This window comes from Sphingobium trunci (assembly GCF_022664535.1).
Classification (GTDB): Bacteria; Pseudomonadota; Alphaproteobacteria; order Sphingomonadales; family Sphingomonadaceae; genus Sphingobium.
On sequence record NZ_JAKUJY010000009.1, the window covers coordinates 109,415 to 160,545 of the forward strand.

At 64.1% G+C, this 51,131-nt stretch carries 46 protein-coding genes (1 of these 46 cut by a window edge); 28 read left to right on the plus strand and 18 right to left on the minus strand.

The annotated features are described in order from the left end of the window. Together MJ601_RS10555 and MJ601_RS10560 are read left to right on the plus strand one after the other, a co-directional pair. A protein-coding gene (locus tag MJ601_RS10555) for an HpcH/HpaI aldolase/citrate lyase family protein (protein WP_242126091.1) crosses the window boundary here: on the plus strand, positions 1 to 252 show its end. It extends 564 nt beyond the left edge of the window; 252 of the gene's 816 nt are visible here — the last part of the coding sequence; its start codon lies off the left edge, out of view; it ends in the stop codon at positions 250 to 252. A gap of 297 nt (positions 253 to 549) precedes the next feature. Then, positions 550 to 1,302 carry a hypothetical protein gene (locus MJ601_RS10560; protein ID WP_242126093.1) on the plus strand — a complete coding sequence of 251 codons (753 nt, stop codon included), beginning with the start codon at positions 550 to 552 and terminating at the stop codon, positions 1,300 to 1,302. A 50-nt stretch (positions 1,303 to 1,352) separates the two neighbouring features. On the opposite strand, the gene MJ601_RS10565 is transcribed toward MJ601_RS10560, so the two are convergent. Together MJ601_RS10565 and ubiG are read right to left on the minus strand one after the other, a co-directional pair. Beyond that, a complete protein-coding gene (locus MJ601_RS10565) occupies positions 1,353 to 1,946 on the minus strand; it encodes a YdeI/OmpD-associated family protein (RefSeq protein ID WP_242126095.1) in 594 nt (197 codons plus the stop codon). Between the two features lie 4 nt (positions 1,947 to 1,950). Further along, positions 1,951 to 2,688, minus strand: coding sequence for a bifunctional 2-polyprenyl-6-hydroxyphenol methylase/3-demethylubiquinol 3-O-methyltransferase UbiG (ubiG, locus tag MJ601_RS10570; protein WP_242126097.1), 738 nt, complete (start codon positions 2,686 to 2,688; stop codon positions 1,951 to 1,953). Between the two features lie 241 nt (positions 2,689 to 2,929). On the opposite strand from ubiG, the gene MJ601_RS10575 reads away from it, so the two are divergent. From MJ601_RS10575 to MJ601_RS10585, 3 genes are all read left to right on the plus strand, one after another. Next, positions 2,930 to 4,195: an aspartate kinase gene (locus MJ601_RS10575; protein WP_242126099.1), complete on the plus strand. Its 1,266-nt coding sequence runs from the start codon at positions 2,930 to 2,932 to the stop codon at positions 4,193 to 4,195. Between the two features lie 131 nt (positions 4,196 to 4,326). Then, on the plus strand, positions 4,327 to 5,337 hold the full coding sequence (locus MJ601_RS10580) for an NAD(P)H-dependent flavin oxidoreductase (protein ID WP_242126101.1): 1,011 nt from the start codon (positions 4,327 to 4,329) through the stop codon (positions 5,335 to 5,337). Positions 5,338 to 5,451: 114 nt separating this feature from the next. Beyond that, positions 5,452 to 6,273 carry a hypothetical protein gene (locus tag MJ601_RS10585; protein ID WP_242126103.1) on the plus strand — a complete coding sequence of 274 codons (822 nt, stop codon included), beginning with the start codon at positions 5,452 to 5,454 and terminating at the stop codon, positions 6,271 to 6,273. Here MJ601_RS10585 and MJ601_RS10590 read toward each other — a convergent pair whose 3' ends face one another. Beyond that, entirely contained in the window at positions 6,274 to 6,945 is a 672-nt protein-coding gene (locus MJ601_RS10590; RefSeq protein WP_242126106.1) for a winged helix-turn-helix transcriptional regulator, read from the minus strand. It lies immediately after the preceding gene. 123 nt (positions 6,946 to 7,068) lie between these two features. Between MJ601_RS10590 and MJ601_RS10595 the strand changes: the two genes are divergently transcribed. From MJ601_RS10595 to MJ601_RS10615, 5 genes are read left to right on the plus strand one after another with little or no spacing between them, the layout of a single operon-like run. After that, entirely contained in the window at positions 7,069 to 7,509 is a 441-nt protein-coding gene (locus MJ601_RS10595) for a VOC family protein (protein ID WP_242126108.1), read from the plus strand. 28 nt (positions 7,510 to 7,537) lie between these two features. Further along, positions 7,538 to 7,900 (plus strand): DUF1428 domain-containing protein, encoded by a 363-nt coding sequence (locus tag MJ601_RS10600; protein WP_242126110.1) that lies wholly within the window; start codon positions 7,538 to 7,540, stop codon positions 7,898 to 7,900. Between the two features lie 12 nt (positions 7,901 to 7,912). Further along, positions 7,913 to 8,710, plus strand: coding sequence for a VOC family protein (locus tag MJ601_RS10605; RefSeq protein ID WP_242126112.1), 798 nt, complete (start codon positions 7,913 to 7,915; stop codon positions 8,708 to 8,710). Positions 8,711 to 8,722: 12 nt separating this feature from the next. After that, a complete protein-coding gene (locus tag MJ601_RS10610) occupies positions 8,723 to 9,214 on the plus strand; it encodes a VOC family protein (protein WP_242126114.1) in 492 nt (163 codons plus the stop codon). Continuing rightward, positions 9,211 to 9,690, plus strand: coding sequence for an SRPBCC domain-containing protein (locus tag MJ601_RS10615; protein WP_242126116.1), 480 nt, complete (start codon positions 9,211 to 9,213; stop codon positions 9,688 to 9,690). The genes MJ601_RS10610 and MJ601_RS10615 overlap by 4 nt, the downstream gene beginning before the upstream one ends. Before the next feature lie 61 nt (positions 9,691 to 9,751). Here the strand turns inward: MJ601_RS10615 and MJ601_RS10620 are convergent, their stop codons facing one another. Both MJ601_RS10620 and MJ601_RS10625 read right to left on the minus strand, forming a co-directional pair. Then, complete coding sequence (locus MJ601_RS10620; protein ID WP_242126118.1) at positions 9,752 to 10,918, minus strand: pyridoxal phosphate-dependent aminotransferase; 1,167 nt, start codon at positions 10,916 to 10,918, stop codon at positions 9,752 to 9,754. 121 nt (positions 10,919 to 11,039) lie between these two features. Further along, the gene (locus MJ601_RS10625) at positions 11,040 to 12,197 is read right to left on the minus strand and encodes a pyridoxal phosphate-dependent aminotransferase (protein WP_242126119.1); all 1,158 of its coding nucleotides are present in this window, start codon (positions 12,195 to 12,197) and stop codon (positions 11,040 to 11,042) included. A gap of 151 nt (positions 12,198 to 12,348) precedes the next feature. On the opposite strand from MJ601_RS10625, the gene ptsP reads away from it, so the two are divergent. From ptsP to MJ601_RS10670, 9 genes are all read left to right on the plus strand, one after another. Next, the gene (gene ptsP, locus MJ601_RS10630) at positions 12,349 to 14,625 is read left to right on the plus strand and encodes a phosphoenolpyruvate--protein phosphotransferase (RefSeq protein WP_242126121.1); all 2,277 of its coding nucleotides are present in this window, start codon (positions 12,349 to 12,351) and stop codon (positions 14,623 to 14,625) included. 102 nt (positions 14,626 to 14,727) lie between these two features. Further along, positions 14,728 to 15,693: a helix-turn-helix domain-containing protein gene (locus MJ601_RS10635; protein ID WP_242126123.1), complete on the plus strand. Its 966-nt coding sequence runs from the start codon at positions 14,728 to 14,730 to the stop codon at positions 15,691 to 15,693. A 102-nt stretch (positions 15,694 to 15,795) separates the two neighbouring features. Beyond that, positions 15,796 to 16,716, plus strand: coding sequence for a tol-pal system YbgF family protein (locus tag MJ601_RS10640; protein WP_242126125.1), 921 nt, complete (start codon positions 15,796 to 15,798; stop codon positions 16,714 to 16,716). 7 nt (positions 16,717 to 16,723) lie between these two features. Further along, positions 16,724 to 17,668: a tRNA lysidine(34) synthetase TilS gene (tilS, locus tag MJ601_RS10645; protein ID WP_242126127.1), complete on the plus strand. Its 945-nt coding sequence runs from the start codon at positions 16,724 to 16,726 to the stop codon at positions 17,666 to 17,668. Between the two features lie 132 nt (positions 17,669 to 17,800). Next, entirely contained in the window at positions 17,801 to 17,992 is a 192-nt protein-coding gene (locus tag MJ601_RS10650) for a hypothetical protein (RefSeq protein WP_242126129.1), read from the plus strand. 75 nt (positions 17,993 to 18,067) lie between these two features. Then, on the plus strand, positions 18,068 to 20,017 hold the full coding sequence (gene ftsH / locus MJ601_RS10655) for an ATP-dependent zinc metalloprotease FtsH (protein WP_242126131.1): 1,950 nt from the start codon (positions 18,068 to 18,070) through the stop codon (positions 20,015 to 20,017). A 285-nt stretch (positions 20,018 to 20,302) separates the two neighbouring features. Then, positions 20,303 to 21,760, plus strand: a complete 1,458-nt coding sequence (gene guaB, locus MJ601_RS10660) for an IMP dehydrogenase (protein ID WP_242126198.1) — start codon at positions 20,303 to 20,305, stop codon at positions 21,758 to 21,760. A 44-nt stretch (positions 21,761 to 21,804) separates the two neighbouring features. After that, positions 21,805 to 22,980 (plus strand): RsmB/NOP family class I SAM-dependent RNA methyltransferase, encoded by a 1,176-nt coding sequence (locus MJ601_RS10665; protein WP_242126133.1) that lies wholly within the window; start codon positions 21,805 to 21,807, stop codon positions 22,978 to 22,980. Positions 22,981 to 23,072: 92 nt separating this feature from the next. Then, positions 23,073 to 23,591, plus strand: coding sequence for a tetratricopeptide repeat protein (locus tag MJ601_RS10670; protein ID WP_242126135.1), 519 nt, complete (start codon positions 23,073 to 23,075; stop codon positions 23,589 to 23,591). A 166-nt stretch (positions 23,592 to 23,757) separates the two neighbouring features. Here the strand turns inward: MJ601_RS10670 and rsmA are convergent, their stop codons facing one another. The 4 genes from rsmA to MJ601_RS10690 form a co-directional block, all read right to left on the minus strand. Continuing rightward, positions 23,758 to 24,600: a 16S rRNA (adenine(1518)-N(6)/adenine(1519)-N(6))-dimethyltransferase RsmA gene (gene rsmA / locus MJ601_RS10675; RefSeq protein ID WP_242126137.1), complete on the minus strand. Its 843-nt coding sequence runs from the start codon at positions 24,598 to 24,600 to the stop codon at positions 23,758 to 23,760. Beyond that, positions 24,590 to 25,615, minus strand: coding sequence for a 4-hydroxythreonine-4-phosphate dehydrogenase PdxA (pdxA, locus tag MJ601_RS10680; RefSeq protein ID WP_242126139.1), 1,026 nt, complete (start codon positions 25,613 to 25,615; stop codon positions 24,590 to 24,592). Before pdxA ends, rsmA begins: the two co-directional genes overlap by 11 nt. Further along, entirely contained in the window at positions 25,593 to 26,978 is a 1,386-nt protein-coding gene (locus tag MJ601_RS10685; RefSeq protein ID WP_242126142.1) for a peptidylprolyl isomerase, read from the minus strand. Before MJ601_RS10685 ends, pdxA begins: the two co-directional genes overlap by 23 nt. Before the next feature lie 86 nt (positions 26,979 to 27,064). Next, positions 27,065 to 29,308, minus strand: coding sequence for an LPS-assembly protein LptD (locus MJ601_RS10690; RefSeq protein WP_491572907.1), 2,244 nt, complete (start codon positions 29,306 to 29,308; stop codon positions 27,065 to 27,067). Between the two features lie 197 nt (positions 29,309 to 29,505). Between MJ601_RS10690 and MJ601_RS10695 the strand changes: the two genes are divergently transcribed. From MJ601_RS10695 to ndk, 3 genes are all read left to right on the plus strand, one after another. Next, positions 29,506 to 30,951, plus strand: a complete 1,446-nt coding sequence (locus tag MJ601_RS10695; protein WP_242126147.1) for a leucyl aminopeptidase — start codon at positions 29,506 to 29,508, stop codon at positions 30,949 to 30,951. 13 nt (positions 30,952 to 30,964) lie between these two features. Then, positions 30,965 to 31,402 carry a DNA polymerase III subunit chi gene (locus MJ601_RS10700; protein WP_242126149.1) on the plus strand — a complete coding sequence of 146 codons (438 nt, stop codon included), beginning with the start codon at positions 30,965 to 30,967 and terminating at the stop codon, positions 31,400 to 31,402. Between the two features lie 95 nt (positions 31,403 to 31,497). After that, complete coding sequence (gene ndk, locus MJ601_RS10705) at positions 31,498 to 31,920, plus strand: nucleoside-diphosphate kinase (RefSeq protein WP_242126152.1); 423 nt, start codon at positions 31,498 to 31,500, stop codon at positions 31,918 to 31,920. A gap of 146 nt (positions 31,921 to 32,066) precedes the next feature. Here ndk and MJ601_RS10710 read toward each other — a convergent pair whose 3' ends face one another. Continuing rightward, positions 32,067 to 32,741 carry a glutathione S-transferase family protein gene (locus MJ601_RS10710; RefSeq protein ID WP_242126153.1) on the minus strand — a complete coding sequence of 225 codons (675 nt, stop codon included), beginning with the start codon at positions 32,739 to 32,741 and terminating at the stop codon, positions 32,067 to 32,069. Between the two features lie 175 nt (positions 32,742 to 32,916). Here MJ601_RS10710 and MJ601_RS10715 point away from each other — a divergent pair, with 175 nt between their 5' ends. After that, complete coding sequence (locus MJ601_RS10715) at positions 32,917 to 33,708, plus strand: sulfite exporter TauE/SafE family protein (protein WP_242126155.1); 792 nt, start codon at positions 32,917 to 32,919, stop codon at positions 33,706 to 33,708. Between the two features lie 279 nt (positions 33,709 to 33,987). On the opposite strand, the gene MJ601_RS10720 is transcribed toward MJ601_RS10715, so the two are convergent. From MJ601_RS10720 to MJ601_RS10740, 5 genes are all read right to left on the minus strand, one after another. Continuing rightward, complete coding sequence (locus tag MJ601_RS10720) at positions 33,988 to 34,947, minus strand: ArdC family protein (RefSeq protein WP_242126157.1); 960 nt, start codon at positions 34,945 to 34,947, stop codon at positions 33,988 to 33,990. 198 nt (positions 34,948 to 35,145) lie between these two features. Then, complete coding sequence (locus tag MJ601_RS10725) at positions 35,146 to 35,658, minus strand: RNA polymerase sigma factor (RefSeq protein WP_242126159.1); 513 nt, start codon at positions 35,656 to 35,658, stop codon at positions 35,146 to 35,148. Further along, complete coding sequence (locus MJ601_RS10730; protein ID WP_242126161.1) at positions 35,655 to 36,143, minus strand: hypothetical protein; 489 nt, start codon at positions 36,141 to 36,143, stop codon at positions 35,655 to 35,657. The genes MJ601_RS10725 and MJ601_RS10730 overlap by 4 nt, the downstream gene beginning before the upstream one ends. A gap of 220 nt (positions 36,144 to 36,363) precedes the next feature. Next, complete coding sequence (locus MJ601_RS10735) at positions 36,364 to 37,284, minus strand: nucleotidyltransferase and HEPN domain-containing protein (protein WP_242126163.1); 921 nt, start codon at positions 37,282 to 37,284, stop codon at positions 36,364 to 36,366. A gap of 476 nt (positions 37,285 to 37,760) precedes the next feature. Then, a complete protein-coding gene (locus tag MJ601_RS10740) occupies positions 37,761 to 38,261 on the minus strand; it encodes a group I truncated hemoglobin (protein WP_242126165.1) in 501 nt (166 codons plus the stop codon). A gap of 464 nt (positions 38,262 to 38,725) precedes the next feature. Here MJ601_RS10740 and MJ601_RS10745 point away from each other — a divergent pair, with 464 nt between their 5' ends. The 3 genes from MJ601_RS10745 (at position 38,726) to pdxR (ending at position 43,760) form a co-directional block, all read left to right on the plus strand. Continuing rightward, on the plus strand, positions 38,726 to 39,646 hold the full coding sequence (locus MJ601_RS10745; RefSeq protein ID WP_242126167.1) for an alpha/beta hydrolase: 921 nt from the start codon (positions 38,726 to 38,728) through the stop codon (positions 39,644 to 39,646). A 107-nt stretch (positions 39,647 to 39,753) separates the two neighbouring features. Continuing rightward, positions 39,754 to 42,081, plus strand: a complete 2,328-nt coding sequence (locus MJ601_RS10750) for a TonB-dependent receptor (protein ID WP_242126169.1) — start codon at positions 39,754 to 39,756, stop codon at positions 42,079 to 42,081. A 185-nt stretch (positions 42,082 to 42,266) separates the two neighbouring features. Further along, positions 42,267 to 43,760 carry a MocR-like pyridoxine biosynthesis transcription factor PdxR gene (pdxR, locus tag MJ601_RS10755; RefSeq protein WP_242126171.1) on the plus strand — a complete coding sequence of 498 codons (1,494 nt, stop codon included), beginning with the start codon at positions 42,267 to 42,269 and terminating at the stop codon, positions 43,758 to 43,760. On the opposite strand, the gene MJ601_RS10760 is transcribed toward pdxR, so the two are convergent. After that, complete coding sequence (locus MJ601_RS10760; protein ID WP_242126174.1) at positions 43,736 to 45,574, minus strand: hydantoinase B/oxoprolinase family protein; 1,839 nt, start codon at positions 45,572 to 45,574, stop codon at positions 43,736 to 43,738. The genes pdxR and MJ601_RS10760 overlap by 25 nt on opposite strands. Before the next feature lie 7 nt (positions 45,575 to 45,581). Then, positions 45,582 to 47,654 (minus strand): hydantoinase/oxoprolinase family protein, encoded by a 2,073-nt coding sequence (locus tag MJ601_RS10765; protein ID WP_242126176.1) that lies wholly within the window; start codon positions 47,652 to 47,654, stop codon positions 45,582 to 45,584. A gap of 298 nt (positions 47,655 to 47,952) precedes the next feature. On the opposite strand from MJ601_RS10765, the gene MJ601_RS10770 reads away from it, so the two are divergent. Together MJ601_RS10770 and MJ601_RS10775 are read left to right on the plus strand one after the other, a co-directional pair. Continuing rightward, the gene (locus tag MJ601_RS10770; RefSeq protein WP_242126178.1) at positions 47,953 to 48,801 is read left to right on the plus strand and encodes a cupin domain-containing protein; all 849 of its coding nucleotides are present in this window, start codon (positions 47,953 to 47,955) and stop codon (positions 48,799 to 48,801) included. 466 nt (positions 48,802 to 49,267) lie between these two features. Beyond that, entirely contained in the window at positions 49,268 to 49,474 is a 207-nt protein-coding gene (locus tag MJ601_RS10775) for a hypothetical protein (protein WP_242126180.1), read from the plus strand. Positions 49,475 to 49,635: 161 nt separating this feature from the next. Here MJ601_RS10775 and MJ601_RS10780 read toward each other — a convergent pair whose 3' ends face one another. Continuing rightward, a complete protein-coding gene (locus MJ601_RS10780) occupies positions 49,636 to 50,835 on the minus strand; it encodes a pyrophosphate--fructose-6-phosphate 1-phosphotransferase (RefSeq protein ID WP_242126182.1) in 1,200 nt (399 codons plus the stop codon). Between the last annotated feature and the right edge of the window lie 296 nt (positions 50,836 to 51,131).

A 51,131-nucleotide genomic window follows, 5' to 3' on the forward strand; every position in this document is an offset into this window, starting at 1 on the left:
GAGGCGGGGTTCGAGGCGGAATGCGCGGCGGGGCATGTCCTGGGTTTCGACGGCAAGACGCTGATCCATCCGAGCCAGGTGCCCGTCGCCAATCAGGTCTTCGGTCCCGATGCGCAGGCGGTGGCGGATGCGCGGCGGCTGATAGAGGCGGCGACCGGCGGCGCGGAGCGTTTCGAGGGGCGGATGATCGAGAGCATGCATGTCGAGGAGGCAAAGGCGCTGATCGCGCGGGCGGAAGCCGCCGGGGAATGAAGCCGCCCTTGGGTGACATAGGTGACACGATGAGGGGTGACTCGACAGGGGGTGCGTGACGGTCGGGTTTTTCCGGCCGGTTTCCGATTGACCTGTCAAAGAACCGCCAGCGTCATAGCGCTGCTGCCGGAGTGTAGGACAGCGAAAAGTTCGGGATTCCCGACCGGCAGGCACGTCTTTCCGCCATCGTTTCGGGTGCGGCAATTTTGCAACTGTCAAGCGAATAAAAATGGCAATTTCGTGGCAAAATGTTAATATTTGCTGAGCGGGGTCTTGGGTGAGTCTGCGAGGTCCATCATGTCCAGGTTGCGGATGGCGGCGAGTGCCGCCTGCTGTTTTGGCGCGCTCTTTTTCGGCGGGGTTGCGGCGGCGGGGGAGGCGCGGTGCTGGCAATCCTATGAAATAGAGGCGGCGCGGGTCAGGGATTTACAGGTCATGCTGATGCTGGGGTCCCTGAAATGCCGGGCGGCCAACAGCGAAATCACGGGAAAATACGACAAATTCTACGAAAAGACGGGGCAGCTCGATAAATATAACAATGCGCTGAAGCTGCATTTCATGCGCGAGAACGGCATATCCGGCGGGCAGGATGCCTATAATGACTTTGTGACGAAGCTGGCCAACAGCCATTCCACCGGCATGCAGTCGGCGGGCTTTTGCCAGATGGCCGACACGCTGCTGACCCTGGCGGTCAGCGCGAGCGAGGCCGACATTCCCGTTCTGGCGCGGAATTTTTCGGAAAGACCTGCGGGCGTCGGTGATCTGTGCGAGGCCCCTGCCGCAGCGGCGGTCACCGCCGCCCCGGTCCCGGCGGTCGTTGCCGATCCGCCTGCCGCGGCGCCGGTCGCCGTGGCCCAGGCGGCTCCTTCGGCGCCCGCCGCCGCTGCCGCCGCCCCGGTGACGCCGCAATCGGCCGCTGCGGCGCTGGAGGCGGCGGCTGTCGCGCTGCAATCGGCTGCCGCATCGCTCAAGGCGCAGCCGGTTGCGCCCGCCGACGGAGCGGCGGCCGTCAAGCCGACCCTGGTAGTGGACGCCGAGCCGGTGAGTTGAAGCCGATAGTCCCGCCCGAAGAGCGCCGCGCCCAAGGGGAGCGCGGCCTCTCAACGCCGTTCATATTTCCAGTTCCGTCCCTTGCCCTCCGCAATCCACAGGACGGCTTGCGCGATGCGTCTGGCGCGGGTGGCGTCGCTCTTCGCCTCGCCTATCCATTCGCAATAATCGCGGATCTTTCCCGGAGGAAAGGTGGCCCAGACCGTGGCGGCGGCGGGATGGGCGTCCATGGCGGCCGCGAAGGCGGGGTGAAGGGGCAGCGGCGCGCGCCTTTCCCGCGGACCCGACCGGGGTTTGTCGCCCGCGTCGATCAGCGCCATCGCCCTGGCGACCAGCGCCTCGATTTCCGGGTCGGCCGGAAGGTCCGCCAGGCAGGTGATGCGGCCGAACTGGCCCATGGCGTCATGGCTGGCGTCTTCCCGCGCCAACTTGTCGTGCCAGAAGCCGAAGGCGACATGGCCCTTGAACCCTGCCATGTTGCAGAGATTCCGGCCCCTGTAGGTGAAGAAGGGCATGCCCCATTTGATCGCCTCCCCCAGATCGGGGCAGGCGCTGTGCACCCGTTCGCGCAAATGGACCAGGACGGGCTGCGCGAAGGCGGCCTGGCGGGCGATATAGGCATCGACGCCGGGTTCGCGCGCCATCGCCCTAACCCTGCCGGTGGCGGGCGGTCAGCAGATAGTTGATCGCCTTGCTGGACGAGAGGGTGAAGCCGTAGCGCGGGTCGAAGCTGATCCCGCTGGTGTCCGTGACCTCCAGCCCCGCATCCTCCAGCAGCTTCGTCAGTTCCTGGGGGTTCAGGAATTTGTGCCAGTCATGCGTGCCCCTGGGGATGCCGCCGATGCTTTCGCCGATGGTGATCATGGCGAGGCGGGAGAGGGGGGTGCGATTGGGCGTGGACATGACGAGCAGGCCGCCGGGGGCGAGTTTCGCCGCCAGCGCGGCGGCAAAGGCGGCGGGATCGGCGACATGTTCGATCACCTCCATCGAGGTGACGAGGTCGAATCCGCCAGCGTCCAGTTCTTCCACCGGGGTGGCGCGATAGTCGATGACGAGGCCCTGGCCGTGCGCATGGGCGCGGGCCACCGCGATATTTTCCTCCGCCGCGTCGAGCGCCGTCACGGCAGCGCCCAGGCGGGCGAGCGGTTCGGCCAGCAGGCCCGCGCCGCAGCCGACATCGATCGCGCGCTTTCCCGCCAGGGGCCGGAATCCGCCGCTTCCCTGCGGCCAATGCCGGTCGATCGCCGCGCGGATATAATGCAGGCGCACCGGGTTCAGCTTGTGCAGCATGGCGCTCGACCCGTTGGGATCCCACCAGTCGGCGGCCATCGTCCCGAAATGCGCGGCCTCGCGCGGGTCGATGGTGGAGGGTGCTTCACTTGCCATATTTGTTTCCGCTGCTAATAGGGGCGCCGTTTTCTGGACTGCCCGGCATTTCGTTCATGTCGGAACGAGTCACCTGCCTCGTTTCGACCTGCAAAGCGCGATTTTCTGTGTTTCGGTGCTCACGGACATGAAGTCCGCTGCGCTCCGATGCTCGAAAATCCCACTTTTCGGCTCCAACCGAACGAAATGCCGGGCAGTTCAGGGCTTTCCTTTCTTACAACCAGCAAGGCTCGACAAGCAAATGGCGCGCATCGTGATGAAATTCGGCGGCACCTCCATGGCGGGGATGGAGCGAATTCGCAACGTGGCCGCGCGCGTCAAACATGTCGTCGAGCAGGGCCATGAAGTCGCCGTCGTCGTATCCGCCATGGCGGGCGAGACCGACCGGCTGGTGGGCTTCTGCAAGGAAGCCTCGCCGCTGTACGATCCGGCGGAATATGACGTGGTGGTCGCCAGCGGCGAGCAGGTGACGAGCGGGCTGCTGGCCATGACGCTGAAGGCCATGGGCGTGGATGCGCGGAGCTGGCTCGGCTGGCAGCTTCCGATCCGCACCAACGAAGCCCATGCCAAGGCGCGCATCGAGGATATCGACACGATCGACCTGCTGTCGTCGATGCGGTCGGGCACGGTGGCGGTGATCCCCGGTTTCCAGGGCATGATGGAGGATGGCCGCATCTCGACCCTGGGGCGGGGCGGATCGGATACCTCGGCGGTGGCGGTGGCGGCGGCGCTGAAGGCGGATCGCTGCGACATCTACACCGACGTCGACGGCGTCTACACCACCGATCCCCGCATCGTGGCGCGGGCGCGCAAGCTCGACCTCGTCACCTATGAGGAAATGCTGGAACTGGCCTCGGTCGGGGCCAAGGTGCTCCAGACCCGCTCGGTCGGCCTCGCCATGAAGGAAGGCGTGGTCGTGCAGGTGCTTTCCTCCTTCGATGATCCCACCCAGGACGACCTTCCCGGCACGCTGATCGTCAGCGAGGAGGAACTGGAAGCCAAGCTCAAGGAAGACAAGATGGAACGTCAGCTCATCACCGGCATCGCCCATGACAAGAATGAGGCGAAGATCACCCTGACCCGCGTGCCCGACCGTCCGGGCGCCGTGGCGCACATCTTCGCGCCGCTGGCCGATGCCGCGATCAACGTCGACATGATCATCCAGAATGTCGGCCGCGACAAGGGCGAGACCGACGTGACCTTCACCGTGCCGGGCGCCGACCTGGCGCGGGCGCTGGACGTGCTGGAAAGCCAGAAGGCGGTGATCGGCTTCAACCGCGTGATCCCCGACACCAAGGTCGCGAAGGTCAGCGTCGTCGGCGTCGGCATGAAGAGCCATGCGGGCGTCGCCAGCACCATGTTCCAGTCGCTGGCCGATCGCGGCATCAACATCCTCGCCATCTCGACCAGCGAGATCAAGGTGTCGGTGCTGATCGACGAGGATGAGACGGAACTGGCGGTGCGTGTGTTGCATACCGCTTATGGGCTGGACGCGCCGGTCGCTTGACCTTTTCTCCCTTCCCCTTCAGGGGAGGGGTCGGGGGTGGGGCCGTGCCCCACAAAACAGTGCGTGGGGAGAACCCCCACCCCAACCCCTCCCCTGAAGGGGAGGGGCTTTTTGACTCCAAGGGCATGACTATGACGAACGCCAAACTCGCTTCCCTGATGGCTCGCGGCACCGAATTTCTGGGCTGCGACGTCGCGATCCTGTGCGGGGCGATGAGCTGGGTTTCGGAACGCAATCTGGTGGCGGCGATCTCCAATGCGGGAGGCTTTGGCGTGATCGCCTGCGGTGCGATGACGCCCGAACTGCTCGACAGGGAGATCGCGGCGACCAGGGCGCTGACGAGCAAGCCCTTCGGCGTGAACCTCATCACCATGCATCCGCAGCTGTTCGAGCTGATCGAAGTATGCGCGAAGCACGATGTGGGCCATGTCGTGCTGGCCGGCGGCCTGCCGCCCAAGGGCAGCATCGAGGCGATCAAGGCGAAAGGCGCGAAGCTGATCTGTTTCGCCCCGGCGCTGGCGCTGGCGAAGAAGCTGGTGCGTTCGGGCGTGGACGCGCTGGTGGTCGAGGGCATGGAGGCGGGCGGCCATATCGGGCCGGTCGCGACCAGCGTGCTGGCGCAGGAAATCCTGCCCGAAATGGCCTCGCAGGTGCCGGTGTTCGTTGCCGGGGGCATTGGGCGCGGCGAGGCGATCGCCGCCTATCTGGAAATGGGCGCCGCGGGCGTGCAACTGGGCACCCGCTTCGCCTGCGCGATCGAGAGCATCGCGCATCCGAATTTCAAGAAGGCCTTTTTCCGGGCCTCGGCCCGCGACGCGATCGCCAGCGTGCAGATCGACCCGCGCCTGCCGGTCATTCCCGTGCGGGCTCTCAAGAACGCCGGGACCGAGGCCTTTACGGTCAAGCAGCGCGAGGTCGCCAATCTGCTCGACAGCGGGGCGGTCGACATGGGGGAGGCGCAGTTGCAGATCGAGCATTATTGGGCGGGCGCGCTGCGCCGTGCGGTGATCGACGGCGATGTGGAGGGCGGATCGCTGATGGCCGGGCAGTCGGTCGGCATGGTCAGCAAGGAAGAACCGGTGATGGATATCATCGCCCAGCTGATGGATGAGGCCGCCGAAGCGCTGGCACGGCGGGCCTGAACGGGACGAGCCGAATCCTCTGCCGGACGAACCGAGCCTTGGCTTGGTCGTCAGGAACCCGTGCTTTTGCCATGAGTTTGTTTCGTCCGGATCATGATCGAAAGAGGTTCACGGGTGCCGCTGCGTACCGCTGTCCGCCGTTTTTGTGAGCTTGCCCCCGTCGCCGCGCTCGCGCTGATCGCGGGCTGTTCGACGCCGGAGAAAAAGGCGCCCCCCACGCCTCCGCCGCCTGTCGTGCCGACGATCAAGCCGCTGCCGCCCATGGGCGCCGTCGAGGAAATGAGCATTCCGGAGGTCGGGGATGACGGCAAATATCTGACGCCCAACCGGGGGGTGACGGCCAATACGGCGCTCTGGCATGTGCGCATGGCGTTGAATGTGGCGGCGCTGTCCTGTCATGGCATCAACGAACCGGCGCGCATCCAGTATAACCAGATATTGCATGTGCATGAGGCCGCGCTGCGGGAGGCCAATGCGGCGGTGGACCGCAATTATCTGGCGGCCTATGGCACGGGTGGCCTCAAGGCGCGCGAGCTGCTGAACACCGTCGTCTATAATTTCTTCGCGCTGCCGCCGGTGACGAAGAGCTTTTGTCCGGTCGCGATCGAGGTGGGGGCGAAGATCCTCGCCATGCCGTCGAACCAGCTTCTGGGCTATGCGCCCGAGGCGCTGGCGGCGCTGGAAAAGCCGTTTCAGGACTTTTACGCCGCCTATGCCGATTATCTGCGGCGGCTGGCGGAGTGGCAGTCGCGCTTTGGCGGGACGGTGACGGTGGTGGTGTCGCCCACGCCGCTGCCGCCCCCGCCCACGCCGCCCAAGGAAGTGGCGGGATTCGTGCCCAACGCCCCCGCCCCGGTGCCGGGCGCGCCGGTGCAGGTCCAGGTGCCCCTGTTTCCGCTGACGCCGATGCGCGAGACGTTCGTGCCGGTTCGGTAGCTATCCCGCTGGCGTGACCGTCGAGGGCGCCTTGGGGGGCAGGGGGAAGAGGCGGGCGAAGCGGTTGGCCACGCTCCTGTCTCCCTCGACCTTGAGCGCCTGCGCGACATCATCGAACGGGACGCCGCCATAGAGGACCGCGACCAGCGCATTCTGGTCGCCGGTCAGGATGACGTCGGCGCCCGCCGCCTCGCCGCGATCCGCGATGAAATCCCCGTCCTTCAGCGCCAGCCGGAACTCCTCCTCGCCGAAGCGCAGGCCGATGGTCGCATCCATGTCCCCGATGCGGCTGCGGTCGATCATCGTGCGCATCGACAGGATCACCGACACGTTGCTCATCGGCATGCCCGGTTCCATCGTGGGCGAGCGGCAGGCCCAGCGGCCCAGCACCTGGAACAGAATCTCCGACTCGCGGCCCCAATCGGTCAGCTCGTAGATCTGGCTGGCGGCGGGCGGGGGCAGGCGGCGGCGGATGAGGACGCTGGCGGCCTCCAGCTCCTCCAGCCTCTGGGTGAGCACGTTGGCGCTGATTCCGGGCAGGCTGGCGCGCAGGTCGGTAAAGCGCTTGGGACCGAGCATCAATTCCCGCATGATCGGCATGGCCCAGCGATCCCCGATCAGGTCCAGCGCATGGGCGACCGCGCAGCCATCCTGATATGCTCGTTTCTTCAAAACTGAGTCCTTGGTTATTTTTTATAACTTAACTGTTGTAGAAGATAATTCATGAGTGCATAAAGTTCAAGCCGGTGAGTCGCGACAGGATCGCCGGAACAGATAATCCCGAGGAGATGCGCGATGCCCAATGCCCCCGCACCGAAGATGATTTTCATCAATCTGCCGGTGAAGGATCTGGCCGCCTCGATCGCCTTCTACGAAAGCGTGGGTGCGGTCAGGAACAATGATTTCGCCGATGAGAGCGCGCAGATGCTCAGTTTTTCGGATGCGATCCATGTGATGCTGCTTACCCATGAGCGTTTCGCCAGCTTCACCCCGCGCGGGATTCCCGATGCGCATGAAACTGCGCAGGTGCTCCTGGCGTTGAGCGAAGCGAGCCGCGAGGATGTCGATGCGACCGTGGACAAGGCGCTGGCCGCTGGCGGGACCGAACCCAATCCGAGCCAGGATTACGGCTTCATGTATGGCCGCAGCTTCGCCGATCCGGACGGCCATATCTGGGAAGTGACGTGGATGGACGTGGAAGCGGCTCTGGCGGCGAACAAGGAGGCCGCCGCCTGAACTTCGAACCTGAAAAAGGAGAGATGAGATGGCCTATATGGACGGTTTCGTGATCCCGGTGCCCAGGGGCAACAAGGCGAAATATAAGGAAGTGGCGGCCTGTGCCGCGCCGATTTTCATCGAATATGGCGCGCTGCGCGTGGTCGAATGTTGGGGAAATGACATCAAGCCGGGCAAGGTCAATGATTTCCGCACCGCCGTGATCGCGGAGGAGGGCGAGGATGTCGTCTTTTCATGGATCGAATGGCCCGACAAGGCGACGCGCGACGCGGGCGCGGAAAAGGTGATGAACGATCCCCGGATGCAGCCCAAGGAAGGGGAGGAGATGCCCTTTTCCGGCGCGCGGCTGATCTATGGCGGGTTTGAGGTGCTGATCGACGAGAAGGCGTGAGGGAGACGGATCATGACCGATCTGAACGGCAAATTCTTCTGGTATGAACTGATGACCAGCGATCCCGCGGCGGCGATCGCCTTTTACGGCGATGTCACCGGCTGGACGGCGCAGGCCTTTGGCGGCGGCCATGACTATCAGGTGGTTTCGGGCAGCGCCGGGCCGCTGGGCGGGATCATGGCGATTCCGGAAGAGGCCAGGGATTGCGGCATGAAGCCCTGGTGGGGCGGCTATATCGGGTCGGCGGATGTCGACGCCGATGCGCAGCGGCTGACCGGGGCCGGTGCGGCGGTCAAGCGGCCGCCGGAGGACATAATCGGTGTCGGGCGCTTTGCGGTGATGGCCGATCCGGGCGGCGCGGTGTTCATGTTGCTGAAGGGGTCCACCCCCGAAGGCATGGAGGCGCCGCCGTCGATGGCGAACGGGCATGTCGGCTGGCATGAACTCTATAGCGGCAATTTCGATGCCGATCTGGCCTTCTACACATCCCAGTTCGGCTGGGGGAAGGGCGAGGCCATGGATATGGGCGAGATGGGCCATTACCAGCTCTTCTCGCAAAGCGGCGCCACCGATTTCACCAGCATGGAAGGCGGCATGATGGCGCTGCCGAAGGAAATGCACGCGCCGCTGTGGCTCTTCTATTTCGTCGTGCCGGACATCGATGTCGCGGTGGATAAGGTGAAAACCGGCGGTGGCACCGTGCTGAACGGGCCGATGGAGGTTCCCGGCGGGGCCTGGATCATACAGGCGCTCGATCCGCAGGGCGCGATGTTCGCGCTGGTGGGGATGCGGGCGCCTGAACTGACATAAGGGAGAGAAGCCATGTCGAAGATTTCACCCTGCCTGTGGTTCAACGGGCAGGCCGAGGAAGCCGCGCATTATTATGCGTCGATCTTTGGCGGATCGGTTGACCATGTGAGCTATTATCCAGAGGAGAATTTGTCGCCTTCGCCCATGGCGGGCGGGAGCGTGCTGCTGGTCGAGTTCACCCTGTTCGGCCAAAGCTATCAGGCGTTGAACGGCGGTCCCCAGTTCACCTTTGACGAGGCGGTGTCGCTGTCGGTCGGATGCGAGGATCAGGCGGAACTGGACCGCTATTATGACGCGTTGACCGCCGATGGGGGCCAGCCTGCGCCATGCGGATGGGTGAAGGACAGATATGGCCTGTCATGGCAACTCGTCACGCGCCGGATCATGGAAAATTATCATAGCGGCGACAGGGCAGGCATCGCCCGCATGATGCAGGTGATGATGACCATGCAGAAGCTGGATACCGCCGCGATGCAGGCTGCCTTTGATGGAGAAAATAGATGAGCGCTCCCACATCGATGGCAGAGTTCGAACTGTCCGTGACCTGCCATATCGCCGCCCCGCGCGAGATTGTGTGGAAGGTGTGGACCGACCTGAAGGACGAATGGTTCTGTCCCAAACCGTGGCGGGCCGAGGTGATCGAGGAGGATCTGCGCCCCGGCGGACGCAGCGCGCTGCGGATGTTCGGTCCCGATGGCGAGGATACGGGGCCGATGGAAGGCATTATCCTGGAGGTGGTGCCGATGGAGAAGGTGGTGAGCACCGACGCCTATGCTTCGGGCTGGATTCCGCAGGCGCCCTTCATGACGGCGATCTGGAGCTTTGCCGACGAGGGGGAGGGGACGCGCTTTACTGCCACCGCGCGGCACTGGGACGCCGAAACGCTGGAGAAGCATAAGGCAATGGGCTTCCATCCGGGCTGGGACCAGATGGCGGAACAGTTCAAGGCGCTGTGCGAGACGTCGGCGGCGAGCGCCTGACGAACGAAAAGGGCGCCCGGCATGTGCCGGACGCCCTTCCCCTTCGGCCTATCGGGAGGGGTCAGGCCTTGGTGACTTTCTCGACGGCGGAGCGGAACTTCATCATGTCGTCCGACGAGCCGACGGTGACGCGCGACACGGTCGGCCAGATCGCCCAGTTGCGGCCGATCTGCACCTTTTCCGGCGTGGCGAGCAGGGCGGTCTGTATCTCCTTGGCGGGCTTCTTCCAGTCCACCATGAACATGTTAGCCTGGCTGCCGGGCTGGACCATCAGCCCCTTCTTGTTGAGCCAGGCGATGGTTTCCTCGCGATTGGCGATCATTTCCTGGCGGCGGGCCTTGATCAGACCGGCTTCGGGATAGACCGCGTTGCCGCAGGCCATGGCCGTGATCGACAGGCCGCCAGCGGTAGGACCGAACAGGCCGATGCGCTTCTGCACTTCCGGGTCGGCAAAGGTGAGGCCCAGACGCACCCCCGCCATGCCGAACAGCTTGGAGAAGGTCCGCATGACGATCAGGTCCTTGCGGCCCGCCACCAGCGTCGCGGCGCTCGGCGCTTCGGAGAAGTGGATATAGGCTTCGTCGACCAACAGGATCGAATCCTTGGGCTTGTTGGCGAGCAGCCATTCGATATCGGCCAGCGGGGTGACGGTGCCGGTCGGGTTGTTGGGCGTGCAGATATAGTAAAGCCCGGCATTGGGGTTGGCGGCCAGCATCGCCTTCACATCATGGCCCTTGCCGATGGCCTGGGGCGCCTTGGCGATGGGGGCGCCCATATAGTCGGCGGTGCGCCAGGCGGATTCGAAGGTCGGATCGGCAGTGACGAGGCCCTTGGTCGGCGAGCAGAAGGCTGCGACCGTGCTGACCAGCGGGCCGCCCGAACCGGGCCACAGCATGACGTGCGATTCAGGGATGCCTTCGACCCTGGCGACGGTGGCGACCAGATCGCCCTTGTAATTGTCCGGGTCATACCAGTTGCCGAGCGCGGCGGCCTTGGCAGCGGCCTGTACGCCCGGTTCGAACGGCCCGGTCCAGCATTCGTTGGAACCGATGCGCACCGCGCCCTTGATGCCGCGCGCGGCCTGCTGCTGCGCGAAGGCGGGCTGGATCAGCAGTGAATTGGCGGCGGCACCCGCGGCCATCAGGGCAGAGAGCTTGCCGATCGTGCGGCGGGAATAGCCCCGTTCGAGCAGGTCGTCGCGGGCATGTTTTTCCAACATCATGGTCATGTCGTCTGTTCCCCTTGTTGTTCCATCAACTGCGCATATTCCAGAAGGGGAAACGAAAAGGGCGGCGCATTTCCACAATGCGCCGCCCCTTCATTTTGACATTTTATGCTGTTCGTTGGACTCAGGCTTTCCACACCTTGTCGATGGCGTTGCAGAAAGTCTTCATTTCTTCCGCGGAGCCGACAGATACGCGCGAAATATTGGGCCAGATCGGCCAGCTGCGGCCGATCTGCACCATCTCGGCCAGCATCTCGGCCTGCATGCCCTTGGCGGGCTTGCCCCAGTCGACCATGAACATGTTTGCCTGGCTGCCGGGGATGACCTTGATGCCCTTGCTCTTGAGATGGGCGATGGCCATTTCACGGTTGGCGATCATTTCGGCCCGGCGTGCCTTGATGAGATCGGCCTGCGTCACTGACGCCGTGCCGCACGTGACGGCCGTCATCGGCAACATCGCCGTCACCTGCCCGCCGTCATAGCGCATCATCTTTTCCATGATGGCGGGACTTGCAAAGGTGAGGCCCAGCCGCATCCCCGCCATGCCGAACAGCTTGGAAAATGTCCGCAGAATCAGCACGTCGTCGCGGGTCGCGGCCATTTTCGCGGCGTTGGGACCGTCATACCAGTGGATATAGGCCTCATCGATGACGAGCACGGCGTCCTTGGGCTTGTTATCGGCCAGCCATTGCAGGTCGGCCAGCGGAGTGACGGTGCCGGTCGGGTTGTTGGGCGAACAGATATAATAGACGCCGGCATTGGGATCGGCCGCCAGCATCGCCTTCACGTCATGGGCATAATCCTTGTTCAGCGGCACCTTTGTCACCTTGGCGCCCAGCCAGTCGCCCGTGCGCCAGATCGCTTCATAGGTCGGGTTGCCGGTGACGATGCCGCGCGTGGGCGAGGCGAAGGCGACGGCGACGCGGCTCAACGGGTCGCTGGAGCCGGGCCAGGCGGTGATGCGCTCGGCCGGGATGCCCTCCACGGACGAAACGGCGGCGAACAGCTTGGCATGCTCATCGTCGGGTTCGTAGCGATTGCCTTCCTGCACCGCCTTGAAGGCGGCCTCGGCCCCAACGGGGAAAGGGCCGGTCCAGCATTCGTTCGCGCCGATCAGCACGGCGCCCGCGACCGGCTTGGCGGCCTGTTGCGCCATGGCGCCGGTCATGCGCAGGGCAGCGGCGCCCGCGCCCAGCAGGGCGGCGGCCTTGCCCATCTGTCGGCGGGAATAGCCGCGGTCGGCAAGATCCTGTTCGAAAGCCTTGGTATCGATTTCTGCCATATGCTCGTCTCCCTGACTCGCTGACGTTTCGCATTTTACGGCTATAAACGAAACCGCGCTTCATTTCCGCCATATCCGCGCGGGCAAAATACGCTGTTCCCGCACATATTCGCCTTGGAAAGCGGTAGCGCGATCTGTTAGCGCTTCTCCCATGCCCAGCACGCCCGCCGCCGCCGCCCGCCAGATCCTCATCCGCCTGCAGGAGGTCATGGCCGCGCGCACCAGTGCGCAGGCGAAGCTGAACAAGGTGGTCGAGATCATCGGCCAGTCCCTGTCGAGCGAGGTCTGCTCCATCTATCTGGTGCGTGAGGGGGTGCTGGAACTGTTCGCCACGCGCGGGCTGAAGCAGGAAGCCGTCCATGTCACCCGCATGGCGATGGGCGAGGGGCTGGTCGGCATGATCGCCAGCAATGTCGAGACGCTCAATCTCGACGAAGCGGCGGCGCATCCCGATTACAGCTATCGTCCGGAAACCGGCGAGGAACTCTACCACAGCTTCGCGGGCGTGCCGATCGTACGGCGCGAGCGCGCGATCGGCGTCCTGTGTGTGCAGCATGTGGAGCCGCGCCGTTATGAGGAAGTGGAGATCGAAGCGCTTCAGACCGTGGCGATGGTGATGTCCGAACTGATCGCCAATGCCGAACTGGCCGATGACGGCCCGCTCGACAGCCGGGTCGCCGATACCGGATCGTCGATCCTGCACGGTTTGCAGCTCGTCATGGGGATGGCGCGCGGGCATGCCGTGTTCCACCAGCCGCGCGTCCATATCGAGCATACCGTCGCCGAGGATACGGAGGCCGAGCGGCAGCGCGTCATTTCCGCCTTCACCAAGATGCGCGAGCAGATCGACCGGATGACCGGAACGGCCGAGTTCGGCACCGAGGGCGAGCATCAGGAGGTGCTCGAAACATACAAGATGTTCGCCTATGACGAGGGGTGGATCAGGCGGATCAACGAGGCGATCGACAGCGGCCTGACCGCCGAGGCCGCGATCGAGCGCGTGCAGCAGCGCACCCGGATGCGGATGCGGCAGATCGACGACCCGCTGCTCCAGGACCGGATGCACGACCTGGAGGATATGGCGAACCGGCTGCTGCGCATCGTGTCGGGACAGTTGGGGACGGCGGCGCAGCTGGGCCTGCGGCAGGACGCCATCCTCGTCGCGCGCAATCTGGGGCCGGCGGAGCTGCTGGAATATGACCGGCGGCGGTTGAAGGGCGTGATCCTGGAGGAAGGATCGCTGACGGCGCATGTCACCATCGTCGCCCGCGCCATGGGCGTGCCGGTGCTGGGCCGCGTGCGCGACATCCGCCATCAGGTGAATGAGGGCGACCTGATCCTGATGGACGTCGCCGCCAACGCGCTGCTGATCCGGCCGACGCCCGACATGGAGGAGGCGTTCGAGAACAAGCTGCACGTGACGCAGAAGCGGCGCGCCGAATTCGCCGCGATGCGCGATTTGCCCTCCGTGACGACGGACGGGCAGCGGATCGAGCTGATGGTGAATGCCGGGCTGCGCGAGGATGCGCAGGCGCTGGACATCGTCGGCGCCGACGGCATCGGCCTGTTCCGCACCGAGTTCCAGTTCCTGGTCTCCGCCACCCTGCCGCAGCGGGAAAAGCAGCAGCGGCTCTATCGCGACGTGCTGGACGCGGCGGGGGACCGGCCGGTGATCTTCCGCACGGTCGACATCGGCGGCGACAAGGCGCTGCCCTATATGCAGCGCGACGACGACGAGGAGCTGGAGGACAATCCGGCCATGGGCTGGCGCGCGTTGCGGCTGGCGCTGGACCGCGACGGGCTGATGAAGGCCCAGGCCCGCGCGCTGCTGGAGGCGTCGGCCGGCAAGGTGCTGCACGTCATGTTCCCGATGGTGTCGGAGCCGTGGGAATATGAGCAGGCGCGCGCATTGGTCGAACATCAGCGCGAATGGCTGGTGGCGCAGAAGAAGAAATTGCCGGTCGCGATCCGCTATGGCGCGATGCTGGAGGTTCCGGCGCTGGCGGAAGTGCTGGACCTGTTGCTGCCCCAGCTCGATTTCCTGTCGATCGGCACCAATGACCTGACGCAATTCCTGTTTGCTGCCGACCGCGCGCATCCCAAGCTGGCGGAGCGTTACGACTGGTTGAGCATCGCGATATTGCGGTTCCTCGACCGTGTCGTGCGGGCGTGCGAAACCTATGAGGTGCCGGTCGGCGTGTGCGGCGAGATGGGCGGGCGCACGCTGGAGGCGATGGCGCTGGTGGGGTTGGGCATAAGGCGCCTGTCGATCACCCCCGCCTCGGTCGGGCCGGTGAAAGCGATGATCCGCTCCATCGATGCCACCGAGTTGCGGGCGCTGATGCGGGACTTGATGGACCGGGGCGTGATCGATATTCGCGGGGCGCTGACCCGATGGGCGGTCGAACAGGGTATCGAATTGAATTGAGGGCATAGATATGCTGCCTTTGGACTTTTCGAGGCCGGGGCGGCGTTGACAATCCCCGTCCCGGAATGAGACAAGACCGGCCTTCAAGGATCGCGGAGCAGCATGGCAGAAGAAGCTGAACAGGACCCCGGCGTGGCGGCGCCGGATCGGCAAGGCACTCCCGGCGCGCGGCTGCGCGCGGCGCGGGAGGCGCAGGGGCTGTCGATACAGGATGTCGCGAGCCGCACCCGCATCGCCCAGCGCCAGCTGGAGGCGATCGAGCGGGACGATTATGCCGCGCTGCCGGGCATTCCCTATGCGGTCGGCTTCGCCCGCGCCTATGCCCGCGCCATCGATGTGGACGAGGTGGCGATCGCGGCCGATGTGCGCAATGCGGTGCACAACAGCGATCTGGGCGCGAACCGCTATGAAGCCTTCGAACCGGCCGATCCGGCGCGCGTGCCCTCCCGCCTGCTGGCCTGGACGGCGGCGGCGATCGTGGTGATCCTGGTGGCGGGCTTTGCCGTGTGGCGCACGCAATTGCTGACGCCGCCGACAGGTGAGGAAATCGCCGCGCAGCAGGCCGCGCCAGCGCCGACGGCGGCGAAACCGGCCACAGGGGCAGCGCCCGTGGTTCCCGTGGTGCAGACGGTGGTGTTCACCGCCAATGACGATGTGTGGCTGCGCATCTATGACGAGGCGGGCGAGCGTCTGAAGGACGGGTTGATGAAGAAGGGTGAGACTTTCACCCTGCCCGCCAATGCCAGGAACCCGATGATCCTGACGGGGCGGCCGCAGGCGCTGACCGTCACCGTGGGCGGCAAGGCGATCGCGCCGCTGGGCGCGCCGGATCGCACCATTTCCGATGTGCCGGTCAGTGCCGAAGCGTTGCTGGCCCGCCCTGCGCCCGCCCCGGTGGCCGCAGCGTCGCCGGCAAGGGCGCCGGCATCGACATCGGCACCCGCATCGACATCGACGCAGCGGCGCACCGGCGCGCCTGCATCGGTGTCGCCGGTGCCTGCTTCGCCCGCAGCCGCACCCGCGCCCGAACCGGCGCTTCCGGCGCCGGCGCCGGCGGCGGGCAATTGACCCGATCCGGGGGATCGGTTCAGCCGTCAGCCCTATAAGTCACGCTTTACCGCGTGGAATATCGCCCTATGGTCAGGGGCAGAGATGAAGTCGGGGATAGACATGCGTAACGCCTTTTTCGCGAGCCACCTTCTGCTTGGGGCGGTGGCCCTGTTCGCGCTTGCTCCGCCCGCCGGAGCGCAGAATGTCAGCGTCGACGTGCGGGTGGATCGGCTCGAAAAGGAAATGCGCGCGGTGCAGCGCAAGGTCTTTCCCGCGGGCGCGCCGCTGGAGGCGGAAATTACCCGTCCGGCCACGCCGCAGGTGATGCCTGGATCGCCCGCCTCCACCCCGGTGGCGGACCTGACTGCGCGGGTGAATGCGCTGGAATCGCAACTGGCATCGATCACCGGACAGGTGGAGGAAAACAGCTTCAAGTTGAAGCAGTTGGAGGACGCCTTCAACCGCTACAAGGCGGAGCAGGAAAGCCGCGCCCCGCAGGTCGTGGTGCCGCCTGCGGCCGGGCCGGGGACGGCGGCGGCCGATCCGGCGCCCGCGCCGCGCCCTGCCGCGCCGAAGCCCGCTGTGGCTGCCGGGGCGACCGAGGAGCGCAAGACGGCGGTGGCGGCGATCGAGCGGCCCTCGACCGGCAATGAGGCGGACGACGCCTATACTTACGGCTTCCGCCTGTGGGGCGCGAAATTCTATCCCGAGGCGCAGGCGCAGTTGAAGGCCACGGTCGACAAATATGGCTCCTCCCCGGTGGCGAGCAAGGCAGCCAATCTGCTGGGCCGCGCCTATCTGGACGACGGCAAGCCCGCGCTGGCTTCGGTTGCCTTCTATGAAAATTACCAGAAACGGCCCAAGGGCGATCGCGCGCCCGACAGTCTGGCCTGGCTGGGCGAGGCGCTGCTCCAGCTCAAGAAGCCCGCCGACGCCTGCAAGGTCTATGCGGAACTGGAGCAGGTCTATGGCGCCACCCTGTCGTCCGGGCTGCGCGGCATGATGGACAAGGGCCGGGCGCGGGCCAAGTGCAGCGCCTGACGGGCGCATGGCCGCGGGCGATCTCGAAGCGACAGTGAAGCAGGCCCTCGCGGCGCTGGTGGGGGATGCCGCCAGCGCCCGTTTCGGCGTGGCGGTGTCGGGCGGGCCGGACAGCATGGCGCTCATCGATCTGGCGGCGCGGGTCTTCCCCGGCCGGGTCGAGGCGGCGACGGTCGATCATGGGCTGCGGGAGGCGTCGGCGGCGGAGGCCGCGATGGTGGCGGACTGGTGCGGCCAGGCGGGAATCGGCCATGCGACGCTGCACCCGGACGGCGCCGTGCGCGGCAATGTGCAGAGCTGGGCGCGGACGCAGCGCTACCGCCTGCTGGAGGACTGGCGGGTCAGGCGGGGTCTGGACTGGCTGCTGACCGCGCATCATGCCGACGACCAGTTGGAAACCCTGTTGATGCGGCTCAATCGCGGAGCGGGGGTGGGCGGCCTGGCTGGGGTTCGTGCGAGGCAGGGCGTGGTGCTGCGGCCGTTGCTGGGTGTGCGCAAGGCGGATCTGCTGGATCATGCGCGGGGGCGGGGATTGCCCTTTGTCGATGATCCTTCGAACAGCGACCCCCGCTTCGATCGGGCGGCGCTGCGGTCGGCGCTGTCGCAGGTGGACTGGATCGATGCCGGGGCGGCGGGACGCAGCGCGGCGGCGCTGGCCGAGGCCGAGGAGGCGCTGGATTGGGCGGCAGAGGCGCTGGAGGCACGCCATGTGCAACGGGATGGCGAGGGGCTGGTGCTGGACCGGGTCGATGTCCCCCGCGAACTGCTCCGCCGTCTGCTGTTGCGGATGATCGGCCGCTTGCTGCCGGATGCGAACGCGCCGCGAGGCGAGGCGCTGGACCGGGCGATCGCGGCGGCACGTCAGGGGCAGAAGGTCAGCCTGGGGCAAGTGGTGCTCAAGGGCGGGGCGCGCTGGGGCATGAAGATCGCTCCTCCCCGCCGCTGGCAATGAAGGTCGTTACGGAAAGGTTCCACGGACCGTCGCGGGAATCCCGCACTCCGTCGATTCGGCCGGGCGCAATGACCTTTCCTTAACGCCTATGCTGGTTAATGAAGGCGACGAGAGCGTGGGAATTTTCGATTCATGATGGAATTTGCGGCACTGACTTATGGTCTTCTGGCCAGTGTCATTCTTTCGGCGGCGCAGCGCAATCGCCGGATGGAACGCCCCCATCCGCCGATGCTGCTCTATACCGGTTATCTGCTTTGCGGCGTTTCCGCGGGCATGGCGGTGATACTGGCCTATATCGCCCTGTCGCAATTTGTCGGGGGCTGATCGCACGCGGCAAGGAGAGTCCCGCTTGCGATTTCGCGGCGCTTTCCTATCTTGCCGGGTGAAAGAGAGTGGTGAATGAACGACGAGAAAGACCCGCAGGGTAACCCCTGGATCAAGAGCGCGATGATTTGGGCCGGGGTGATCATCGCCCTGCTGCTGTTCGTGTCGATGTTCGACAGCCGCACGGCATCGAGCGCCGGAACCGGGATCGCCTATTCCGAATTCCGCGCCAAGGTGCAGGAAGGGCAGGTCAAGGATGTCGCCATCGCCACCGACCGGATTTCCGGTACGCTGACCAGCGGGCAGAAGTTCAGCACCGTTCCGGTGAACGATCCGGGGCTGACCGGCCTGCTGGACGATTATAACGTCAAATATTCGGGCCAGGCAGAGGAGCAGCCGAGCTTCTGGATGATCCTGATCTACCAGTCGCTGCCGTTCCTGCTGATCCTGGGCATCGCCTTCTTCGTGCTGCGCCAGATGCAGAAGGGCGGCGGCGCGGGCGGCGCCATGGGCTTCGGCAAGTCCAAGGCCAAGCTGCTGACCGAAAAACATGGCAAGGTGACCTTCGACGATGTCGCGGGGATCGACGAAGCCCGCGAGGAATTGCAGGAAATCGTCGAGTTCCTGAAGGACCCGAGCAAGTTTGCGCGGTTGGGCGGCAAGATCCCCAAGGGCGCGCTGCTGGTCGGCTCGCCGGGCACCGGCAAGACGCTGCTGGCGCGCGCGATCGCGGGCGAGGCGGGCGTGCCCTTCTTCACCATTTCGGGTTCCGATTTCGTCGAGATGTTCGTGGGCGTCGGCGCATCCCGCGTCCGCGACATGTTCGAGCAGGCGAAGAAGAACGCGCCCTGCATCGTCTTCATCGACGAAATCGACGCGGTCGGCCGTCATCGCGGCGCGGGCCTGGGCAACGGCAATGATGAGCGCGAGCAGACTCTGAACCAGCTTCTGGTCGAGATGGACGGCTTCGAGGCGAATGAGGGTATCATCATCGTTGCGGCGACCAACCGCCCCGACGTGCTGGACCCCGCCTTGCTGCGTCCGGGCCGCTTCGACCGTCAGGTCGTGGTGCCGCGTCCGGATATCGAGGGCCGCGAGAAGATTCTGGCCGTGCACATGAAGAAGGTGCCGCTGGCGCCGGACGTCAATCCGCGCACCATTGCGCGGGGCACGCCCGGTTTCTCGGGTGCCGATCTCGCCAACCTCGTCAACGAGGCGGCGCTGATGGCAGCGCGCCGGGGCAAGCGTCTGGTCGCGATGGACGAGTTTGAGGCGGCCAAGGACAAGGTCATGATGGGCAGCGAGCGCCGCTCCATGGTGATGACCGACGATGAGAAGAAGATGACCGCCTATCATGAGGCGGGCCATGCCATCGTCGCGGTCCATGAACCGGCGTCGGACCCGATCCACAAGGCGACGATCATCCCGCGCGGCCGCGCGCTGGGCATGGTGATGCGCCTGCCGGAGCGGGACAGCTACAGCTATCATCGCGACAAGATGCATGCGAACATGGCCGTCGCCATGGGTGGCCGCGTCGCCGAGGAGATCATCTTCGGTTATGACAAGGTGTCGTCGGGCGCTTCGGGCGACATTCAATATGCCACCAAGCTGGCGCGTGACATGGTGACCCAGTGGGGCATGTCCGACAAGCTGGGGCCGCTGCAATATGAGGAGCAGCAGGGCGAGACTTTCCTGGGCTATTCGCAGAGCCAGCGCGTCCATATGTCGGACGAGACGGCGAAGCTGATCGACAAGGAAATCCGCGGGCTGGTGGAGCAGGGCTATGCGCGGGCGCAGGAAGTGTTGAAGGGCCATGAGGACCAGCTGCACCTGCTGGCCAACGCGATGCTGGAATATGAGACGTTGAGCGGCGAGGAGATCAAGACGCTGCTCGACAAGGGTGAGATCACCCGCGACGACGGCACGACGATCAAGCCTTCCGTCATTCCGGCGGCGGGTTCCTCCATCCCCAAGACGCGGCGGCGCAAGGGGCCGTTCGGAGAGCCGACGCCCGCCGGGGCTTGATGCCCAGGTCACGGGCTGGAAGAAGGCGCTGCCGCGAGGGGCGCCTTTTTTCATGTTCGCGGAAGAATGAAGGCGGTCGTGCAAATCCCGTTTGCGCGATCGAGAGGATTGCATGCCCGCCGCTCGTCTGTGGGGTGCGGGGCTGGGGTCATCCTGCCCGCGCAATAAAATGCCCCGAGGGGTCTGGCCGTTTCGCCGGTTAATGGTTACATGGGCCGCCACGAATCCCCCAGCGATCATGCTATGCCCCCCCGCATGACCCGCGCAGCAGAAAGTGGCTTTCACATGGATATCCGCCTTGGCCTCACCTTTGACGACGTGCTGTTGCAGCCCGCCGAATCCGATGTGCTGCCCAGTCAGGCGGACACCAGCACCCATGTGACCAGGGCGATCAAGCTCAACATCCCGATCCTCTCCTCCGCCATGGACACGGTGACGGAAGCCGACATGGCGATCGTCATGGCGCAGCTGGGCGGGATCGGCGTGCTGCACCGGAACCTGTCGGTCGAGGAACAGGCGGACGCCGTGCGCGCCGTCAAGCGCTTCGAGAGCGGCATGGTGGTCAACCCCATCACCATCACCCCCAATGCGACGCTGGCCGATGCGCAGATGCTGATGACCCGCCACAAGATCAGCGGCATTCCGGTGGTGGAGGCGTCGGGCAAGCTGGTCGGCATCCTCACCAATCGCGACGTGCGCTTTGCCGAAAATCCGGCCCAGCCGGTCAGCGAACTGATGACGCACGACAATCTCGCCACCGTGAAGACCGGCGTGGGCCAGGATGAAGCGATGCGTCTGCTGCACCAGCGCCGGATCGAAAAGCTGCTGGTGGTGGACGATCATTATCATTGCGTCGGCCTGATCACCGTCAAGGATATCGAAAAGGCCGTCACCTATCCGCAGGCGACCAAGGACGCATCGGGCCGCCTGCGCGTCGCGGCGGCATCGACCGTGGGCGAGACCGGGCTGGAGCGCAGCAGGGCGCTGATCGACGCGGAATGCGACCTGATCGTCATCGACACCGCCCATGGCCATAGCAGGCAGGTGGCCGTCGCGGTCGAGGCGGTGAAGAAGCTGTCCAACCATGTGCAGGTGGTGGCGGGCAATGTCGCCACTGCCGAGGCGACCAGGGCGTTGATCGATGCGGGCGCGGACTGCGTGAAGGTCGGCATCGGGCCCGGTTCCATCTGCACCACGCGCGTCGTTGCGGGCGTCGGCGTGCCGCAGCTCACCGCCGTCATGGATTCGGCCGAGGAAGCCGCGAAGCAGGGCGTGCCGGTGATCGCGGACGGTGGCCTGCGGACGTCGGGCGACGTCGCCAAGGCGCTGGCGGCGGGCGCGGGCTGCGTCATGGTCGGTTCGCTGCTGGCGGGCACGGCCGAAGCGCCGGGCGAAACCTTCCTCTATCAGGGGCGCGCCTACAAGAGCTATCGCGGCATGGGCAGCGTCGGTGCGATGGCGCGGGGTTCGGCCGACCGCTATTTCCAGGCGGATATCAAGGACCAGATGAAGCTGGTGCCCGAAGGCATTGAAGGCCAGGTTCCGTTCAAGGGGCCTGCCAAGGACGTCATCCACCAGCTCGTCGGCGGCGTGAAGGCGGCCATGGGCTATACCGGCAGCCGCACGATCAAGGATTTGCAGGAGCGGGCGCGCTTCGTCCAGATCACCAATGCGGGCCTGTCGGAAAGCCATGTGCATGATGTGACGATCACTCGCGAAGCACCCAATTACCCGACGCGGTAAGCCATTTGATTCCCCTCCCGCTTGCGGAAGGGGGGAGTGTTTCGATGACCCCATCCGCTCGCGTTCAGGCTGCCATCGAACTGCTCGACGCCATCATCGCGTCCGCGCGCGATGGCGGCCCGGCGGCGGATACGCTGATCGCGCGCTATTTCAAGGAACGGCGCTATGCCGGGTCGCGCGACCGGCGGGCGGTGCGCGACCATGTCTATGACGCCGTGCGCCGGGCGGCCGATCGGCCCGAAAGCGGACGCGCCGCGATGGTCGGGCTGGCGCGTGAGCTGCCGGAACTGGCCGCCTTGTTCGATGGATCGGCGCACGGTCCTCTGCCGATTTCCGACAGCGACGCCGGTGCCCCTGCTGGCGCCGTGCCGGGCTGGATCGAACCGCTGCTGGCGGCGCCGGTGGAACGCGACGCGCTGCTGGGCCGGGCGCCCGTCGATCTGCGCGTCAACCGGTTGAAGGCCGATCCGGACAAGGTCGCCGCTCATTATCCCGATGCGGTGAGGCTATCCGCCCTGCCCGACGCGCTGCGCCTGCCCGAAGGCGCGCCGGTCGAGCAGGGCGATCCCTGGAAATGGGGGCAGGTCGAGGTGCAGGATGCGGGCAGCCAGTTGATCGCGGCCGCCTGCGAGGCCGCGCCGGGTATGACCGTGATCGACCTGTGCGCCGGGGCGGGCGGCAAGACGCTGGCGCTGGCGAGCGCCATGGCGGGCAAGGGCGTGTTGATCGCCGCCGATACCATCCGTTCGCGTCTGGCGCGGCTCGACCCCAGGGCGGAGCGGGCCGGGGCGACCTTCATCGAAACGCTGCTGCTGGATCAGGGGCATGAGGCGGGGGCGCTGGAAAGCCTGGCGGGGCGGGCCGATATCGTGCTGGTCGATGCGCCCTGTTCGGGCACTGGCACCTGGCGGCGGAATCCGGAGGCGCGCTGGCGCCTCACCCCGGCGCGTCTGGACCGGCTGGTGGCGGAACAGGCGCGCATCCTGGATTTCGCGGCGCCCCTGCTGGCACCGGGCGGCGCATTGATCTATGCTACATGCGCGCTGACGGACCGGGAGGGGCGGGATCAGGTGCGGGCATTTCGGGAACGCCATGACGGCTGGACCGTCGAGAGGATCGAAGCGGCGATGGGCCGCCCCCATGGTGATGGCCTGCTGCTGACGCCAGGCCATGACGGGACCGACGGCTTCTACTTTGCGCGGCTGCGACGGGCGCCGTGAAACAGGCCATGGACAAGCGGGCGCAAAATCGCGACACTCCCCCCTTGGACCGAGCCCCGGAATCAGCGCCTGAAACATGGCTGGAGTTGTGCATGCGTTTTACCCCCGCTTCGATTGCCCTGGCCGCCGTGCTGACCGTCGTTTCCAGCGCTGGCCTGTCGCAACGGCCGGACTCGCAGATCTCGCCCTTGTCGCTGGAATGGCAGAAGGCGGGCGAGGCGGCGCGCAAGGCGGGTAATTATGCGGCGGCGACCGATGCGCTGGAAAGCGCGCTGGCGGTCGATCCGCGCAACCGCCATGCCTATATCGAGCTGGCCGAAGTGGCGCGGGCGCAGGGCCTGCAGGGCAAGGCGATCCGCCTGTATCGCGAAGCGCTGCTGCTGGAGCCGAACGATGTGAACGCGCTGGTCGGGCAGGGCGAGGCGATGGTCGAAAAGGGCGCGATCGCCAAGGCCAAGGAAAATCTGGCCCAGGCGCAAAGCGCATGCAAGGCGAACTGCGCAGCGATCGGACAATTGGCGGCCGCCATCGAAAAGGGACCGCCCGCGACGGTGCTGAGCGCCAAGGACAAGGTGCCCGCGCCCAAATCCTCCGAAACCGAGACGCCCTGATCCGTCTCGGGGCCTTCCTTCGGAAGCGCCGGGAAATCCCGACATGGACGGCGGCGTCCGGGGCGCGCGTGGCAGAGGCCGTGCGACGGCGCATCGGCGGGGTTCGCGACAAGGGCGAGTGACCGGAAATGCCGTCTCGCCGCTGCGCCTGCGGGCCCTTGCGCGGTCAGGATTGCCCCAGTTTGCGGGCGACCTCGACAAATTCCTCGATGCTGACGGTTTCGGCGCGGCGTTGCGGATCGATGCCGACCGCTTCCAGCGCGTCGAGCGCGCCGGGCAGGCCCTTGAGGCTCTGGCGCAGCATCTTGCGGCGCTGGCCGAAGGCGGCGGCGGTCAGCCGTTCGAGATGCTTGAGCTGGACGCCTTCGGGCGCTGGCCTGGGGGTGATGTGGACGACCGCCGACATGACCTTGGGCGGCGGCGTGAAGGCGCTGCGGTGCACCTTCATCGCGATGCGGGCGTCGCTGCGCCACTGGGCGAGCACGGCAAGGCGGCCATAATGGTCGCCGCCGGGCCTGGCGACGATGCGCTCGGCCACTTCCATCTGGAACATCAGCGTCAGCGTCGACCACCAGGGCAGCGGGGTCCAGCCGGTGGAAAGCCAGCCGATCAGCAGCGCGGTGCCGACATTATAGGGCAGGTTGGCGATGATATGTGCGCCCTCGCCCGCCTCGGCGCGGGCGTCCACCTCCATCGCGTCGCCGGAAATGACGCGGAGCTGGCCGGGGAAGGCCTCCGACAGTTCGGCCAGCGCGGGAAGGCAGCGACGGTCCCGCTCCACCGCGACCAGCTTCGCGCCGGCACGCAGGATGGCGCGGGTGAGGCCGCCGGGCCCGGGGCCGACCTCGAAGGCGGACTGGTCCGCAAGCGGGCCGGGAATGGCGGCGATGCGGTCCAGCAGTTGCTCGTCCAGCAGGAAATTCTGGCCCAGCGCCTTGCTTGCCTGAAGCCCGTGTGCCGCAATGACTTCGCGGAGCGGGGGGAGCGAGGGCCGGGCGTCAGTTCCCATGGGCGATGCGGGCGCGGGTGGCTTCGGCGGCCATCTTGATCGCCGCCATCATGGCGCCGGGATTGGCCGAATCCTTGCCTGCAATGCCGAAGGCAGTGCCATGGTCGGGCGATGTGCGCACGATCGGCAGGCCCAGCGTGATATTGACGCCCTCGTCGAAATTCAGCGTCTTGATCGGAATCAGTGCCTGGTCATGATACATGCACAGCGCCGCATCATAGGTCTCGCGCGCGCGCGCATGGAACAGCCCGTCGGCGGCCAGCGGGCCGATGATGTCCAGACCCTCGGCCTGGAGCGATTCGACCGCGGGGCGGATGATGTCGATTTCCTCCCGGCCCAGTGCGCCGCCTTCGCCCGCATGGGGGTTGAGCCCCGCAACCACCAGCCGGGGGCGCCCGATGCCGAAATTGCGCTGAAGGCCCTTGGCCGTGGTGAGCGCGCGCGCGCGGATCAGATCGACCGTTAGCACCGACGGCACATCGGCCAGCGGGATGTGGATGGTGATCGGGACGACCTTCAGCGACGGACCGGCCAGCATCATCACCGCATTGTGCGGCGCCACGCCGCAGCGTTCGGCGATGAATTCGGTCTGTCCCGGATGGGTGAAGCCGACGCCGTAAAGCTGTTCCTTGCCCACGGGCGCGGTCACGATTCCGCCCGCCGATCCGCTGCGGGCAAGGCCGACCGCGACTTCCAGCGCCTGGAAAGCGGTGCGCGCGCCGTCGATGCTGGGCGCGCCGGGGACGATCTGCCCCGCTTCGGCGACCTGCAGGCAGGGGAGGGCCGTGTCGAACGCGGCAACGGCCTCTTCCGGCGTGCTGACCGTCTGGACCGGGCCGAGCCAGACCGCGCGCAGCGAAGCCGCGTCGCCCACGGCGAAGAAGGGAGGCAGGCCACGCGCCTCCCGCATGACCCAGCTCTTGGCGACGATTTCCGGGCCTATGCCTGCCGGATCGCCGAGCGAGACGGCGAAGGGGGGCAGGGCGGCCGGATCAGTTATAGTCGATAACGGCATCGCGGCGGAGGTCGCGCAGATAGATGCGCGCGCGCTTGTTGACCCGTTCTTCCTCCATCTGCGCCATGATCTGTTCGGCATTGGGCGCGGCGGCGGTGCTGGCTTCGTCGCGGCCGCAGACGACCAGGACGCGCACGCCGTCGTTGATCGATCCGAAGGGCGGCGTCGCCTCACCGACCTGAAGGTTGAGCAGGATGTCCTGCAACTGCGGCGGCAGGTCGCGCAGCTTCACATTGTCATTGTCGACCACGTCGGCGCCGATCTTGCCGCCCAGTTCATTGGCCTGGCCGCAGCCCTTGATCGCCTTGACCTGCGCGGCGAAGGCGGCGGCCTTGGCGCTGGCCTGTTCCTTGGTGGTGCCCGCCGGGAAGGCGACCGACAACTGCTTCAGGCTGAGGAGCGCGTCGCGCGGATCGGCGGTCAGTACCTTGCGCTTGTCCATGACATAGATGATGGACACGCCGCCCGGCACGCCGATCGGCCCTGCGATCTGGCCGACCTGCATCTCGTTCGCCGCCTGCGCCAGTTCGTCCGGAAGCTGCGCGGGGCGGACCCAGCCCAGATCGCCGCCGACGGCCGCGGTCGAGGCTTCGGAAAATTGCCGGGCATAGGCGGCGAAGCTGCCGCCCTGCTTGATCTGGTCGATGATGTTGCGGGCGTTGGCGATGATCTGCTGCTGATTTTCGGGCGTTGCCGACAGGTAGATCTCGCCGATGCGATATTCGTCGCTGCCCTTGGCGGCGTTCATGCGGTTGATCTGGGCCGACACCTCGTCCGCCGACACGTTGACGAAGGGCTGGATGTTGCGACGGAGCAGGCGGCTCCAGGCCAGTTCGCCCTCGATCTGGCGCTTTATGCTGGCGGCGGAGCTGCCCTGCGTGCGCAGATATTGGTCGAACTGGGCCGGGGACTGGCGGAAATTCGCCGCGACCCGCTCATAGCTCTGGTCGATTTCGGCCTTGTCGATCTTGATGTCGTTGGCGGCGGCTTCCTGGATCTGGAGCGTTTCGTCGATCAGGTTGCGCAGCACCTGCACGCGCAGCCTTTCCTTCTCCTCATCCGAAACCTTGCCGCCATTGGCGGTGATGATGAGGGCAAGGCGCTGGTCGACGTCCGTGCCGGTGATGATGCGGCCGTTGACGATGGCGGTCGCCTTGCGGACATTGGGGTCGCTCTTGCCGAAGACGGTCACGTCCTTGGGCAGGTTGAGCTGCTGGGTCGCGACATTGTCGTCGTCGCCGACCGTCTGGGCGGCGACGCCATGCACCCCCGTCGCCAGCAGGGCGGAGGACAGGAGCAGGGTGCGCAGGCCCTTGGCGGCCGTGCTGCCAATGCGGGAAAACGGGAAAACGGCAGGCTGCATCGTCGACAAAACTCTCCAATCGGTTCGGCACGAGATGCGCCGATCCGCCTTAACCGGCCCTGAGCAGGAAGCGGGAAGGCTGATCCTTATATGCCAATATTGCGAAAAGCCAGCCGAAGCTGGAAGCTGTTGCCCTTTCGTGCGTCGCCCAGCACCTGATAGTTCCGCTTCCAGGTGAGGCCCAGGGTCAGGCAGTCATCCTCATAGGCGATGCCCAGGCGATGGAGGACGGGCTGATAGCCGTCCGACGTGCTGCCCGGATCCTCCTTCGCATCGGTGAGGTCGATGACCGTCGAACCGAAGACCGACCAGAAGCGCGCGAACTGGACACGCCCGCCCAGCCGCAGCTCCTCCCGGTCCCGCAAATCCTCCAGGCTGAGGTTCGCGTTGCGGTTGAGGCGCAGATAGCTGACCATGGCATAGGTCTTCTTGCTGCCGAGGGTCGCGTCGATCTCGTTCCGGCGGACGGCGAAGCTGTCCTTGTCCAGGCGGAAGCGGTGGGTGAAGCTGATGAAATCCCGGTAGCGGACGGTCGTGCGGCCGACGATGTCGGACAGCCGGTCGGACAGGCCGGTGCCGTCCGGCAGGATGCTTTCGCGGCTGTTGAGGCGATAGCTTTGCCCGACGACGCTCTCCAGCGAGAAATGGGGCAGCGACAGGCTGTATTCGAGGCCGTAGGTGACGCGGGACGAATCCTCGAACCGGTCGTAGCCCGAAAAACGGTTGAGCGCGAAGAGGTTGCTGTCCTCCAGGTCGATGGCGCGGGCGTCCTCATTGGGGACGGAAAGATTGGCGATCTTGGGCGCCGCCACGATCTGCACGCGCGGGGCGATGCGCTGTACGCCGCCGAACGCCTCGCCCATGAAGGGCCAGCGCACGTCGATCGCCCCCGCCGCGATGCCGCGCGCCTTCCAGCCCGGATCGCCGGCATAGCTGGCCACTGCGCTCAGATCATTGTCGCTGCTGTGATAGACGTCGCCGCGCAGATAGGTGGTGAAGGTGACTTCCTGACCCATGGCGGTCAGCTTGCGCAAATTCCATTCGAAGGCGGCGAAGGCGCGCTGCGTATCCTCGCCATGGGTGCGGGTTATGGCCAGGCTGTTGAGCTGGAACTGCGCTACCCCGCCCAGCCAGGGATCCTTCATCCGCAGGCGATAGTCGATCACGGGCAGGGCGATCGGCTGTTGTCCCTGCGGATCGCCCGCACGCAGCGTCTGCACCGCCCAGCCTGCGATCGACAGATAGCTGTTTTCGCCGATCCGCTGGGCATTGAGGGTCGAACGCAACCGGTCGTCATTGCTGATGTCGTAGCGGCGCAGGAATGTGCGGTCGGTCGTGGCGCGAATCGAGCCGCTGATGCTCCATTCCGGGGTCAGTTGCAGCGCGCCGCTCGCGCTCAGATAACCGCGAAAATCCTTCTGGGAATCGGCGGGGGTGGTCGAGGAGGCGCTGCTGGTGGCAAGGCGGCTGCCATAGGTCGCATAGCCGGTGATCTGATAGGCGCCGCGATCCCACAGATGCCGGTAATTGCCTTCCAGCATCGGCAGCGTGCCGGTGTAGACATGCGGCGTGACGGTGACGTCGCGGTTGGGCGCGAGCTTCAGATAATAGGGAAGCGCGATCTCGAACCCGTTGTTGCGGTCATAGCGCAGGTTCGGCACCAGCAGGCCGTTGCCGCCATTGTCGCCCACCGGATGGGAAAAGCCGGGCAGCGGGATCAGCGGCAGGCCGAACAGCTCGACGCTGGCATTGGTATATTTGACGCGGGCCTTCACCGGATCATAGACGACCTTGACCGCCTTGATCTGCCAGGTCGGCTCCTTGGGGCAGCCCTTGCGGTCCTCCACCACGCAGCCGGTGTAGGCGGCCTTGTGCAGCGTGTAGACGCCATTCTTGCGATCGCCGTTCGCCGCGGCAAGGCGCCCGCCCGATTGCAGCACGAGCAGCATGTTCTGGACCATGCCGTCCTGGAGGCTGTCGGTAACGTCGAAACGGTCGCCATAGGCGATATTGCCTTCGGGATCGGTGACCGAGACATTGCCCGTCGCCTCCACCTTCCCCGTATTGCGGTCCCACACCACCTTGTCGGCGCGCAGCCGGTTGCCTTCGCGCAGCAATTGCACGTTGCCGCTGGCGGTGACGACTTCGTTGTTGCTGTCATATTGCAGCGCATCGGCGGCAAAGCCGATCTGCTCGTCCGTTTCCGGTACCGGCGCGTCGGGTGCGCTGATGGTCGCCTGCGGTTCGTTGAGCTGTTGCGCGGCAGCATGGGGGATCGCCGCAAGGCACGAAAAGGCCACGCCGGAAAAAAGAGCCTGTTTGAAACGCAAGGAGATAAGGGAAGTCTGCAAAGGGTGGGGCCTCTTCGGGGGCGCTCTGTTTCCCGCCTATCGCACTGCTTTGCCCGCGCCGCAATCGTCTGGGGCATGTCTTTTGCCGGAAAATCGGTCGAACGGCTTTGCCAGACAGGGCAAGCCGCACTATCTGTCCCCTCTATTAAGCTCTTGCAGGAAATGAAGGACCTTTGATGGAAATCGCGTTCAGCCCGATCCGTCCCGATGCCGACACCTTGGTGTTCGCCGTGCCCAAGGGCGGCTTTGACGCACTGCCGCTGGCTGCGGCGCCGGTGCTGGCGGCGGGGGCGGCTGCCGCGCGCTTCACCGGAGAGGCGGGGTCGAGCTTCGAAAGCTTCGCGGAGGAGGGCGGCAAGGTGCTGCGCGTGGTGCTGGTGGGCACGGGTTCCGGCAGCGATGCGGATCATGAGCGGGCGGGCAGCGCCCTGACGGCGCGCCTGTCGACCAGCGGGGCGGCCCATGCGGCGGTCGAATTTTTCGGCGGCGCGAGCGGCGAGAAGGCGGCGGCGCTGGCGCTCGGCGCGCTGCTGCGCGGCTGGCGGATCGACAGCTATCGCACCCGCCAGCCGGAAAAGGCGAAGCCGACGCTGGCGAAGATCACGCTGGTTTCCGCCGACGCCGGGTCGGCCTGGGAAAAGCAGGCAGCGGTGGCGGCGGGCGTGGCCTTCACCCGCGAGTTGGTGTCGGAACCGGCGAACATCCTCTATCCCGAAAGCTTCGTCGAGCGCTGCCGCCATCTGGAAGAGCTGGGCGTGAAGATCACCGTGCTCGACAAGGCGGCGATGACCGAGCTGGGCATGGGTTCGCTGCTCGGCGTGGCGCAGGGTTCGGCGCGCGAGCCGCGCCTGCTGGCGATGGAGTGGGACGGGACCGGTGGAGCGGCGGGCAAGCCGCTGGTCTTCGTCGGCAAGGGCGTGACCTTCGATACCGGCGGCATTTCGCTCAAGCCCGGCGCGGGCATGGAGGACATGAAGTGGGACATGGGCGGCGCCGGGGCCGTGGCGGGCGCGATCAAGGCGCTGGCCGGGCGCAAGGCGAAGGTCCGCGTCGTCGGCATCTGCGGCCTGGTCGAGAATATGCCGGACGGCAATGCGCAGCGGCCCGGCGACATCGTCACCTCCATGTCGGGGCAGACGATCGAGGTGCTGAACACCGATGCCGAGGGCCGTCTGGTGCTGTGCGACGTCATCACCTGGGCGCAGAAGACCTATGCGCCGGAGGTGATCGTCGATCTCGCGACCCTGACCGGAGCGATGATCGTGTCGCTGGGCAATGAATATGCGGGCATCTTCTCCAATGACGACGGCCTCGCGGACGATCTGATCGCGGCGGGCAAGGCGGCGGGCGAGCAGCTTTGGCGCTTCCCCCTGTCCGACGCCTATAACAAGCTGATCGACAGCCCGATCGCCGACATGAAGAATATCGGGCCGCGCTATGCCGGGTCGATCACGGCGGCGCAATTCATCAAGCGCTTCGTCGACGAGGGCGTCAAATGGGCGCATCTGGACATTGCAGGCATGGTGTGGGCCGACAAGCCCGGTGCGACCTGGGACAAGGGCGCGACCGGCTATGGCGTGCGGCTGCTGGACCGGCTGGTGGCCGACAGGTTCGAGGGTTGATGCCGGAAAGCCGATGCAGGTCGATTTCTACCAGTTGAGCCGCGATCCCGTGGAGCAGGTGTTGCCCGCCATTGCGGGCCGCATCCTCGACATGGGGGAGCGGCTGTTGGTGGTGGCGCAGGAGCCGGAGCGGCTGGAGCGGATCTCGGCCGGGTTGTGGGCCGGGCCGCCTGAGAGCTTCCTGGCGCATGGCCGGGCGGGTGAGGGGGCCGATTCGGTGCAGCCGATACTGTTGGCGCAGGATTGTCTCGCCGCCAATGGCGCACGGCATGTCGCACTGGCGGACGGCCTTTGGCGCGAGGAAGCGCTGGATTTCGATCGGGCTTTCTATTTCTTCGATGCGCAAACCATCGATGGCGCGCGAGCAAGCTGGCGCGAATTGTCGAAGCGGGAAGGGATCACGCCCCGTTTCTGGCGGCAGGATGGCCGCAAATGGGTTCAGGGACCGTAAATCAGGGCTTCTGCCGAGCCCCCCTTGCGATAGGCAACGGCCCGGTCTAAAGGGCGCGCCAACTTATCCCAAACAATTCGGAGCTTTTGAGCCTCATGGCTGTGACCCGCACCTTTTCGATCATCAAGCCTGATGCGACCCGCCGCAACCTGACGGGCGCCGTGACCGCGAAGCTGGAGGAAGCGGGCCTGCGCGTCGTCGCTTCCAAGCGCATCCGCATGAGCCGCGAGCAGGCCGAAGGCTTTTATGCCATCCACAAGGAACGCCCCTTCTTCGCCGACCTGGTCGCCTTCATGATCTCCGGCCCGGTGGTCGTGCAGGTGCTGGAAGGCGAAGACGCCGTGAAGCGCAACCGCGACATCATGGGCGCCACCAACCCGGCCAATGCCGATGCAGGCACGATCCGCAAGGAATATGCCGAATCGATCGAGGCCAATTCGGTCCATGGTTCGGACAGCGATGAAAATGCCGCGATCGAGATCGCCTATTTCTTCAAGCCGGAAGAAATCGTCGGCTGATCCCAGCTGCGACATTTCGCAGTAGAAAGGCCCGGCGCTCCCCAGAGGAGTGGCCGGGCTTTCCGTTCGTCTGCCTGAAGGAGCGCTCCTTCCCCCTTCCGCCTGTGGGAGGAGGGAAATGTCCGGGATGGGCCGCTTCGCGCCTCTCAGGCCGTTTGCGGCGGCGCCTCGAAGCGGTCGATCACCCATTCCTCCGCCTGGGCGCCGCCGATCCATTCCTGCATCCAAGGGTGGTTGATGATGGCGCGCATATAAGCCTCGGCAAAGCGGGCGACGGGGAGTTGATAGGTGATGAAACGCGTCACGACGGGCGCGAACATCACATCGACCGCGCTGAATTTCCCAAACAGAAATTCCCCGTCGCCGCCATAGCGGGCGCGGGCCTGCGCCCAGAGCTGCATGATGCGGGAAATGTCCTGTGCCACAGGCTCCGACGGCGGAACGGGCGGATAGATCTGCCGGATGTTCATGCTGTGCTCGCGGCGCAGGGCGGCGAAGCTGGAATGCATTTCCGCCGCCATGGAGCGCGCCATGGCGCGCGCGGCCGTGTCGGCAGGCCAGAATCTGTCGCCGCCCGACTTCTCGTTCAGATATTCGACGATCGCCAGACTGTCCCAGACGACGATATCGTCACCGTCCCAGAGGATCGGCACCTTGCCGGAGGATGGGGCGAATTCATCGCCCTCGCGCCGCTTTTCCCACTCCTCGTCATAGAGTGGGACCACGACTTCCTCGAACGGCAGGCCCGAAAGCTTGCACGCCAGCCAGCCGCGAAGCGACCAGCTCGAATAGGCCTTGTTGCCAATGAACAGCTTCATCATGGACCCGTCTTTAGACGGGGGAGGGACGGGAAGTCGAGAGCGTCGCGCGGAGAACCGCCCGAACAGCAATTGTTTTGGTGACGATATATTTCCAATCCATAAGGGGGCTGGCTGCGGCGGATTTTGCCTTCTAAATGTCTACCGATTAACTCACGTAACGAACCCGGGGCAGAATATGGATTGGTTGCACACGGTCGCGGGCCTGTTTGTCGGCCTGATGGTCGGCATGACGGGCGTAGGCGGCGGATCATTGATGGCGCCGATCCTGATCCTGCTGTTCGGCGTCGCGCCGACCACGGCGGTGGGCACGGACCTGTGGTTTGCCTCCATCACCAAGGCGGTCGGCGGCGCAGTCCATCATCATCAGGGCGGTGCCGATGGCGGCCCCGATTATGAGGTGGTGAAGCGGCTGATGATCGGCAGCCTGCCCGCTTCGCTGATCGTCCTGGCGATTCTGTCGCAAATGCATCTGGGGCAGATCAAGGCGGGCGTGATCACGACGGCGCTGGGCGTGGTGCTGATGGGCACGGCGGTCGCCACGTTGCTGCGCGGACGGTTTCACAAATGGGCGCTGGCGCGGCGGGTCGGCACGGCCGATCGGTTCACCCGGTGGCAGCCCGCGCTGACGGTGGCGGCGGGTGCGCTTCTGGGCGCGATGGTGACGCTGACCTCGGTAGGGGCAGGCGCGATCGGCGCGACGCTGCTGTTGGCGCTTTATCCCCTGCGGATGCGGATGCAGCGACTGGTGGCGACCGATATCGTCCATGCCGTGCCGCTGACGCTGGTCGCGGGGTTGGGGCATCTGTGGATCGGAAATGTCAATCCGGTGCTGCTCGTCAACCTGCTGGCGGGATCGCTGCCGGGCATCGTGATCGGATCGCTGCTGGCGACGCGCACGTCGGATCGCGTGCTTCAGCCCTTGCTGGCGGCGGTGCTGGTGATCGTGGGATGGCGCCTGATCGCCTGATCGCCTGACCGGCGCGCACGGCGGACAGGATTTTGGAGCCGAGCCGGAATCGAATTGGTAACAAATTTATGTGATTTTTCAATGATATATTGACTTCCAGTCGAAAAATAGGCCCCCAAAAAGGCCACGGTTCGGTCAGGCTGCAATCAGGAATCACATTGGTTTCCCAATACTTATACCACTAGGGCAGGCCGAAGGGAATGTCCCGCACATGGGGTTGGCTGGGCGGACCAAACAAGGTGACCGCCCCTGTGCGGGGCGGCCCTGCTCATCGGCTGACTATGCCGCCTCTTGCTCTTCATCGGGATTCGCCAGTTGATGCAGATAGGCCACGGTGCGCTCGGCATGGGCTGCGGCCTGCACAATGGCGCGCGAATCGTTTTGCAGCACCTTGATCCAACTCGCTATATAGCTGGCATGATCCGGGCGAGGCTCGACGGCCAAGCCAAGATCGGCGGCCAGGAACGCCGCGCCTAATTCCGCTACAAGCTCCTCGCGTGCATACCCTTCGTCGCCCCATTTCTCGCGGCCAAAGCTGCGATCAAGGCGGCTCTTGTGCCGAGTCCAGTGGCAAGTTTCATGACCTCGGGTGGTGTAATAGCCGTGGGCATCGTGGAAAGCGGTGAAGGGCGGAAGCTGGATGCGATCGGCTGACGGCATATAATATGCCTTGTCGCCGCCGTGGTTCACGGTCGCCGGGATTCTGGCAAAGAACGTCTCGGCGGCTTCGATTCGCTCTACCTCCGTTGCGGGTTCCGGCACGATATGGAATTGCTCGGGCAGTCCGTCGATCTGCGCCACGTTGAACACGGTATAGCTTTTCAGGAAACGGAACGCCCGTTCCCTTTCCTCGCCGCTCGCCTCGTCATATTTGGTCCTGCTGCCGTCGCCGTAATAGACCACGGTTGCGCCGCACTCGCCCTTGCGCACCTGCGCGCCCAAGGCTTGCGCCTGCTTGTAGGTCATCCATGACGGGCTGACGAAACCGGATGCCTGGGCCTTGATCCACAATAATAGAACATTGATTCCGCGATAGGGTTGGCCGTTGGCGCGCAGCGGTCTGGTCTGCCCCGATTCGGCCATGTCGCCCCCGCTCCACGGTTTGAGCCACGGGCGGGTGCCTTGTTCCAGCTCGGCCAATATGCGGTCGGTGATGCGGCTGTGGGAGTCTTGCTTGGCTGTGTGCTTGGTCATGGTCTTTACTCCCTTCCAATCCGCGCAGCGGGTCATGCCGCGCATGACCCCTGCCGACCCGGCGAGGGGCGGAGAGAGAGGGGGGGCAAGGTCCGGTGCCGGGGGTGGTGCGGGCGCAGCAAAGCGAGCCACGGCCTCAAAGCGGCACCTTGCAGGGAGAGAGAGGCAGAGCCTCTTTCTCCCTCCAGAAATGTGAAAGGTCGCGCCGCTGGCGGCGCTCAATCGCCAGCCTAGGAAGCCATTCTACAATCGATGCACAGAAGTCGTCCTGCGGCACCGCGCCAAAGCACGCATCATATGATATTCGACGCCACCGTAGCCGATGCCGACCTGCTCGGAGATCTCCGCATAGGTCATGCATTTCAGCCGGTGCATCAGGAAGATGCGGCGGGTTTTGCGTGGCATGGCCAGCAGGGTTCGTCGATAGACCCTCCGGACGTCTCCCTCCTCGATTCTCCAGGTCTGCTCGGGAGGCGCCGGTGCATCCCGCCCCTCGTCGATGGGACAGGTGACGATGTGTGCCGACGCCCTTCGACGCGCACGGCTGATAAGAAGGTTGCGCGCGCATCGGGTGAGATAGGCCGGTGGATTTTCGATATGTTCGACAATGCCCCCAGCGAACAGCTTCATGAAAACCTCCTGCGCGAGGTCGGGAGCATCTTCGCAACCCACGCGCTTTCGGAAGAAACGCAGGACTCGCGTATATTCTGACCGGTAAAGTGCCTCGAAGGCTGCCGTAGAACGGGAGGAGGTCATCGCCTTGCCTCCCGACGTTCGCGCTCGTTCAACGGTGCGTCGCGTGAGGCGCGGTAGAGCGTGATGCCGGCTTCGATGCGGTCGAGGATGAAGGTGTCGCGTTCGATCCTGGCGATGCGGATGTCGGCCCTGGAGTAGATGTCGAAATCGACAGCGCACCGGTTGCCCAGTTCGCTGTCGATGACATCGCGCACCCGCTGCCAGCAGCGCTCATCCTTGAAGGCGGGATGGTTGACGACGATCCAGAATTCATAGTCCGAGAACTGGATCGTATGCCGATCCTCGTACCATGATCGGCGCGCATAGGGACCGATCAGGATGATCCGCCTGATGATCCCCGGCTGGGGTGCCTGGACCTTTTCGGGTTCAAAGCAGGCGCGAATGATACGCGCGATGCGTTCGATCTCATTCTGTTTGCGCCAGACCAGATGGCTGACGCGCGCCATTACGACTTCGCGCGCGTAAACGTCGGTACGGGATGTCATTTGCAGCTCGCACACTAGCGGTCCGCGCATTCGGGCGCGGATGGTGCAAGCGGTGTTCGCTGCGTGCCGGCACTATGGCTTGCAGCAACTGCCCGACCGGAGGGGCCGGACCTACATGATGCCTGGCAGGGTTATCCCCGGGATGGCCGCCAGTCCTTCCATCCCGTGCCGTCGAATATGCCAGACAGGAGGAGTTCGGACAAGGTGTCTGACAGGATCGCTATTTCCCGGCGGCGGCTTCCAGTTCGGCGATCCGTTCCGAGCAGACCTGATGGACGACGCGGCTCAGGTTCTCGACGCGTTCGCCGAGCCATGCCAGTTCTTCGGCGCTGATCCGGTAGTGTCTGGAATAGCGGGCCTTGGTGTAGGCCTCCTTCAGCTTCTGGAACATGGCGCGTTCGCGGCGCGTGGTTTCTGGCCAGATGCCATAGAGGCGGCGGTCCAGCCCTTCGGCAAGCGACCGCAGGAAGGCGATGTTGTGGTTGTAGGGCGCGTAGAATGTCAGCGTCAGCAGTAAGCACGAGTAGAGGCGTTCTGTCGTCTGGTGCAGATCAAACGCCGCATCCTTCAGCAACCCTTCCTCAGATGCATACTTCGCTAATTTGTGACGCGACATGGCGCTTGCCATGCCGTCTTCAAAATATTCGGTCGCCGCTGTTAGCGCCTGCTCCGGCGTCTTGGGCTTGGGTTCATGCAACTCCCGGTCGTCGGCTTCGTAAAGCGCGATCCCATCCTTGGCGACTTCCATGAAGAAGACGCGGCCATGGGCGAGGCCGTCATTCACCTCGTGCAGCGAATGGACAATGAAATTGACCGGTGTGCGCAGCGTCTTCTCGATCGTGTAGGCCCGGATCAGCCGCTCCTCGGCCTTGGCCCAGTAAGCCGCCCGCTCGGTCAGTTCCTTCTGGCTGACGATGATGAGGACATCGTAGTCGGATTTGTACTGGTTCGCCGACAGCGGCGCATCCACCCAGTCACCCCGCGCGTGGCTGCCAAACAGCACGATCTTCAGGATGCGCGCGCCCTTCCGGGGGCCGGTGGCATTCTCTATGGCGCCGCGAAACTCTTCGAAAATGACCTCGACGATGCGCTCAAGCTCGCGCTGCTTTGCCGCAGGAAGGTGATCGATATCGGTGCGCATTGCCGGGATTCTTTCGGCATCCGCCGTTGTTTGGCAAGCGCAATCGCAGCAAGGCTATGACATAATGATCAAGCCGTTCGAAACCCATTGTCCATTCATCGGGAAGGTGGAGAAGGAACGACTGGGGCTGGGACAAACCAGTCGTTCTCGGCAGAACCCGGAAGCGTCTGTTTTCGGGGGAACCAGTCATTCGGCAGGACGGAAAACCTTTTTTATGAGGTTGTTGTGCAGCTTCGCAATCCGCCAGTGATTTCCGGGCAGTTGTGGAAGCGAATGACCGTGGAGCGCCACCGGCGGCAGGATCGCCAAGCAATTCCGCCGCGATCTGGCGACATTCATGTGATTTCCAGCATTTTGAAATTGGATATTGGAAGGTAATTGGCATTTATATTCCAAAGCGATGTCACACTGAGCGCATGTAACGCTCAATCATTTGGACACCTATTTATTATTGCAATTTAGATCATCCCCTTTTGTCATTCCAGCTTTGTCTTTGGGGGATTGGTGGAGCGAAACGGCCTGTTCGGCCAGTTGACGCCATGCGCCTCCATCCCGCCGGTGAAACTTTTCCCATCGGGTCCGCGAACCGTTTGCCGGAAGGACGGGCTACCCACGATGACCGGCTTGAACTTCTTGAGGAAGGTGATCACCTCGTCCCGGATTTCGGCGGGAGCCTGGAACTTCTGGACGGCCTCATCGAACTTCTCGAACAGGATGTCCCAGTGCCGCTCGGTGATGCCCATGCCCCGGTGGACCGTCACGAGATCCCTGCCGCGATACATCATCGGCCCGCCGAAATGTTCACATAGCCAGTCCACGAAATTCTGGTGCTCGAGCAGTATCCGATCCTGCGACATATGCTCCCAGATGTGACCGATTTCGTCGTCGTCCATCAACCTCGACAGGACATCCTCGGCAAAAACATAGATGGCCTCATATCCGCCCAGGCGTTCATACAGGCTTGGCTTGTCAGTCATATTCCATGCTCCACGAATGCGGGTGTACCTGGGCCTGCCTCCGTAGGGACGAGCCTCTCGCCGCGATGAAGGAACCAGGACGGATGGAGGGTAGTGCACCGCTCGGAAGAACCGACAGAACCAGGCCTTGAGAATTCCATGAGGCCAGAGCGCGCCAATGGGCGGCGGCGAAAAATGGAGCGTGCCGGGAACGGCCAGGAAAGGCCGCTTTCAAGGCTGTCCTACAGCCCGCCCTGTCAAGTCAAAGGGTCCAGATGGTGCTGGCTCCATCCTTTTTTCAATTGCTGGTTCTGGCGACAGCCCAGTCCCTACCGGACCATACGCTCGCAACTTGGGAAGGCGAAAGCCTTTGAAAGGTTCAAGATGCAGCAGCGTGAATGTTCAGGGTCTTTCGTGTGAACCTCTATCTCGCTGCATAATGGCGCCGCTGAATTTCCGTTTCAAATGTGCACAAGGGCTACCAGATGGATCAGCAAATTACTTCAAGCGGATCGGACCAGGAACTGGACGATCTCGTCGTTCATGTCAGGTCGGTCTTCGACAGCTTCGATGAGAACACCACCATAGATGAAATGAGGGCGGGCTGGGAAAGCCTGTTCGAGGGGACGGTGCCGGTCGTCGGCGCCAGCGCGCGCAGGATCGAGACCGAGGACTTCAAGGGTGAATGGATCGTTGCTCCTGGCGCCGACGAGGACCGCGCCGTGATCTACCTCCATGGCGGGGGATATGTGATCGGATCGGTCCAGTCCTATCGCGACATGTGCGAGCGCCTTTCCCGCGCATCGAGGGCGGCCGTGCTCGCGGTGGACTACCGACTCGCGCCCGAACATCCCTTCCCGGCGGCCGTGGACGATGCGGTCAGCGCCTATCGCTGGGTTCTGGCCCAGGGCATCAAGCCCGGACGGGTGGCGGTCGCGGGCGATTCCGCCGGCGGCGCGCTGACCTTCGCCGTGATGTTCACCGCCAGGGCGGAAGGCCTTCCTCTCCCCGCCTGCGGCGTGCCGATCTCGCCGTGGGTCGATCTGGAGCATACGGGCCAGACCATGATTACCATGGATGCCGTCGAACCCATGTGCCACAAGACGGTGCTTGAGGGCTGCGCCCAGCTCTATTTGCCGGACGGGGATCTCCGTAATCCCCTGGCCTCTTCGGTGCATGGCGATTTTTCGGGCCTGCCGCCGCTCTTCGTTACGGTGGGCGGACATGAAACCCTGCTGGACGACGCCTATCGGACGGTCACGCTGGCCGAGGCGGCCGATGTCCCGGTCACATTGAAGGTCTATGACCGTCAGATCCACGTGTTCCAGATCTTCGCCAGCAGGATGGCTGCGGCGGAACAGGCGATCGGAGATATCGGCGACTTCATCATCGAGCACACAAGCTAACAGCGCACCGATCACAGGATCGAAAAGAGGATAATCCGGTGCCCGGCGAGGCAACCGGAGCGGGGAGAGTGCGTCCTGGCGGCCCAGTTGAACTCAAGGGGGTCAAAATGAAAGCATATTTGAATCAACAGAGCCTGCCCGGCAGGATGTTGGCCAGCGCCAGCCTGCTGCCGGCCACCGTCATTCTGCTGCTGGGGCCAGTCGCGGCCCATGCCACCTCACCGGCCGGCGTCGAGGCGGCCGAAACGACCGAGGTCGGCGAAATCACGGTCACTGCCCGGCGCACGTCGGAGAAACTGTCGCGCGTTCCAGTGTCGGTCGCGGCCTTCGGAGGCGAGGAACTGGCCAAGCGGACGGTTGCGAGCGAGCAGGACCTGACCCAGCTCGTGCCGGGCCTTACGGTCAAGCAGGCGCAGACCGGCAACCAACTCAACATCAGTCTGCGAGGCCAGACGCTGGATGCCTTTTCCGGCACGCAGCCGGGCGTGCTGCCTTATCTGAACGAGATACCCTTTGCGAGCCAGACCGCCTCTTCCTTCTACGATCTCGCCAGCATCCAGGCTTTGAGGGGCCCGCAGGGCACTTTGTTCGGCCGCAACGCAACCGGTGGCGCGGTCCTCTACCAGATGGCCCAGCCCAAGGATGAATTTGGCGGCTATGTCGACGTCCGCGTCGGAAATTACGACCTGCGGCAGATCCAGGCGGCGGTCGACCTGCCCATCGTCCCCGGCAAGATCGTTCTGCGTCTGGCGGGAGATACCACGGCGCAGAACGGCTATATCAGGAACATCATGGCTGGCGGTCGCCTGGGCGACGTCAACAACAAGTCCGGCCGGGCGACCCTCGTTATCACGCCCACCGATGCTCTCAAGAACGTGACCGTCGTCCAATATGGCGTGTATCGCGGGACGGAACTGCAGGGCGGCCTCACCTCCATCTACGGGGTCGGGCAGATGAACAACGGCTATGCGCTGACCGATTCCCTTGCGGCCCTCTATGGCCCCGGCTCGTCGGGCGAAGCCATCGCGGAGCGTTTGTGGCCGGGCGGCATTTACGGATATCTCGAGTGGCAGAAGAACAATCCCTATAAGATCGCCCTGCCATACCAGCTTCCCCATTATGCCCGTTCGCTTTACACCGCGAACACGACCAGCTTCGAGGTTGCACCCGGCATCACCTTGAAGAACATCTTCGGTTATCTCGATACATTTTCGAGAACACCCTATGTGTTCGCCGGATCGCCGTTTGGCCTCCTTAACGAATATATCGGATCGCCGCCAGGCGGTGTGACGTTCGACCAAAAGCAGTGGTCGGAAGAGTTTAACGCCAGCGGTAAGGCGATGGACGAGCACCTTCAATATATTGTCGGCGTCTTCTTCTCGGGACGCAAGGAAACCCAATATGTCCCCTTTACGCTGGGGGCTGATTTCCCGACTCCGATCTCCGAATTCTGTTATTGTTTCACCAGCAAATCGACGACGAAAGCGGTCTACGGGCAAGTGACTTACGACCTTTCCTCGCTCGTGCCGGGATTGGGAGTGACCGCCGGCGGGCGATGGACCTGGGAAAATACGAGCTTGGCTTCCAACGAGGGCAATCTCTACGCGTTCTCGCGCCTTAAGCAGTCTGAAGATGCGCCCAGCTGGACCTTGGGGCTACAATATCAGGTCACGCCCGAAAATCTATTCTATGTCGCCTACCGGGGAAGCTGGCGCGCGGGCAACTTCAATGGCTACACCACGCCGGAACTCAGTCCCTTCAGCAAGGAAAAGACTTGGGATATCGAGGCAGGATATAAATTTGCCGGCACGCTGCTCGGGCGCCGGGCGCGTCTGAGCCTGGCGGTTTACAGGCAGACGTCCACCAATGTGCAAAGGTCGGTTTATCTGCTGGTGAACAATACGCCCGCGTCGTTCACCGCAAATGTGCCCGAAGCCGTGGCGAAGGGTATCGAGATCGACGGTGAGGTTAGCCTGCTGCCTTGGCTGCAATTGGGCGGCTCTTTCGCGCACACCGACGCCCAATATACCAAGCCGCTGGTCAATCTGAGCGGAAGCACGCTGCCCTTTTCGACTTTCGCGGACACACCAAGGTTCAACGGCTCGCTCTATGCGGAAGCCACGCTGCCTACGCCGTCGGAATGGGGGCCGGTAACGCTGCGCGCCGAAGGCTATGGCCAGACGGGCCAATATTTCAGCAGCTTGGGAGGTTCGATCAACCCTGACGACCATACGCCCGGATATGCGGTACTCAACATGCGGCTCGATTGGCGAGACATATTCGGCAGCGGATCGTCGCTCGGCTTCTTCGCGAAGAATGTGACCGACCGCTTTTATTATCAATCAGGATATCCGCTGGGTGTTGTAATCGGATTGAACAATCGGACGGCGGGATCGCCGCGGACCGTCGGCGTGGAGTGGCGCCATCGCTTTTGAACACCGCCCACTATGCAAACGGAGGCGTCGGCGTGCATGCATGCCGGCGCCTTCGATCATTTCCTTCATCGACTGATCTGGTAGGAATGGCCTTGCTCGACAATGGATGACATGCGGCGACAGGCGCCAGACAGGAACAGCCGACCGGAATGGGCAACAGGCGAGCGAGGTAATTGATGCATCCGATGATCCGTATCGATCGGAACAGCGAACGATCGCTACAAACGCAGATCTACGACGAAATTCGCGACGCCATCGTACGGGGGACGCTAAAGCCAGGCGAACAGTTGCCGGTTTCCCGGATTCTGGCGGAACAACTGGTCATTTCGAGAAACACCGTGATGTTCGCCTATGACCGCCTCATCGCGGAAGGCTATATCGTGCCCCGGCCGCGCGCCGGTATGTTCGTAAACGACAAGATACCCGAAACCGGCATCCTTTCCCAAAATCCTTTTGCTATCCCCTTCAACCCGGGCGACAGGATCCGTCTGGGCAAGAATCCCTCCTTCTCGGCCAGAGCGCCGGTGCTCTGGAAGGAAAGCAGTCGCCGGCCGCAGTTCGACTTTTCCGTGGGCCGACCGCATCCCAGGAGCTTCCCCTCGAAATTCTGGCAACGTTCCATCGTGCGCCATCTGACGGGCGTACGCGCGCCGCAGGCGGAATATGGCGATCCGACGGGGCTGCTCCAATTGAGGGAAGCCATCGCCCGGCACCTCAAGATGACGCGGGGCATGGAGGTCCATCCCAGCCAGATCCTGATCACCGCGGGCATTCAGGGCGCGCTGAACGTGCTCAGCAGGATGTTCTTCACCGGCCATGTCAGCCCCAGCGTCGCGATCGAGAACCCCGGCTATCAGGGCGCGGTGCATCTGTTCAACAGCTATGGCGCCAGCATCTTTCCGGTGGACGTCGATGAAGACGGGCTTATCGTTTCGAGGCTCAGCGACTTCCGGGGCAGTCTGGTCTATGTGACGCCCGCCCATCAGTTCCCGACCGGCTATACGATGGCGCTGGACCGACGGCTCAACCTGCTGGACTGGGCGTACCGGACGGGTAGCTTCATCATCGAAGACGATTATGACAGCGATTTCCGGTATGACGGCCCCAATCCCACCTCGCTGGCCGGCCTCGATAAACGAGGGCATGTCATCTATCTGGGAACCTTCTCCAAATCCATCGGTCCGGGGCTGCGGCTGGGTTATGCGGTGCTTCCGGGCTATCTGATGGACCAGGCGCGCATCATCAAGGTTCTGCTCGACCATGGCACGCCCTGGCTGGACCAGATCGTCGTGGCGGATTTCCTGAACGAGGGCGCATTCCTGCGCCACGTCCGGCGCATGCGGCAATTTTACCGGCAGCTTCGCGATACGGCCATAGAGGAGATCGAAACGCGGTTTCCGGGAAGCATTCTGTCCGGCCGGGAGAGCGGAATGCATATGATGTGGCAGCTTCCAGAGAATTTTCCGAGCGCGCAGGAGATCGAGCAGATTGCGCTCGGCTGCGGCGTCGGTATCCACCAGTTCTCGAACTCCGCCGCCCATGAATATGGGCTGGGCGGCCGCTTTCGGGGAAGATCGCTGGTGCTTGGCTATGCCGGGTTGAACGAAGAGGATATCAGGCAGGCTATGGCCAGATTGGCGCCGGCGATCCAGTCCTATATGGAACGCAAAACATCCTGAGGGACGGAGCCGTCCTGGTCCGGCCCGGCTGCACCTGATCCACCGGCATGGCGTTCGCGCAGTTCATCGGTGCGCTGCAGGTCGATCGCCAGATCGCCGTCATGCACTGATCCCGTCAGGACGACGCCATAAACGTCGTGAGCGCGCCCGGCATCCTCATAGCCTTCCAGAACATCATGCAGAACGCGCGCCGGATCGCGTTCCAGGGGATTGCCATAGCCGCCGCCCGAGGCATGGCTCCCGATGACATATTCGCCCGGTTGAAGCCGGATGCTCACGATATTGGGCAATTCGTCCCTCTCACCCCCCTCCTTCACGCGGAAATGCCGCGCCCGCAGGCCATTTTGCCCGCCCCTGACGCCGTTCGCGGGATAATAGGTTCCATCGCAGGGCCAATGCGCCTCGAACGATATTTCACGCGGCCCATAGGCAACCTCAATCGCGGGTGCCCCGCGAAAGCGGCCTGCTCCGCCCGTTCCCGGCAGGATGCGCAGCGACCGGAACGCTATCGGATATTTCAGTTCATCGACCTCCACCGCGTCGCGAAGGGGCAGGCCGGCGACCACGGGCAGCGTGTAGGTCGGCCAGCCGTCGGCGGTCGCGCAGCCCGGACCGCCGGCGCCAGCCGTGAACATCTGGTTGACATAGGGGCGTCCTTTCGCCCGCGGATCCGTGCCAGATACCACCGCAAGACCCGCCCCTTGCCCGACGCCGCCCTCGGCCAGGCCCCATCCGTCACCGATCCCCGCAAAGGCCGACTGGACGATGTTGACAAGGCGGTCCGCGACATTGGTCGTCGCGACTGAACAGCTATGCGGGAACGCCGGCTTGCCGGCAACGGAGCCTTCCCGCAACAGCACCGTGATGCGCCGGAACGCGCCGGAATTGCGCGGCACCGTCGAATCGATGGAGTTGAACACGCCCGTCAGGACGGCGGAGGTGGCGGTGGCCTCGCTCGCGTTGAAACCGCAGTTCACATTGTCGATATTATCCGTGAGATCGAGAGTGATCCGTGCTGCCTCGGGATCGATATCGATGCCGACCGTGAGCGGGATGCCCTTGGGCAGGAGCGTGCCGAAGGGATCGTGGGTGCCCGAATTGCGCAGTATCGCCGCCGGCAGGCCGCGTATGACCTGTTCCATGCGCCGCTCCGAATAATCGAGCCACGCACGCGAAAAGGCCTTGATCGTCGTCAGGCCGTATCGCGCGCACAGTTCCTTGAGACGGCGTTCGCCGCTGCGCGCGCTGCTGATGGCGGCAAGAAAATCGCCATACCATTGATCCGGCACGCGAATGCGGGCCCGGCACATGCGAACGATATCTTCCTGCGTGCGATAATTCCGCTGCACGCGGACCGCCGGAAAGATGAGCGCGCCTTCTTCATAGATATCGGCCGCGCCCGCCATATAGTTGGTAGGCTCGGCATTACCGATATCCGCCTGATGGGCCTTGGCGACGGCAGTGAAGAGATGCTCGCCTTCAAAGAACACCGGCACCAGAAAGCTGTGATCGGCGGCGTGGGTGTTGCCGTTATAGGGATCGTTGTGGAGATAGCAGTCACCTTCCGCGATGTCGCCCGCGTGGAACTCGGTCATCGTCCGGGTCTGGAGATGGCTGCCGAACAGATGGATGGGAAGGCCGTCGGAGGCCATGAGCAGTTGATCGTCGGCGGTGCAGATCGAACAGCTAAAGTCGCGCGCGCTGTTGATCACCGTCGACCGCGTCGCCCGCATCAGCGTCTGCGTCATTTCCCGGATGATGGATTCTATCCGGTTGGCGATGATGGCCGTCAGGCAAGGGTCGAATTCCGTCATGGCGCTATCACCCCACAGGACTGAGGAGGAAATTGCCGGCTTCACTCACCGTCACCGACATATCCGGTGGAACGAGGATGGTCATGGCCGGCTCTTCGACGATGGCCGGTCCACGTAGCACGAGTCCGGGCACGAGATCCCCCGTCCCGTAGACGATGGCGGCGACCGCCTTCGAACCGAAATGACAGGAACGGGAGAGAGGGGACGCCGGATCTCGCCGCGGTTCAACGGCCGTTGGCGGATTGATCCCGTTTCCCAGCGGCACCACCAGCCGGGCCTTCCAGTTCACGACCTCGACGGCGCTTCCCTCATCCTGCATGGCGAAGGCGCGTTGATGGGCCGCATGAAAGGACGCCACCAGCGCGGCGATACTGGATTCGTCATCAAGGGGGACGTGCGGCAGCGACGTCTCCAATTCCCAGATCTGTCCGGCATAGCGTGCCTCGACCATATATTCGATGCTCGCCTCGCTCAGATCATAGCCGGTCAAGCCGGCGGCAAAGACGCTGAGCCGATGATGCAGATCGGCGAGCAGATTATTGGCCGCCCGCAGGTCGAAACTGTCGGTGCGCATCAGCAGGCTGGCGGCTTCTTCCACGACGATGTCGGCATATTGCATCCCTGCGGCCGACAGAACGGATGCGGCCCGTGGCATTATGACCCTCGAACATCCCAGTTCCTCGGCGATGTCCATGATATGCAGGCCGATGGCGCCGCCGCCCACGATCGTGCTCTCGCGCGGGTCCATGCCCTGCGATATCGCTACATCATGGATCGCGCAGGCCATCTGGTTGCTCGCCAGCATCATGATGTTGCGCGCCGCGTCATGAACCTCGACGCCCAGACGCGTCGCCAGCGTCCCGATGGCACGGTGCGCGGCATCAAGGTCAAGGGCCATCTTGCCGCCGAGAAAATCGTCCGCCGGCACATAACCCAGCATCGCAGCGGCGTCGAAAACGGTGGGGGCATCTCCACCATGGCCGTAACAGGCCGGCCCTGGGTCCGATCCCGCCGATTGCGGCCCGATGCGGAGAAGGCCGCCATCGTCGACCCAGGCGATCGCGCCCGTACCGGCCCCGACAGACCGCACATCGACCGCGGAGATGCCGAGCAGATCGCCGGTATGCGGCGGACCGACCCAGACATCCCGGCTGACCGTTATCCGCCCTCCCTTCACCAACCCGACGTCCAGCGACGTACCGCCAAGGTCGCAGACGATAATGTCGCTGCCCATACCCTCCATCTGCGAAAAGATGCGCCCGGCGATCGGTGCCATCGCGGGGCCGGATCGCACCGTGTAGATTGGCTTCTCGATCGCCGCCTGCGCGGGCAGGCAACCGCCCGCCGCAGAGTTCACGAGGAACTGGCCGGCGAATCCGACGGCGCGCAATTCCTCCTCCAATCCCACCAGATGACGGCGCATGAGCGGCTTCAGTGACGCGTCCAGGGCCGTCGCCGAGGCGCGGCGATATTCCCGGACGATGGGCAGGAGTTGATGGGACAATGTGAAGGGCAGGTCAGGCGCGAGTTCCTTCAATATCTCCGCGAAACGCAACTCATGGGACGGGTCGGCCACCGACCAGAGAAGGCATATGGCGACCGCCTCATACTCCCGGTCGCGCAACGTTCGGGCGAGCGCGCGCGCGCCGAAGCCATCGAAGGGGTAAAGCTCATCGCCTTCGGCCGATATCCTCCCGCCGATCTCGAAGGTATGGCGTCGCGGGATGAAGGGATCGGGAAAATCCTGCGAAAAATCAAACGGGCCGCTCTTGCCGCCCTCCCTCAACAGCAGGATATCGGGAAAGCCTTCCGTGGTCACGAACGCCGTTTTAGCGACCGACCGGCTGACGATGGCGTCATGGGCATAAGACGTGCCGTAGATGAAATAGTCGCAGTTTCGCAGCAGTTCCGTTTTCGGGATTCCGATCTGCGCGCCCACTTCATCAAGAGCCGCGCAGACGGCTGCAAAGGGGTTCGCGTCGTTTGTGATCGTTTTCCCGATCCGTGCTTTCCCCCCGAAATTGCTGATGATGACATCCGTAAAGCGGCTTCCTGCATCGACGGAAATCTTGAACGTCACCAGTCACCCCCGTGCTTTCCTCGGCGCATCCCGGCGTCGGCGAACCGAAGAACCGGCCATGGATAGAGCCGATGAAGAACAACGTTCGCCCTGCGCCTGGCCGCGATCCCGGTCGTTACAGCCATAGCTCGACATGGAGGGCGGATAACCGCCCTGCGGCATTTTGTAGGGGCTGGGAGATTTGCGGACAAGTATGCCCTGCACCTGGTTCCAAGGAATTTGCACATATTGGTCCTAGCGGGCGATCCGAGCCAGAAGGATCATTGGCATCTCATTTACGCATTCTGGATGACAGCCGATGGCCACGATCAACATTCCCGCATCGCTCGTTTCCCCAACAGTCTATCACGGGACGCAGGATATTCCTGCGGACCAGTGGGAGGCGTTTTCGTGGCATGAACCGAAAGTCGGCGACTGCACGCACGGCGAGGCGGCAATTCTTCGTCCGGAAGGCACTTCGGGTTCGCTGATGGCAGGCTTGTGGCGCACCTATCCCACTGCCCCTGGAGCGGGCGAGGGTGGATCTCAGCGCTTCCTCTACACGTCTCCCTCAGGTGACGAGGTCGAATGCGTGATCGAGGGCCACGCCACGCTCACCGTGATAGCGACGGGCGAGAAGCATCGTGTGTCGCCGGGCTCCATAATCAGCAGCCCGAAAGGCCTTGAGGTCTTGTGGGAAGTCGAAGGTCCCTATTTCAAGAAATTCTGGTGCGTATTCGATGGAACCCATGCCAAGGATAATCCGCCCGCTGACCTGCTGGTGACACATATCAACGCCGACCATTCCGATTGGCGGGAATTCAAGCTTGTTGGTCCAGACGAGCAGGAGCGCTCCTACGGACAGATTCTGGTGCTTCGCGATCGTGGCTCCACCGGTAACCTGATGTGCGGCTTGTGGCGAGGCGGCGTCGGCATTCCCGGTAGCGAGGCCTTCCCCGTAGGAAACATGGCCATGCCTTATAATGCCCCCTTGGGCGATGAGACGATGCTACTAATCGACGGTGCGGTCGATATCGTAAGCGACACCGGTGATCGCCACAGCTTTCAGCCTGGCGACATCGTCGGGCTGTCTGCCGGACAGCCGATAAGCTACACGTCACGCGGACTGTTCAACAAGAAGTTCTGGATTGCCACAGGAGATGGATAAAGGCGCATGGGAAACAGGCTTTTCGCCGCCACGCCGCGCGCCGTGTGTTTTCCGGCGACTGGCATCCCCCAAGCTGGCGGCTTTAATGCATTAGCAGCCGTTCGCGAAATTACCCTTGAACGGCGCATGTTGGTCGGGGAGTGACCGCTGCGGAGCCAGCCAGCGGACTGGCAAATGCCGCCGCGGCAGCGGTCATCCGCGGTGTCCGCTAAGCCCGTTGGAACCGATCATTTATTCAGGGCTCATTGCATGTTCAAAATGATAACGCCTGACCAAGGGCGATCCGGGCCGGTCACGATTTTCCAGAAAGTTCGCCTCTGAGTGTCCAAAAACAGTTGGATTGCGAAATTTTCTCCGCTCCCTCGAACAGTGCCAATGCGCATACAATGCAAGCAAAGATTGAGGCGCTGCAGGTTGAGAAAAGACATCTATCATCCTATGAAAGATCAGGGTTTGTCGTTTTGGGATGAAGGCAGTGCCAAAAGTAAAAATTGATGCAATCGTCGAGAAGCAGCGCTCCGAGATGCGAAAGGCGCTGGGCGTGGTGCTTCGTAAACACTTTCCAGATGCAGATTATAGCTTGAGTGCGGTGGAGCGGGATTTTGAACGTGCGGTTGGCCGAAAAATTGGAGGATGGATCACTGTCCCTGCTTCATGTGTCCAAACTGACTGATCCGTGTCCGCCGACATTCCTGACGTTCGAGGGCTGTTTGTCGGTTCCGGAAAGCTGCCGTTTATTCCTCTTAGGGGGAATGACCGCTTCCAGACGGCGCGCCGAACGAGTCGAACGTCGGGTCAAGCTGACACCAGGAGCAGGGCGCGAACTTCCTCCGGTCAGACCTGGCCCAGGTCACGCAGCAGGTCGGTGAACCATGGCACCGACACGTCGAACGCCTTCCCGCCCGCGATCCGCTCGAACTCGATCGCCCGAAGCTCGCCACCCCGCCCCTCGTCCTGGCCGACCACCCCGGACTCACCCCGCAGCGCCGCGTCCACCGCGTATGTCGTGCACTCCCGGATCAGCGCGAGGTCGGCATCGTTCGCGGCGGCGGAGCGCGAGAAGTAGCCGCTTTTCTGAACCAGCACCTTTTCGGCGCCGAGTTTCGCGGCGAACTGCTTGGCGAACCACTGGCCCGGGTTGATCTTGTCGAGCTGGACATGGCCGAACGGGTCGCGCGGCACGTCCTCGCCCGCCTCCTCCATCGCGGCGACGATCTCCCTGACGCCTGCTCCTTCGGAGATGAAGAGGTTTACGCCATCGTGCTCGTCCATGATCGGCCGCAGCCGCTTTGCCTCCTCGGCGATGTCGATCGGCCGCTCCGGCACGAAGACGGCGTGGGCGTCCCAACGGTCGGCGGCGTTCTCCAGCCACTCGGCGAACCGCGCGCCTTGGACCCACTGGTGGTGCGCAAGCGCGGTGGCCGCGGTGAGCCACCCACAGTTGCGGCCCATCACCTCGTGGACGACGAGCATTCGTGGGTTCGACGAGTGCTCGGCGATAACGTTGCGGGCGTACAGGGCGCCCTGCTCGGCGGCGGTCCACGCGCCGAGCGACTGCCGGATCGGCACAATGTCGTTGTCGATGGTTTTGGGAAGCCCGACCACTGTGAGTTGGTAGCCGTTGCTGCGCAGATATGTCGCGAGATCGGCGGCAGTGCTGTTGGTGTCGTCGCCGCCGATCGTGTGCAGGACGTCGACACCGTCGCGGCTTAGTTGCTCGGCAGCCACGCGCAGCGGGTCTTGTCCGGGCTGCACGAGGCCTCGCTTGACGCAGTCATCGACATTGGTGAGCTTGACCCGGCTGTTGCCAAGCGGGCTGCCCCCGAATGCATGCAGCCGTCCAGCGGCCGCCCGTACCTCGTCGATCACCTCTACGGAATCGCCGGTGAGCAGGCCGGCATACCCGTTGCGGTAAGCGATGATCCGCACGTCTGGTGCGACCTCTGTATACCGCTCGATGAGGCCGCCGACGGCGGAGGCAAGGCAGGGAGCGAGGCCGCCTGCGGTGAGCATGGCAATGGTGGTGACGGGCATTCGCGCATTCTGCCAACTCGTCACAATCGCTTCCAGCACAATCTCAGCTGACCCACTTGCGCGCTCAGCCAAAGGCAGGACCCGCCAACATAGCCGCCGTTCAGCATTATCAACCGGCTCACCAATAGCTGCCATCTGTTCAGGTGCAGGCTGTGACAGAAATTGGGTCGGGACTTCGCAATCAGGGAGGGGGGCTCGATGCAACGGGTCATCCAGCCATCGGCGCTTTCGATAACAAGCTGCTCTGCATTATGCATCCTGCGCGGCGTTGGTCCGCTGGCAGGTCGGGACTGTCA

Bases quoted from the DNA above. Each gene is read 5' to 3' on its own strand.
- MJ601_RS10780 (WP_242126182.1), bottom strand. From the start codon at position 50,835: ATGCCCGTCACCACCATTGCCATGCTCACCGCAGGCGGCCTCGCTCCC.
- MJ601_RS10600 (WP_242126110.1), top strand. From the start codon at position 7,538: ATGGCCTATATGGACGGTTTCGTGATCCCGGTGCCCAGGGGCAACAAG.
- MJ601_RS10560 (WP_242126093.1), top strand. From the start codon at position 550: ATGTCCAGGTTGCGGATGGCGGCGAGTGCCGCCTGCTGTTTTGGCGCG.
- ftsH (WP_242126131.1), top strand. From the start codon at position 18,068: ATGAACGACGAGAAAGACCCGCAGGGTAACCCCTGGATCAAGAGCGCG.
- MJ601_RS10700 (WP_242126149.1), top strand. From the start codon at position 30,965: ATGCAGGTCGATTTCTACCAGTTGAGCCGCGATCCCGTGGAGCAGGTG.
- MJ601_RS10735 (WP_242126163.1), bottom strand. From the start codon at position 37,284: ATGCGCACCGATATCGATCACCTTCCTGCGGCAAAGCAGCGCGAGCTT.
- MJ601_RS10710 (WP_242126153.1), bottom strand. From the start codon at position 32,741: ATGATGAAGCTGTTCATTGGCAACAAGGCCTATTCGAGCTGGTCGCTT.
- pdxA (WP_242126139.1), bottom strand. From the start codon at position 25,615: ATGCCGTTATCGACTATAACTGATCCGGCCGCCCTGCCCCCCTTCGCC.
- ptsP (WP_242126121.1), top strand. From the start codon at position 12,349: ATGCCCAGCACGCCCGCCGCCGCCGCCCGCCAGATCCTCATCCGCCTG.
- MJ601_RS10565 (WP_242126095.1), bottom strand. From the start codon at position 1,946: ATGGCGCGCGAACCCGGCGTCGATGCCTATATCGCCCGCCAGGCCGCC.
- tilS (WP_242126127.1), top strand. From the start codon at position 16,724: ATGGCCGCGGGCGATCTCGAAGCGACAGTGAAGCAGGCCCTCGCGGCG.
- MJ601_RS10770 (WP_242126178.1), top strand. From the start codon at position 47,953: ATGGCCACGATCAACATTCCCGCATCGCTCGTTTCCCCAACAGTCTAT.
- MJ601_RS10620 (WP_242126118.1), bottom strand. From the start codon at position 10,918: ATGACCATGATGTTGGAAAAACATGCCCGCGACGACCTGCTCGAACGG.
- MJ601_RS10725 (WP_242126159.1), bottom strand. From the start codon at position 35,658: ATGACCTCCTCCCGTTCTACGGCAGCCTTCGAGGCACTTTACCGGTCA.
- MJ601_RS10740 (WP_242126165.1), bottom strand. From the start codon at position 38,261: ATGACTGACAAGCCAAGCCTGTATGAACGCCTGGGCGGATATGAGGCC.
- MJ601_RS10640 (WP_242126125.1), top strand. From the start codon at position 15,796: ATGCGTAACGCCTTTTTCGCGAGCCACCTTCTGCTTGGGGCGGTGGCC.
- MJ601_RS10595 (WP_242126108.1), top strand. From the start codon at position 7,069: ATGCCCAATGCCCCCGCACCGAAGATGATTTTCATCAATCTGCCGGTG.
- rsmA (WP_242126137.1), bottom strand. From the start codon at position 24,600: ATGGGAACTGACGCCCGGCCCTCGCTCCCCCCGCTCCGCGAAGTCATT.
- MJ601_RS10720 (WP_242126157.1), bottom strand. From the start codon at position 34,947: ATGCGCGGCATGACCCGCTGCGCGGATTGGAAGGGAGTAAAGACCATG.
- MJ601_RS10715 (WP_242126155.1), top strand. From the start codon at position 32,917: ATGGATTGGTTGCACACGGTCGCGGGCCTGTTTGTCGGCCTGATGGTC.
- MJ601_RS10670 (WP_242126135.1), top strand. From the start codon at position 23,073: ATGCGTTTTACCCCCGCTTCGATTGCCCTGGCCGCCGTGCTGACCGTC.
- MJ601_RS10650 (WP_242126129.1), top strand. From the start codon at position 17,801: ATGATGGAATTTGCGGCACTGACTTATGGTCTTCTGGCCAGTGTCATT.
- pdxR (WP_242126171.1), top strand. From the start codon at position 42,267: ATGATCCGTATCGATCGGAACAGCGAACGATCGCTACAAACGCAGATC.
- ubiG (WP_242126097.1), bottom strand. From the start codon at position 2,688: ATGGCAAGTGAAGCACCCTCCACCATCGACCCGCGCGAGGCCGCGCAT.
- MJ601_RS10685 (WP_242126142.1), bottom strand. From the start codon at position 26,978: ATGCAGCCTGCCGTTTTCCCGTTTTCCCGCATTGGCAGCACGGCCGCC.
- MJ601_RS10635 (WP_242126123.1), top strand. From the start codon at position 14,728: ATGGCAGAAGAAGCTGAACAGGACCCCGGCGTGGCGGCGCCGGATCGG.
- MJ601_RS10760 (WP_242126174.1), bottom strand. From the start codon at position 45,574: ATGACGGAATTCGACCCTTGCCTGACGGCCATCATCGCCAACCGGATA.
- MJ601_RS10605 (WP_242126112.1), top strand. From the start codon at position 7,913: ATGACCGATCTGAACGGCAAATTCTTCTGGTATGAACTGATGACCAGC.
- MJ601_RS10575 (WP_242126099.1), top strand. From the start codon at position 2,930: ATGGCGCGCATCGTGATGAAATTCGGCGGCACCTCCATGGCGGGGATG.
- guaB (WP_242126198.1), top strand. From the start codon at position 20,303: ATGGATATCCGCCTTGGCCTCACCTTTGACGACGTGCTGTTGCAGCCC.
- ndk (WP_242126152.1), top strand. From the start codon at position 31,498: ATGGCTGTGACCCGCACCTTTTCGATCATCAAGCCTGATGCGACCCGC.
- MJ601_RS10695 (WP_242126147.1), top strand. From the start codon at position 29,506: ATGGAAATCGCGTTCAGCCCGATCCGTCCCGATGCCGACACCTTGGTG.
- MJ601_RS10625 (WP_242126119.1), bottom strand. From the start codon at position 12,197: ATGGCAGAAATCGATACCAAGGCTTTCGAACAGGATCTTGCCGACCGC.
- MJ601_RS10580 (WP_242126101.1), top strand. From the start codon at position 4,327: ATGACGAACGCCAAACTCGCTTCCCTGATGGCTCGCGGCACCGAATTT.
- MJ601_RS10750 (WP_242126169.1), top strand. From the start codon at position 39,754: ATGAAAGCATATTTGAATCAACAGAGCCTGCCCGGCAGGATGTTGGCC.
- MJ601_RS10665 (WP_242126133.1), top strand. From the start codon at position 21,805: ATGACCCCATCCGCTCGCGTTCAGGCTGCCATCGAACTGCTCGACGCC.
- MJ601_RS10775 (WP_242126180.1), top strand. From the start codon at position 49,268: ATGAAGGCAGTGCCAAAAGTAAAAATTGATGCAATCGTCGAGAAGCAG.
- MJ601_RS10745 (WP_242126167.1), top strand. From the start codon at position 38,726: ATGGATCAGCAAATTACTTCAAGCGGATCGGACCAGGAACTGGACGAT.
- MJ601_RS10730 (WP_242126161.1), bottom strand. From the start codon at position 36,143: ATGACATCCCGTACCGACGTTTACGCGCGCGAAGTCGTAATGGCGCGC.
- MJ601_RS10610 (WP_242126114.1), top strand. From the start codon at position 8,723: ATGTCGAAGATTTCACCCTGCCTGTGGTTCAACGGGCAGGCCGAGGAA.
- MJ601_RS10615 (WP_242126116.1), top strand. From the start codon at position 9,211: ATGAGCGCTCCCACATCGATGGCAGAGTTCGAACTGTCCGTGACCTGC.